Here is a 56830-nt window from a genome sequence, read left to right on the forward strand (position 1 = left end):
GCTGGGGGGATCGCAGTCGAGTTCGACGCTGGCGGTGGCGCCGTCGGCCTCCGGCGTGAGGGTGCCCGGGCACGAGAGCTGCCCGGTGGTGGCGACCTCCTCGCCGGAGACGTGCAGGGTGGCGATCTCGCCGTCGTCGACGATCGACTGCCACACGCCGTCCATCGGCGCCCCCGGCACCGGGGACGGCTCCGCCGAAGGCGCGGCGGGCGAGGACGCCTCGCCTCCGCCACCACCGCCCGCCTCGGCTCCGCCGCCGCACCCGGCGGCCGCCACGGCGACGAGCCCGGCTCCGACCACCGCCCGCCCCACTGCGCGAACCCACGCCCTTCCGTTCACCGGCATCCCATCAGGTTGAAGTAGTGACTGGTGGCACTGCCCGCCGCGCGGCGCTGTGCGCGACGCGCCGAGCCTCCCCGCGCCCGCACCGGCTTCCGACCCATGGCGGTGGCTGAGGAGGACGACGCCGCAGTGTACCGGCGCGGGTACGGGTGGGGTCAGTGGAGGTGTTCGCGCAGCAGGGAGTGCAGGACCGGCTTGAGTTCGACGCCCAGGCCGGGGGCGTCGGGGAGCGCCACGCGGCCGTCGCGGACCGGGGTGGACTCGGCGAAGCCGCCGAAGGGCTGGAAGACCTCGGGGTAGGACTCGCAGCCGCCGAACCCGAACGCGGCGGCCATGGCGAGGTTGATCTGGTTGCCGCCGTGCGGGCAGACCTGCCGGGGCGACCACCCGGCCTGGGCGAGGTCGCCGAGCATGGCGGCGTACTCGGCCACGCCGTAGCTGAGCGAGGGGTCCATCTGGAGGACGTCGAGGCCGGGGCGCAGGCCGGCGTGGCGGCGGAGGTTGCGGACGTCGGCGGCGGAGAACAGGTTCTCGCCGGTGGCCAGGGCGCCGGGGTAGGACTCCGCCAGCGCCGCGTGGCCGAGGTAGTCGAGGGGGTCGACGGGCTCCTCGTACCACATGAGGTCGTAGTCGGTCAGGGCGCGGGCGTACTCCAGCGCGGTGGGAAGGTCGAACCGGCCGTTGGCGTCGACCGCCAGCCGCGAGCCCGCCGGGAGGAGGTCCAGGACGGCCTCGATGCGGCGGCGGTCCTCGGCCAGGGGCGCGCCGCCGATCTTGATCTTGACGTCGCGGTAGCCGAGGTCGAGGTAGCCGCGGATCTCGCGGCAGAGGCCCTCGATCGGCTTGTCGGGGTGGTAGTAGCCGCCCGCCGCGTACACCCACACCGACGACGCGGGTTCGGGCGCGGTGCCGAAGCGCCGGTGCAGCAGCCGGTACAGCGGCAGGCCCTCGGCCTTGGCGGCGAGGTCCCACATGGCCATGTCGAGGGTGCCCACGGCGACCGCGCGGTCGCCGTGGCCGCCGGGTTTCTCGTTCTCCATGGCCACGGCGCGCACCGCGACGGGGTCGATGACGCCGGTGCCGGGGTCGAGGAGGCGTTCGGGCGCGGCCTCGCGCACGCGCGGCAGCACGCGGTCGGCCAGGATGCCCGACTGGGCGTAGCGGCCGTTGGAGTGGAAGCCGTAGCCGACGACGGGTTCGCCGTCGACGACGAGGTCGGTGTGCACCGCGACGATGGAGACGGTCATGCGGGAGAAGTCGATGACGGCGTTGGCGATACGCGAGGCGATCGGCGCCTCACCGTAGGTGATCCGGGTAATGCGCATGGTGGGTGTGTCCCGTGGTGGTGGGGTGCGGTCGGTGGCGGCCGGGGGGCGGACCCGGGCGGGTCGGGCGGGCCTGGAGATCATCCAACGCGACCGGCGCCCGGGGTGTCCAACTGGCTTTGGCGATCCTGTGGATAGGCGCCGCCTATAGCGCGCCGCGCCGCCACCGGGGAGTCCGACCGGCGGGTGCGGGCTACGCCCGGCGGGCGTCCTCGGCGAAGGCCAGGGCCGTGTCGCGGAACGCCGCCGCGGCCGGGGTGAGCGGGTCGGCGCGGTGCAGCAGCGCGATGCGCACCCACGTGGGCGGGTCCAGGTCCAGCATCTGCGCGCCGCCGCTGCGGGCCGTGCGGCTCCACGCCTCGGTCATCACGGCCACCCCCGCGCCGTTGAGCACCAGCGGCAGCATCGCCTCGCGGTGCCCGGCCACCACGGCGATGCGCAGGTCCACGCCGGCGGCGAGCATGCGGTCGACCAGGTGGCGCATGCGGCTGCCGTGCGGCGCGGCGATCACCCGCCGGCCGTCGAGGTCGTGCCAGCCGACCCGGCGGGCGCCGCCGAAGTCCTCGCCGGGCGGCGCCACCAGGACGAACCGCTGGGTCTGGAGGGGGTGCTCGCGCACCCCGGCGGCGCGCACCGGTTCGCCGGTGCCCACGAGGGCGAGTTCGCACGCGCCCTCGCGCAGCAGCTCCACCGCCTCGGGCGCGGTGAACACCGGCGCGACCTCCACCGCCACCCCCGGGAAGCCGGCGGTGAACCGGGTGACGAGGGTGGTCAGCGGCTCCACCGCCTGGGAGGGCATGACCGCGACGTCGACCGTGCCCGAAAGCAGCCCCTTGACCGACTCCACGCTGGCGCGCGTGGCGTCGAGCCCGCGCAGCACCTGCCGCGCCGGCTCCACCATCGCCCGCCCGGCGGCGGTGGGCCGCACCCGGGGGCCCGTGCGGTGGAACAGCGGGACGCCCAGCTCCCGCTCCAGCCGCTGGATGGCCTGCGACAGCGAGGGCTGGGCGACGTGCAGCCGCGCGGCTGCCCGGCTGAACCCCTGGTGGTCCACGATCGCCAGGAAGTACTCCAGTTGGCGCGCGTCCATCCGCCCCGCCTCCCGCCGCTCCCGGCCCGGCCGAAAACCCTGGGGCCGCTCACCCCGCCGGGGCGGCCCGTCCATAGGCCCAGCCTATCGGCGCCGGTCGCGGCCGGGCCGGGCGGGTGGCGGCGGCCGGCGGGCGCCCCCCGCGCCCGTTGGGGGCGCCGGGTCGTGTCCGGAACGAGACCCGTTCCGGTAAACCCGGAATGAATGGCGGGCATCCCACCAGCGTCCCCCACTTCTGGAGGCCGCCATCCGCCCGCCCCGCCCGCGCCCCCGTACCGCCGCCCCCGCCGCCGGCCTGCTGCTGGTCCTGCTCACCGCCTGCGGCCCCGCCGGCGAGGGCGCCGCCGGGCCGGAGGCCGGTCCCACCGCGCCGCCCGCCGGCGACGGCACTCCCGGAGCCGTCTCCGCGACCCCCGCACCCGGCGACACCCCCGGGCTCGGCGACCAGAACCCCGTGGACGTCAACGGCGACGGCTACTCCGACCTGGTTTTGGCCGGCCAGCGCGGCCAGCCCTACGTCGGCGAGCCCTACGTGGCCGTCGTCTTCGGCGGCGAGACCGGGCTGGACCCCCGGCACCGCGCCGTCCTCACGCGCGCCGACCTCGACCTGCCCGAGGAGGAACTGGAGGGCGGCGCCCCCGCTCCTTTGGGTGTGGGCGCCACCGGCGACCTCGACGGCGACGGGTGCACCGACCTCCTCCTGGGCGGCACCGGCGGCCACATCGTGTGGGGCGGCCCCGAGGGACCCGAGGGCCCGGCCGCGCCCGTGGGCGGCGCGCTCGCCGACTCCCCCTCCGACGCGGACGGGCCGACCACCGCCGTCGCCGACTTCGACGGCGACGGCGCCCTGGACATCGCGGCGCTCGAACTGCACCTCGACGCCGACCCCGACCGCCTTGAGGGCGCCTACCTGCGCGGCCCCTTCGCGCGCTCGGGCCGGCCGGCCGCCGCGCTGGACCTGCCCCTGCCGTCCGCGCCCGCCGGCGACGCCCTTTCCGAGCGCGTCGCCGCCATCGACGCCAACGGCGACGCCGCCGTCGACCTGCTGCGCGAGCGCGAGGGCGACGAGTCCCCGGTCACCCACCCCGTCCTGGCCTCCGCCGAGGGCACCGGACCCACCGCCGAGGAGCTGGGCACCACCCCGTCGGGCCACGGGCTGGCCACCGGTGATGTCGACGGCGACGGCGCCCCCGACCTGCTGGTCGCCGCGCACGGCGTGCCCAACAACGAGAACCAGCTCGGCGAGGCCGACCCCGAGCTGCACCCCGGCTACGTCGACGTCTACTCCGGCGCCGAGGGGTTCGCGCGCGGCGAGCCCGCGCGGATCACCCGCGCCACCCCCGGCGTGCCGGGCCGGGCCGAGGACGGCGACGGGTTCGGCCACACCCTGCTGGTGGCCGACGTCAACGGCGACGGCTACGACGACGCCGTGGTCCCGATGGACACCCGCGGCGCCACCCGCGCCATCGCCGTGCTGCCCGGTGGCCCCGAGGGCATCGTCCGCGGCCGGGCCGCCGACCTGCGCCTGCCCGCCGACGACGCGGACCGCCCCGACGCCTGGACGGTCCACGCCCTGCGCGACTACACCGGCGACGGCACCGCCGACCTGCTCCTGGAGATCCCCCACGCCGGCGACGGCGGCCACGCCCGCTTCGCGCTCTACCCCGGCACCGCCGAAGGGCTGTTCCCCCGGCCGCTGGCCGACTTCACCACCGAGGGCTTCTGAGCGCCCACTGACGCCGCCCCGGCCCGCACCCGGCGGGCCGGGGCGCACGGCGCGCCCGGCGCGGCGGCTCAGCGCACCGCCGGGGAGGCCGGCGAGGCCGCCAGGAACCGGTCGGGGGAGTAGGGCGCCAGCAGCGGCGAGCGCGGTCCGCCGGTGATCTCCTCGGCGGCGAGCCGGCCCAGCAGCGGCCCCAGCGTGGCGCCGCTGTGGGTGACCGCCTCGTAGTAGCCCGGCACCGTGGCCAGGAACCCCGCGCTGGAGTAGCGGTCGGCCGGGCGGGCGCGCACGCCCACCCGCACCGCGACCGGCCGGGCGCCGGCCAGCCCCGGCACCAGCGCCGCCGCCCGCTGGGAGAGGTCGGCCACCAGGCGGGCCAGCGGCGCGGTCTCCAGCCGGGAGTCGACCGCGTCGGAATGCGCCTGCACGGAGTCGGGCCCGGCCGGGCGCACGCTCACCCGGGGGGTCACCAGCATCAGCGGGACCGACCCGCGCAGCGGCAGCTCCACCAGCAGCCCCGAGGTGGGCGCCAGCGGCAGCGGCCCGCCCGCCAGCCGCGCCACGCGGTCGCCCTGGGCGCCGGCGGCGTTGAGCACCACGTCGGCCGCCACGCGCGCGCCCGACTCCAGGTCGACCCCGCGCACGGCGCCGTCGCCGTTCCGGCGCACCCCCGACACCACGGCGTGGAAGCGGACCTCGGCGCCGTGGCGGCGCGCCCGCTCCAGCATCCACTGCGCCATCACCGGGAGGTCGGCCCAGCCCTCCTCGGGCAGGTAGGCCACCAGCGCCGGGCGCCGTGAGGGGGTGACGGAGAACGCCGCGATCTGCGCCGTGGGCGGGCACGACACCGCGTAGCCGTGGCCGCGCGCGGCCGTGATCTCGGCGCGCAGGCGGTCGGGGTCGGCCCGCCAGACCAGGGTGGCGCACGGGTGGAACCCTGGCACGCCCTCGGCGCGCAGCCGGTGGTGCTCGGCCAGCCCGGCGCGGTTCAACTCGAAGTAGGAGCCGGGCGGGTGGCCGAACGGCGAGACGCGGCAGAACGAGGTGGCGCTGGTGCCCGTGGCCGGGGCGGCGGCGCGCTCCAGCACGATGACGCGGGCGCCCCGGCGGGCCAGGTGCCAGGCCGCCGCCGCGCCGATGATCCCCGCCCCCACAACGGCTACCGTGCGCATGCCCACCACCAGTGCCGGGCGGCGGTGCGGGCGGCGGTCGACGGCGCGGGCCGGACGGGCCGGCGGTGCGCGGGACAGAAACGCATGGACGTCCTTTCGGGCAGGCGGCGGCCGGCCCGGTGAGCGGGCGCGCGCGGGAGAGGGGTTCCCGGGGCGTGGTGACCGCTGTATCCGGGCGGCCGCGAACACGATCGGCCGGGGTGCGAAAAAAGGGGTTGCCGCGACCGATTCTCAGGGGTGCCGAATTGCTGATCCGGTGCTCGCCATCTTAGGGGTTTTCCCTGGTTGCCCGCCCGGAATTCGCGTTTCTCCATTTGCCGCGCGCGAACGCCGACCGAAATGCCCGGTGCCTTTGCGGAAAAGGCGCGGGCGAAAACGGCTTCCGGCGCGGCGCGGCGGCGCGGGCACCGCCGCCCGCGCCCGGCCCCGCACCGGGCGGTGCGGGCCGCCCCCAGGTCCCCACCTGGGGAAAACCACAGTCGGGTGTGCGGTCGGCCCGATGGTCCGCACCGGGTGCGAGCGGCCAGGATGAGCGGCGTGCTCGCTTCCCTGACTCCCGATTCCGGCCGGGCGGCGCGCCGCCGCGCGCCCGCCCTGGCCGCCCTGCTCGCCACCGCCGCCCTCGCCGCCTCGGCGCCGGCCGCGCCCGCCCTCGCCGATGCCCCCGGCGCCGCCGAGGGGCCGCGCGGCCTCACCGCCGAAGCCGTGGACGCCTACATGGCCGACTACCTCGACTCCGCGGCGCTGCCCGGCGCCTCGGTCGCCGTGACCCGGGGCGAGGACGTGGTGGTCAGCGCCGGGTACGGCACCGACTCCACCGGGGCGCCGATGACCGCCCGCACGCCCATGGGCCTGGCCTCGGTGAGCAAGGCGTTCACCGCGCTGGCGGTGATGCGGCTGGTCGAGGAGGGCCGGGTGGAGCTGGACCGGCCGGTCACCGACTACCTGCCGGAGTTCCGCACCGCCGACCCGCGCGGTGCCGACATCACCGTCGAGCAGTTGCTCACCCACACCTCGGGCATGTCCGACCGCGGCTTCCGCGAGAAGAGCGAACCCGCGCCCGGCTCCCTGCGCGGCGCCGTCGAGCGGCTGCGCGCCGCCGAGATCACCGCCGACCCCGGGACCGAATTCAGCTACCACAACCCCAACTTCCACGTCGCCGCGCGCCTGGTGGAGGTGGTGGCCGACCGGCCCTTCGCCGACTACCTGGACGCCCACGTCTTCACGCCGCTGGGGATGGACGACACCGTCACCGTCGACACGGCCGCCGAGGTGTTCGAGGCGGGCACCCCCACCGGCCACATCGCCGCCTTCGGCGTGCCCTTCGCCGTCAGCGAGCCCACGAGCTTCTACAACGGCGCCGGCGGCATGGTCAGCACCGCCGACGACATGGCCGCCTGGCTCATCGCGCAGCACAATGGCGGCCTTGGCCCCGAGGGCGAGCGCGTGCTGTCGGCCGAGGGGATCGAGGCCACCCACACCGTCCCCGCCGACGCCCCCGACAACGCCTACGCGCTGGGTTGGGAGGTCCGCGAGACCGCCGCCGGCAACCCGCTGGTGGAGCACGGCGGCATCCAGTTCACCTACACCGCCTACCAGGCGCTGCTGCCCGAGAGCGGATACGGGATCGCGGTCATGGCCAACACCGGGCTGGGGCGCGGCGACGCCCAGGCCATCACGGCCGGGCTGGTCGCCCTGGCCGAGGGCGAGGAGCCGCCGGGCCCGGCCTCGACCGCCCTGCTGGCGGTGGACCTGGTGATGGCCGCGCTCACGGCGGGCGTGGTGGTCCTGGGCGTGCGCGGCGTGCGCCGCGCCCAGGGGTGGGTCGCGGGCCGGCGCGGCCGTCCCGCGTGGGCCACCGTCCTGCGGCTGCTGCCCTACGCGGCGGTGATCGGCGCGGCGGCCACCGTCAACCGGCTCATCGCGCCGGTGGCGGCCGGCCGCGACCTCGCCTGGACGCACCTGTTCTACCTCGCGCCCACGGCCTGGATCTGGTTGATGACCGGTGCGCTGGCGTGTGCGGCCGTCCTGGCCGCGCGCGGCGCGCACGCCGCCCGGGCGCGGCGGTCCCGCCCCTCGGCTTGACCTCAAGTCCGCTTGAGGTCCCATGATCGGAGGGCGGCGCGGCCCGGGTCCCCGGTTCCGGCGCGCCGCCCCCTGCAGACCGAGGACGAGAGAGTGGGCATTGCGATGGCGGCGACCGAGTTGATCCTGGTGACCGGTGCGAGCGGCAACGTCGGGCGGCACGTGGTGCGCCGGCTGCTGGAGGAGGGCCGGGCGGTGCGCGTGCTGACCCGCGACCCCGCCCGCACCGCGTTCCCCGACGGCGTGGAGGTGGTGGCCGGCGACCTGGCCGACCCCGACAGCGTGCGCCCGGCCCTGGCCGGCGCGGGCGCGGTGTTCCTGCTGTGGCCGACCCTGGCGGCCGACCACGCCGCCGACCGCACGGTGCCGCTGCTGGCCGAGGGCGGGCGGCGGGTGGTCTACCTGTCGGCCCGGGGCGTGCCCGACACCGGCGCCGGCGAGGCGGCCGAGGGCATCATGGGCTCCCACCAGATGATCGAGCGCCTGCTGCGGGAGTCCGGCGCCGACTGGACCTTCGTGCGGCCCGGCGGGTTCGCCGCCAACGTGGCCCCCTGGTTCGCCGAGCTGCGCGACACCGGCGAGGTGGCGATGGCCCACCCCGGGCTGTCCCGCGCGCTGATCCACGAGGCCGACATCGCCGAGGTGGCCGTGCGCGCGCTCGTGGAGGACGGGCACGGCGGCGCGGTCTACGAGATCACCGGCCCCGAGGCGCTGACCCAGCAGGAGCAGGCCCGCGCCGTCGCCGAGGCGCTGGGCGTGCCGCTGCGCATCCGGGTCCTCACCGAGGAGGAGGCGGTGGAGCGCATGGTCGCGGCCGGCTACCCGCGCGACATGAGCGCGTCCGTCCTGGCGGGCCAGGCGGCGATGCTCGCCGCCCCCGACACCCCCACCCCGGTGTTCGAGCGGGTCACCGGGCGCAAGGCGCGCGACTTCCGCACCTGGGCGGCCGACCGCGTCCGCGCCCTGCGCTGAGGTGGCACGGCGCGTCGAGGTGACACGGCGGCCCCGCGGCGGGGGACCGGGCGCGGGGCCCGCCGCTAGCGTCGGGCCATGACCGCGTCGCTGATCGTGAACCTGGCCGTCGCCGACCTCGACCGCTCGGTGGCGTTCTTCACCGCGCTGGGGTTCGGCTTCAACCCCGCCCTCACCGACGACAACGGCGCCTGCCTGGTCGTCGGCGACAACGCCTACGTCATGCTGCTGCGGCCCGCCTTCTTCTCGGCGTTCACCACCAAGGGCATCGCCGACAGCGCCACCACCGCCGAGGCGATCCTGGCGGTGACGGTCGACAGCCGCGCCGAGGTCGACCGGATCGTGCGGGCGGCGCTGGCCTCGGGAGGCAGCCCCGCCAACGACCCCGAGGAGATCTCGGGCGTCTACGGCTGGAGCTTCCACGACCCCGACGGCCACCTGTGGGAGGTCCTGAACATGGACGTCCCGCGCGCGGCCCCCGCCCCGGGCGCGGGGGCCGAGGCCGGCTGACACCGGCGGAATCCGTGCCGCGGCCCCCGGTGCGACCCGCCGCCGGGACCCGCCCGCGGCCCCCGCGCCGCGCGCCGCCTCCCGGGGCGCGCGGCGCCTTCCGCGTTGCCCGGCGGCCGCGCGTGCGGGGCGCGTGCGGCCGGGACTGCGGGCGCGTGGGGCGAAACCGCCGGTCAGCGGGGGTGGGGGAGGGCGGCGGCGCGCCGCCCCCGCGTGCAATCCCACGGGCGAATGGTGCGAATACGAAAAGGCGCGTTGAGAGCGCAATTCACCGCGATATGGGACCACGGCACCGGCAATCCGGCCGCCGCGCATTTGCCCGGTCCCGGATTGGGAAAGGCGCTGATTCCGCCATTTGCCGCGCCATGGGCGGCCGCACGGGCTACCGTGAGTCACGGACCTCCGCCTCGTCCGTTGAATTTTAAATCAAGAACGGCGCCTTTTCCGCGTCTCCCCGTATAAAGCGGCGGCACGGGGTCCGTTATCGGGCTGGGACCGGCCGGCCCCCATCGCCGACGAGGACATGACCATGCCAGTACGCGTGTCCCACCGCTCACCGTCGCGCCGCCCCGCGGACTCCCCGGGCACCCGCGCCCTGCTCGCCGTGTGCGCCGCCGCGGCCGCCCTCGCCGCGGCGTGGTGGTCGGGGGCGGCCCTTCCCGTGGCCGACGGCCCGCCCGGCGCCGCCGTCGCGGGCGCGGCCCTGGGCGCGCTGCTGTGCGCCGCCCTCGCCGCCACCGCCCTGCTGTGGGTCGAGACCGCCCGCGCCCGGCGGCGCGCCGCCGACCTGGAGCGCGCCCTGCGCGCCTTCGCCCACGAGGGCGTCGACACCCTGTGGCGCGACCTCCGGCGCGACGGCGCCCGTGCCGACGACGCCGTCGCCGCCGCGCTGGAGCGCGCGGGCACCGGCCACGAGGCCGTGCGCGCGCTCGTGCGCGGGGTCGGCGCCGCCCTGGGCGAGGGCGACCGGCGCGGCCGGTGCGCCCTGGCCGCCACCGCCGCCGCCGCGGCCCGGCTCCAGACCGGGTGCGCGGGCCTGCTCGCGCTCCTGCGCGAACTCCAGGACCGCTACGGCGACCAGGAGCAGGTCATGGCCGACCTCTTCGAACTCGACCACCGGGTCTCCCAGGCCGCGCGGGTGGCCGACGGCCTCGCGCTGCTGGCCCGCGGCCGCACCGGGCGGCGCTGGCCCGCGCCCATCCCCATGGAGAGCGTCCTGCGCGGCGCCATGGGCCGCATCCACGACTACCGGCGGGTGCGCATCCGCTGCGCCGGCACCGCCGCCGTCGAGGGCGGCGCGGCCGAGGGCGTGATGCAGGCGCTGGCCGAGCTGATGGACAACGCCGCCGTCTTCTCGCCCGCCGACACCGAGGTCGACGTCCGCGTCGAGGAGCGCGACACCGGAGTGGCCGTCACCGTCGAGGACGCCGGCCGGGGCATGCGCGGCCGCGAGCGCCGCCGCGCCGAGGACGCCGTCGCCGCGCCGCACGACCTCACCGCCGTCAACGGCGCCCGCCTGGGGCTGGCCGTGGCCGGCACGGCCGCCGCCGAGCACGGGCTGCGGATCGGCTTCCGCCCCTCGGCGCGCGGCGGCACCGAGGCCGTCCTGCTGATCCCCGCCGCCCTGATCACCGCCGCACCCCGGCACCCGCTCGCCGGACCGCCGCCGGCCCACACCCCGCCCGGCGGGGTGCCCGCCGCCCGCGCGCCCCTGCCCCGCCGCCGGCGCGGCGCCGCCTTCGCCGCCGCCGAGCGCGAGTGGGCCGCCGCCGCGCACCCGATCGTGTGGGAGCCGGCGAGCGAGCCCGGCACCGACCCGGAGCGGTCCGCGGCCATCCGCCACGCGTTCCACCGCGCCCCCGGCGGCCCCGGCCCCGCCGCCGGCTGACCCGCGCCGACCGGGCGCCCAACCCCCGGCGCCCCCGGTTTCCCGCCCGCCCCCGGGCACCACGCGACGAAGGAGTGCCACACCGCGATGATCACCGCAGACCCCGGCGGATCCCGGCCGCCGAACCCCCCGCCCGGCGCGCCGTCCCGGCCCCGGCGCGCCGCGACACCCGCCACCGCCGGTCCGGACCCCGAGGCCGGCCCGCGGCGCGGCGGGGAACCCGCGCCATGACCCTGCGCTACCTCGAACAGGAATCCCCCGAGCGGCTGTTCACCCTCACGGCCGGCCGCGTCGGCACGGCGGAGCGCGACCTCGACACCGCCACCCTGATCGTCAGCGTGTGCGATCCCGCCCCCGGGACACCCTCCGAGCACGCCCGCATCCTGCGCCTGTGCCGCGTCCCCACCCCGGTGGGGGAGGTCGCGGCGGAGCTGGGCCTGCCGGTGAGCGTGGTCACGGCCCTGCTGGGCGACCTGCTCGCCGCCGGCCGGGTCGCCGCCCGCCGCCCCGCGCCGGCCGGCCGCTTCCGGCCGCCGCCGCGCGAGACCCTGGAGCAGGTGCTGTACGCCCTCCAGCGACTGTGAGATCCGGGGGCGGGCGGCGCCGCGCCGACCGCCCCCGCCGCCGGCCGGCCGAGGTCCCGGCCGGCCGGCGGTGCCGCAGCTAGGAGGTCGCGAACCGGAACCAGTTCAGGTTGACGAAGTCGGCCGGCTGGCCGCTGGTGAAGGTCAGGTAGACCGTGTGGGTGCCCGTCACGCCGCTCATGTTCGCCGGGACGGTGCGCCAGCTCTGCCACCCGCCGGTGTTGGCCACCGAGAAGCTGGCGACCGGCGCGGCCGTGGGGCTGCCCAGCCGGACCTCCACCAGGCCGCTCACCCCCGGCGCCGCACCCGAGGCGACCCGGGCGCGGAACTGGCGGGCGGCGGTCGAACCGAACTCCACGCCGTCGAACCGCAGCCAGTCGCCGTTGGCGATCTGGGCGACGTTGCGCCCGCCGCCGGTGTCGGTGGTGGTTTCCAGCGAGGTGCCCGACTGCGCCTGGTAGGACTCGCCCTGGATGGTGGAGCGGGCGTCCACGCCCTCAACCGGGGGGTCGGTGGGCCCGCCGCCCGAGGTGCTCTCCCACACCGCCACGTAGTCGACCACCATGGGGTGGCCGGGCTGGGTGGCGGCGGTGGGGGTGGCGCTGCCCTGGACGCCGTTGGGGAAGGCGCCGCCCATCGCCACGTTGAGCAGGATGAAGTAGCCGGCGTGGCTGGTCATGTCGTTCCAGGCGGTCGCGCCGACCTGGCTCTGGCTGACGGTGTGGTAGAGCTGGCCGTCGACGTACCAGCGCAACTGGCCCGAGGAGCCCTCGCGGTCCCACTCGAAGCGGTAGGTGTGGAACCCCGACTGGCAGGTGGAGCCGGGGCAGGGCCGGCTGGCGCCCAGCCCGCTGGTCTCGTTGCACGGGCCGCCCGGGTTGACCCCGCAGTGCAGCACGCCCCACACCGAGTTGATGCCGTTGACGTTCTCCATGATGTCGAACTCGCCGATGGCCGGCCAGTTCCAGTAGTTGCCGCGGTAGGGCGAGCCCAGCGCCCAGAACGCCGGCCAGTAGCCCAGGGCGGCCTCGCCGGTGACGTTGGGGACCTGGATGCGGCCCTCGATGCGCAGGGTCTCGCCGTCGGCGGGCTTGAAGTCGGCCTTGCGGGTCTCGATGCGCGCGGAGGTCCACTGGCCCGAGGCGTCGCGGCGGGGCGTGATGCGCAGGTTGCCCTGCCCGTCGAGGCCGAGATTCTGGGCGTTGGCGGTGTAGGTCTGGATCTCGCCGGTGCCCCAGTTGGCGGGGCCGCCGGGGTAGGAGGTGCCGGTGTCCACGATCCACTTCCCCGAGTCGGGGAGGCTGCCGGAGGCACCGTTGAAGTCGTCGCTCCACACCAGGTTCCAGCCCTGGGGGGTGGGCGGCACGTCGGCGTGGGCGGGGGTCGTGGCCGTGGTCAGCACGGCGAGGGGGAAGACCAGCGCGCCGAGGACGGCGAGCGGGCCGCGCAGGTGTCTGCGCCGAATCGGTCGAGGGGTCGCGGCGGTCTCAGCGTTGTGCACGTAGGGCCTCTTCCCTGCGTTCGCGGATGGGGGATGACGGGGGTTTCCGCGGCTGCGGCCGGCCCTGGCGCGGGCGGCGGCAGGAGCGCGGGACCACGAGCGGCGCCGTTGCCGAGAGAGCGCTCTCTCACTCTTTGAAAGTGACACACAACGCGGCGCGCGACAAGGCGGGCAAACGGTGCGGTTGCGGCGGCCGCGCTGACGCGCTGCCCGGTGCCCCGAGGCGGGCCGGCGACCGCGCAGGCCGGACGGGGTCCCCGGGCGCCTCGCGGCGGCCGCCCGGGTTTTCCGGGTTTGCCCGCCGGGTACGACAAGACGGCGGCCGGCCACCGCCGGACCCCGCCGCCGCCCCACCGCCCAGAGAGCGGTTTCCGGCCGAGCCGTGCGGTGCCGGCCGGGCGCAGGACCAACACGGGAGGACCAGTGGCAGCCCCCAGGCGCCCCCGCCCCACCCTTGAGGCGGTCGCGGCCCGCGCGCGGGTGTCGCGGGCGACCGTCTCGCGCGTCGTCAACGGGCGCACCAGCGTCGACCCCCGGATGCGCGAGGCGGTGCTGAGCGCGGTGGACGAACTGGGGTATGTCCCCAACTCCGCGGCGCGCAGCCTGGTCACCCGCCAGACCGACTCCATCGCGCTGGTGGTCTCCGAACCCCCCACCCGGGTGTTCTCCGACGACCCGCTGTTCTCGCTGGTGGTGCGCACCGCCAGCAACGAATTGGAGGCGGCGGGCAAGCAGGTGGTGCTGATGCTGGCCGGCTCGCCCCGGGCGCAGGCCCGGGTCGAGGACTACGTCGCCGGCGGCCACGTCGACGGTGTCATGTTCGTGTCGATGCACGGCGCCGACCCGCTGCCGGGCGCCATCGCCCGCATGGGGGTCCCGGTGGTGTCCTACGGGCGGCCGGCCGTGGCCGTGGACCTGCCCTACGCCGACAACGACAACGTCGGCGGCGCGCGCCAGGCCGTGGGCCACCTGCTGGCGGGCGGCCGCCGGCGCGTCGCCGCCATCGCCGGACCCCAGGACATGACCGCCGGCCAGGACCGGCTCGCCGGCTACCGCGACACCCTCGCGGCGGCCGACCGCCGCGCGCTCGTCGCGGTCGGCGACTTCACCCGCGACTCCGGCGCCGAGGCGATGCGCCACCTGCTGGCCGACGACCCCGGGCTCGACGCCGTGTTCGCGGCCAACGACCTGATGGCCATCGGCGCGCTGCACACCCTGCGCCGGGCGGGCCGCCGCGTGCCCGACGACGTCGCGGTGGTGGGCTTCGACGACATCGAGGCGGCGCGCTTCACCGACCCCCCGCTGACGACCGTGCGCCACCCCGTGGTCGAGCAGGCCACGGTCATGGTCCGGCTGCTGCTGACCCCCGCCGAGCAGCACGACCGCACCCGCGTGGTCCTGCCCACGGAACTGGTGGTGCGCGAGTCCGCCTGAGCGGCGGTGGGTGCGCGGGGCGGTCGCTGGGCGGACCTGCCGAGGGGCGCGGGAGCGCGTGGCGTGGACCGCGAACGGCAGGGCGCGGGCGCGCCGGCCGCCACCGGGGACTGTCACCGGCGACTGGCACCATGTCCGGCATGACGCACAGCACGGTGACCCCCCAGGACGCGGCAGCCCTGGCCGAGCGCCTGCTCCGCGGCCCCGACCCCGCCTTCGATCGACCCGCCGCGATCCTGGCCCACCCCGAGGGGCGCGGCCCGCTGGAGCGGCGCGCGGCGCTGCGCCCGCTCCACGACGCGATCGTGGCGCGCGTCGGCCCGCCCACCCTGCTCGGCGGCACCGACCACGGACCCAGCGTGCGGTGGGGCACCGACCAGCGCACCCTGCTGCTGTCGGGCGACTCCGTGGGCGCCGCCCTGTCCGTGCACGAGGCGCGGGCGTTCGCCGAGCGCGAGTACGCGGAGTTCGTCGCGGGCGGGCTGCCCTACGCGTGGGCGCTCGACCGCGGCTCCCCCCTCGGCCCCGACCGCCGGCTCATCGACTCCTCGATGGCCCGCTCCTGCTCCTGGCAGGGCGCCGAGGAGCGGCTGGCGCTGCTGCTCGCGTCGTGGGTGGAGCAGTTGCCGGTGCAGGCGCCGGGCGACTGGCTGAGCTTCCGGCTCCGCGCCGAGCGCACCCCGCCCCTCGACCTGGTGGTGTCCTACGACCCGCGCGAAACCGGCGGGGAGCTGCGCGCCGTCGTCCCCTCGGGCCGCCTCACCCTGGAGGGCGCCGCGCGCATGCGCCGGGCCGGGTGGCAGGGCCTGGACGACCACGGCAGATGGCACGTCGCCCTGCCCGAGACCGACCCCCGGGCGCCCGCCCGACTCGCCGGCGCGGTGACCGCGCGGGTGCGGTCCGGTCCGTTCGACTATCCCGGCGATGTGTTCGCCACGGCCTTCAGCGTCGGCGACCACGGCACCCTGGTGGTGCCGGGCCTGGGCTTCGAGGTCACCCTGAGCCGCGACCCGTACTAGTCGGCCGGCGCAGTGGCCTAGGCGGCGCGCTCCTGCTGTTGCCGCTCGGCGGTGCGTCGGCGGCGGGCGGCGGCGCCCAGGGCGCCCGCGGCACCCGTCGCGGCGCGCCTCGGCGGGCGGCGGCGCCAGCCGCCTTGGCGGCGCATGTCCCACAGGTAGGCGTCGCGCGGCAGGGTCCGCACGGCCTGGGGCAGCCGGGGGTACCAGGTGCGCGCCAGGCGCACCAGCCGGTCGAACCGGCGCTGGCGGGCGGCGTCCCACTCCAGCCCGTACTGGCGGCGCACGTCCTCGGGCAGCAGCCCGGCCGTGAGGAAGCGCTGCGCGGCGGTCAGCGGCCACAGCGCCCGGTTGGGCGGTGCGAACAGGGTGCGCGCGGTGGCGCGCGCGGCGTCGCTCACGGCCAGGCGGGCGACCGCTTCGGCCCAGTAGGCGTCGAAGTCGGCGCGGGTGGCGGGCCACCGGTCGGCGGGGCAGCCCAGGCTGGTGGCGAACACCGCCGAGCGCCGGTAGACGTCGTCGCGGTCGGCCTCGGGCAGCGGGCCGAACACCATCTCATACAGCCGCAGGTTGCCGTGGTAGAGGGTGGCGGCCACCCACACCTGGAGGTCGGGGTCGCGGGCGTCGTAGCCGGGGCCGGTCACCCGCTTGTGCACGGCGCGCACGATCCGGGCCACCCGGTCGGCCTCCTCGGGGGTGCCGAACATCTGGGTGTAGACGAAGACGAGCGTGCCGCGCAGGCGGTCCAGCGGGCGGTGGGCGAAGTCGCTGTGGTCGGCCACGCCCTGGGCGACCGAGGGGTGGGCGATCTGGAGGAGCACGGCCGTCCCGGCGCCGCCCAGGAGCACCGCCTCGCGGAAGACCCGGTGGGCGGGCGGGAGCGCGAGGTCGGAAGGGGTTTTCACGCGGTCATGCTAATCGCGCGGAGGGACCCGTCCGGCCCTGACCCGCCGGGGCCGGCCGGGTCGGGGCAGCGCGGGATTCGGCGCCGGGCCGACCTCACCCGAGGCCGCCGGGCGCCTCCGCGGCCGCCTCCGCCTCGGCCTCCGGCTCCACCTCCACCTCAACCTCCACCTCCAGTTCCAGCAGGGCCGAACTGAGGCTCTTGCCGTGGGCGTCCAGGTGCAGCGAGGTGGTGACGGTGTCCTCGGGCGCGCGCGGGCAGACGAAGATGAGCGCCGCCAGGTTGTTTAACCGGTGGCGCACGACCGGCCCGGCCACCCGGTCGGCCAGGTGCGCGGCCACCGCCTCCGGCGTCACGGCCGCGCACAGGGCGGGGTACCACGCCGGGTCGTAGGGGATCAGCGAGATCGTGTTCAGGTTGCCCTTGTCGCCCGCGCGGGCGTGGGCCACGTCGTAGAGCCGGACCCTCATCGCCCCGCGCCCCCCTCCAGCACGACGACACCCGTTTCCACCCGCTCGCGCGGGATCGTGGTCGACAGCACGCCGATGACCTCCTCCGTCGCGGTGCGCAGCCCGCCGCCCCCGGCGGGGCCGGCGGTGTAGAGGGCGCTGACCTCCTCGCCGACCGCCTCGGCGGTGGCCCGGTCGGCCGCCAGGCCCGCCACCCGCAGGCGGCACTCGTAGGGCTCGGCGCCGGCGGCCAGCGCCTCGCCGTGCAGCGCGCTGTGGCCCACCAGGTCCACGCGCAGCCGGTCCAGCACCCCGGAGAGCCGTTCGCGCACCACCTCGGCGGCCAGCCGGGCGCGCGCCAGGGCGCCGGCGCCCGCGTAGCCGATCTCGCCCTCGCCCCGGAAGCCGGCGCGGTAGCCGACGCTGACCTTGAGGTCGGGGGGCCGGGGCCGGCCGCGCGCGCCGCGCACGGCCACCCGGTCGCCGCCGGTGTCGGTGACCGTGACGGCGCCCATGTCCAGGGTGACGTCGGGGGTGAGGTAGCCGCGCGGGTCGGTGACCTCGTAGGTGAGCTGCTCCACCACGGTCATGCGGTCCACCCGGCCGCCCGTGCCGGGCAGCTTGGTGACCACGGCCGTGCCGTCGGCGCCGACCTCGGCCAGCGGGTAGCCCAGGTCCGCCAGGCCCGGCACCGGCTTGCGCGCGGGGTCGGCGAAGTAGCCGCCGGTGACCTGGCCGGCGCACTCCAGCAGGTGGCCCACCAGGGTGCCGGCGGCCATGCGCGTCCAGTCGGCGGTGTCCCAGCCCAGCGTGTGGACGAGCGGCGCCAGGAACAGGGAGGGGTCGGCGGCGCGGCCGGCCACCACCACCGACGCCGGGGTCTCCAGGGCGGGCAGCAGCGCGTCGACGCCGATGTAGGCGTTGGCCGAGACGAGTTCGCCGTGCGCCTCCAGCGGCAGGCCGTCCTCCCAGGCGGGGGCGGTGCGGTCGATGCGGTCCAGCACGTCGTCGCCGGTGACGGCGGCGACGGTGGTGGGTGTGCCCAGTTCCGCGCCGAGGGCGCGCACCATCCGGGCGGCCCCCACGGGGTCGGCGGCCCCGGCGTTGGTGACCAGGCGGGTGCCGGTGCGGTGCAGCGGCTCCAGCAGCGCCCGCATGCGCTTGCCGAGCATGGGGTCGAACCCGCCGGCGGGGTCGGTGAGCCGGCGCAGCGCGGCCAGCGCCACGGTGCGCTCGCCCAGGCACTCCAGGGCGATGGCGTCGAGGCCGCCCCGTTCGACGAGGTCGACCGCCGGTGCGGTGCGGTCGGCGGCGAATCCGGCGCCGCAGGCGATCCGGGCCTGTGGGGTACTCACGTGCCTCGCTTCCGTGGCCGGGGGCCGGGACGGTGACGGTGGGACGGGTGCGACGGGGTGCGGGGGGACCGGGGCGGGCGCGGCCTCAGCCCGCCCACAGCGGGACGGCCCCGGTGGCGACGGCGGCGGCCAGCACGACCAGGCTCACCAGCCACGCCCACGGCAGCAGGTAGCGGATGTGGGCGCCGATGGACACCCCCGACAGCCCGGTGAGCAGGTAGAACGAGCCGGTGAGGGGGCTGATGGGGAACCCCACCGTCTCCTCGCCCACGATCGACGCCTGCGCCAGGGCGGTGGCCGGCACGCCGAAGGTGTCGCCGACGGCCGTGAGCACCGGCAGCACCGCGAAGTAGTAGGCGTCGGGGCCGAAGAGCAGGCTCATCGGCACGGCCACCACGCCCACCAGCAGCGGCAGACCGGGGCCGACCGCATCGGGCATGGCGGCGGTGAGCGCCCGCGCCATGCCCTCGATCATGCCGCTCTCCTCCATGATCCCGAGGAACACGCCGGCGGCCAGCAGGGTGCTCGCCATGAGGATCGCGCCCTCGGCGTGGGCGTTGACGCGGGCGGTCTGGTCCTTGAGGCCGGGGTAGTTGACCACCAGCGCCACCACCAGGGCGAGCATGAAGACGAGTTCGGGCGGCAGGACGGCCGAGACCAGCGCGGCCACGGTCGCGACCGTCAGGGCGGCGTTGAACCAGAACAGGCGGGGCCGGCGCAGGTCCGCGCCGGGCTCGCCGGTGGCGTCGGCGGCGCGGTCCGGGGCGTGGCCGGCGGAGGGGTCGGCGGCCGGGCCGGTGCCCGAGGAGCCCGCGCCTCTACCCGGACCCGCGCCCGCACCCCCGCCCGCGCTCGCGGTGGCGGGCACCGGAGCGGGCACGGGTCCCGGCGCGGCCACCCCGGCCAGGCGGGTCCGCTCGCGGCGGCCCAGCAGGTAGGCGATCACCAGGCAGGCCGCGACGCCCGCCAGTTGCGCCGGGATCAGCGGCACCCACAGCGCGTTGGCGTCGACGCCGATGGCGGTGGCCGCGCGGGCGGTGGGACCGCCCCACGGGACCATGTTCATGATGCCCGCGCCCAGCCCGGTCAGCGCCGCCAGCACCAGGCGGCGCATGCCCAGGGCGTCGTAGAGCGGCAGCATCGCCGGGATGGTGATGAGGAAGGTCGTGGCGCCGGCGCCGTCGAGGTGGGCCAGCATCGCCAGCACCACCGTCGCCACGGCGATGGTCACCGGGTTGTGGCCGGCGAAGCGCAGCACCCGGCGCACCACGGGGTCGAACAGCCCGGCGTCGCGCATCACCCCGAAGTAGAGGATCGCGAAGACGAACATGGCGGTCGTCCCGGCGACGCCCGCGATCCCGGTGGCGGCGAACTCGCCGACTTCGGCCGGGCCGAACCCGGCGACCAGGGCCGCCGCCACGGGGGCGGCGGTCAGGGCGGCCACGGCCGAGACGCGGTTGGACAGCAGCAGGCCCAGGACGGCGGCGATGGTCGCGAAGCCCATGGCGGTCAGCATGGCGGGGGTCCTTTACGGCTGCGGTGAGCGGCTGGGGGTGTGATGCGCCTCACCAGGCCGATGCTGCCAATCGTTTCTGTTGCGTGTCCAACATCGATTTCCGAAGAACCTATGCTCTGCGAGCATGGACCTGTCGTTGCGCCAACTCGCCGTCTACGCCGCCGTGGCCCGCGCCGAGAGCTTCACGGCGGCGGCGCGGGAGCTGCGGGTGGCCCAGTCGTCGCTGAGCCGCACCGTCCTGGAGATCGAGCGCGTGCTGGGCGTGCGGCTGCTGGACCGCACCACGCGGCGGATCCGGCGCACGCCCGAGGGCCAGCAGGTGCTGGAGGCCGCCGAGCGGGTGCTGGCGGCCCACCGCGCCGAGATGGTCGGGCTGGAGCGCTACCTGGCGGGGGAGCGCGGCGCGGTCACCATCGCCACCCTGCCCTCGGTGGCGGCCGCGCTGCTGCCGCCGGTGATCGCCCGGTTCCGCGCCCAGCGCCCGGGGATCGCGGTGCGCATCCTCGACGGGATGTCCGACACCGCCCTGGAGCGGCTGGCCTCGGGCGCGGCGGACCTCGCCATCACCGTGGCCGACCGGCTGCCGGCCGAGCTGCGCGCCCAGCCGCTGGTGGAGGACCGGTTCTTCGCGGTGCTGCCGCCCGGCCACCCGCGCGCCGGCGCGGCCGAGCTGGCCTGGGCCGACTTCGCCGGCGAGGAGTTCATCGCGGTGGGCGCCGACTCCAGCGTGCGCGCCGGCACCGACCGGGCCTTCGCGCAGGCGGGCGCGCGCCCGGCGGGGGTCATCGAGGCGGGCAACGTGTCGACGGTGGGCGGGCTGCTGGCGGCCGGGCTGGGGGTGTCGGCGATGCCCGCGCTGGTGGAGGTGCTGATGAGCTTCGCGTCCTACGTGCGGCTGCCGCTGGTGCGCCCGGTCCTGGACCGGCGGCTGAGCGTGGTGATGCCGCGCGACCGCGCCCTCACCCCTCCGGCGCGCGGCTTCCTGGAGTGCCTGCGCCACCTGCGGGAGGAAGGCCACCCGCTCCCCGCGGACGTGCGCTGGGTCGACTGACCACCTCGGGAGGTCCGCGGACGCGGGGCGGGTGGGTGAGGCCGCGACGGGGCGGCGACGGCGGCGGGCCGCATGCCCCGCCTGCCGCCGCCCTCGTCAGCGCCCCGACCATGGCGGACCATGGCGAACCCGCACGAGGCGGCGGGCGGAGCAGGCGGGTACGCCTCAGCCCCGGGCCAGCGTGGCGCCGAGGACCCGGGCGAACTCCGCGGGCGCCTCAAGGAAACCGGCGTGGCCGCCGGGGAACACGGTCGGCTCCACCCCCAGCAGGTCGGCCAGCGCCGTGGTGGTCCGGTGGGTGATCAGCCCTCCGGAGTCGGCGCCGACCCCGACCACCACGCGGGCGGCCCCGGCCGCCACGGCGGCGGGGTCGGGCACGTAGCGCGTGGTGGCCTGGAGCTGGTGCACGAAGAAGTGGCGGGCCTCGGCGAGTTCCCGCTCCGACGGCTCCGGCTGCCCCGACGACTCCGCCCGGCCCTGCCGCTCGGCCGTGCCCGGCGCGTCCTCCGGCGGGAGGTCGAACCCGGCGTTGCCCATGAACCTGCGCCAGGCCGCCCCCGGGCCCTCGCGGTGGAAGACGGCCACGATCTCGTCCGTGGCGGCGCGCTGCTCGGCGGCGTCGGGCAGCAGCTCGGTCAGCGGCGGCTCGTGCGCCACCAGGGTGCCCACGCGGCCGGGGTGGTGCTCGGCCATGGCCAGCGCGGTGACGGCGCCGCCGCTGCTGCCGAAGACGTCGGCGGACTCCGCGCCGATGGCGTCGAGGATGGCGGCGGCGTCGTCGGCGCGCAGTTGGGGAGTGGAGTCGTGCTCCGGTCCCTCGATGCGCCTGTTCGCGCTGCCGCGCGGGTCGTGGGTCACGACGGTGCGGTCGGCCGCGAGCGCCTCGGCCAGCGCGGTGAAGTGGTCGGCGCTCATCGGCGCGCCGATGAGCATGAGCACCGGACCCTTCCCGCGCACCTCGTAGTGGAGGCGGGCTCCGGAGACGGACAGGAGGTGGGCGCCGGTGGTGTCGCCCGCGCCGGTCGTGCTGGTCGTACCGGTCATCGGCAAGGTCCCTTCGGGGGGTGGTCGAGTCGGAGCGGCGGGGGGGGGGGGGGGGGGGGGGGGGGGGGCGGCCCCCCCCCCCCCCCCCCCCCCCCCCCCCCCCCCCCACCCCCCCCCCTCTCCGGACGCCCGGAACTCATCGCCGACCGACGCGCGAAACCACGCGGATTTTCGGGGCGGCGCTCCCCGTGGGCCGTACAGGGGATGGGGGAGAAGGGCAGGAACGCCGACGGCCCGCACCCATCGGGCGCGGGCCGTCATCGATCGCCGCCACTGATCAGGGTCAGCCGCCGGGCGCCTGCTCGGGATCCCCGGTGAGGGTGTCCAGGGCCTCGGCGAGGCGGCGCATGGCCGCCACGGCGGCGGCCAGCTCCGCCTCGCCCAGTTCGGCGGTCAGGCGGTGGGCCAGGGCGTGGTGGGCGGGGTCGATCCGCCGCACGGCGGCGCGGCCCTCGGCGGTGGGGGAGAGCAGCTTGGCGCGGCGGTGCGCCGGGTTGGGGCGGTACTCGGCGAGCCCCTTGGCCACCAGGAGGTCGGCGACGCGCTGCACGCTCTGCCGGGTGACGCCCATCGCGCGGGCCACGTCGGCCACGGGCAGGGGCGCGCGCAGGACGGCGCCCAGCACCTGCCACCACGCCGCCGTCAGCCCCGCCGGGCGCGCCAGGTCCTCGGCCACCGCGAGGAACCGGCCGTTGAGCCGGAACGCCGTGAGGGCGGCGTCCGACAGCAGCCGCTGGGCCGCGTCCTCCTGGGCGACCTCTTCGCGCCCGGCCTGGTGACCGGCTCCTTCCCGGTCGCGCGCCGCCCGCTCGGAACCGGCGGCGCTCACGCGGTGGCCGCCTCTGCCGCTGCCGCCTCTCCCTCCGCTCCCTGGGCCGCCATCAGGGCGCCGAAGGCCGAGGGGTCGTGGGCGGAGAACAGCCGGTACCAGGCGGCCAGCACCTCCGGCCGGTACAGCCCGAGCACGGCGAACACCTCGCGCGCGAACTCCACGGGCGCAGTGGGGCCGGCGGTGGTGAGGCCGCCGTCGGTCACCGCGAGTTCGTCGCGGTAGTGCGCGGCGCCCTGGTAGCCCGTGGCGGCCAGGTCCTCGGCGCTGCCGGAGGTGTGCGCGCGGTCGTCCAGCAGCCCCTCGCGGGCCAGTCCCACCGTCGCGCCGCAGATGCCGGCCACCGGGGTGCCGGCCGCCAGGAACGCGCGGGCCGCCCGGGTGAACGGGGTGAAGGAATCGGGGTCGGTGTACCAGCCGCTGGAGCCCGGCAGGATCAGCAGGGCGCTCGCGGCGGGGTCGAGGTCGGCCAGCGCGAGGTCGGGAACCACCCGCAGGCCGCCCATGGTGGTGACCGGGTCGGCGGTGGCGCCCACCGTGATGACCTCGTAGCGGTCGGGACCCTCCTGGAACTCCCCGTTGCGGATGTGGGCCACGGCGTGGCCGGTCTCCCAGTCGGCGAGGTCGTCGTAGACGGCCAGGTGCACGGTCTTGGTGTTCGCCTTCGTTGTCATGACAGTATTCTGTCAAATAAGCAGCATGCTGTCAATTCCCCGGCGGTACAACCTCCGGCCTGCGCAAAAGTAAGCGGAGTGTAATCGATCCTGTGCTATATGTGATCTTGGCCCGGCGGTGGAAGAGCGGTGGTGAAAGGACCGGGCCGCCGGTGGTCACCGGGCGGCGCTCAGGCACTCCTCGAAAACCCCTCGGACGCCCTCGGCCCTGGGCCGATCCGCCCTTCCCTCGGGTCCTTTCCGGGGCCTTCGGGTGCTCCGGGCGGGCGCGTGCCGCGCGGGCGCGCCGGGCACTCGGGGCGGCGGTTATCGTGGCAGGGGCTGTGCCGCCGGCCGTCGGGCATTCGAGCCGCCACGGGCTCGGGTCGGTCGGGGCGCCGCGGTCGGTTTCACGCGGAGGGCTGCGGAACGCGGGCGTTCCGGGCCGTGGAACCGGCACGCCTCCCCGGTCCGGGGCGGCCCGCGCCGCGGGTCCGCCGCGGCGGGCACACCGGCCCGCGCCAGGCTCCCCCGGCGCGGTGGCGCGGGGGTGGCCGCCACCCGGCATCGGCGTTAACACCGCACGTACGTTCCCTTTGCTCCCAGTCGAAAAGAGCCATAAGTTCCATGAGCATGGATCTTCTACGCAAGATGAACTCCGCGCTCGGCGCCAGCATGGGCGTTGAGCTGCGCCGAGTGCGCAAGAAGCCCGACACCGCGCCGGCCGGCGGCACCCCGGCGGCCGCGGCCGAGCCCGCCAAGAAGGCCAAGCCCGCCTCGGTGTCCTACCGCCCGCCGCAGGACCCCGCGCTGGACCGCCTGCTCGACCGCCCCGTGTTCGTGATGTCGCCGGTGCGCTCGGGCTCCACCCTGCTGCGCCTGCTCCTCAACGGCCACTCCCGCCTGCACGCCCCCCACGAGCTGCACATCCGCCGCCTCGAGGTGCACTTCCGCACCAAGCTCTCCCAGCGCGCCATGGAGGAGCTGGACCTCCAGCGCGGCGACCTGGAGCACCTGCTGTGGGACCGCGTCCTGCACCGCGAACTGGTGAAGTCGGGCAAGGACTTCATCGTCGAGAAGACCCCCAGCAACGCCTTCGTCTACAAGCGCCTGGCGGCCTGCTGGCCCGACGCCCGCTTCATCTGCCTGCTGCGCCACCCCGTCTCCATCGCCCGCTCCTGGCACGAGGCCGACCCCGAGAAGCGCACCGTCGACGAGGCCAACGAGGACGCCCTGCGCTACATGAACGCCGTGCAGCGCGCCCGCGAGGGCCTGGAGTCCGCCCTGACCGTCCGCTACGAGGACCTCACCGCCGACCCCGCCGCCGAGCTGCGGCGCATCTGCGACCACCTCGACATCGAGTTCGAGCCCCAGATGCTGGAGTACGGCCAGAGCACCGAGGGCAACTACACCAAGGGCCTGGGCGACTGGAAGGACAAGATCCGCTCCGGCAGCGTGCAGCCCGGCCGCAAGCTCCCCGACCCCGACGAGATCCCCGAGGTCCTGCGCCCCATCAGCGAGACCTGGGGCTACGTCGACTCCGGCGCCCGCGAAGGGGCAGCGGTCTCGTGAGCGTCCAGAGCCGCGCGGAAACCCCGCTCGCCGAGGTCGCCGAGGTCTGGCCGCGCGACGGCCACATCCGCGTCGTCGGCGACGTCCACGGACACCCCGACCCCGCGTCCACCCGGTGGCTCCTCGTCCTGGCGCTGCGCGACCACGACACCCGCCTGCGCTACCCGCTCGAAACCGGGTCCGCCGCCCGCTTCGACGCCACCGTGCCGCTGGCCGACTTCGTGCCGGCCGACCCCGCCGCGCGCGCGGCGGAGGTCAAGTGGGACCTCTACCTCGCCCCCGAGGACACCGCCGACCTCGGCACCGCCCACTGGCTGCGCGTGGGCCGCCAGCTCGACGACATCCGCGGCAAGAAGAAGATCATGGTGTTCCCGGTGCAGTACGTCCGGACCGACGACGGAACCGCGCTCGCGGTCCAGCCGTTCTACACCATCAAGGACAACCTGTCCGTCGAGTGCGCCCCCCACCCTTCCGAGTCTTCCGGGCAGGCAACACCATGAGGATCCGCTACCTGCTGCTCAACGCCTTCGGCACCGGCGGCACCATCCGCACGGTCTTCAACCAGGCCAACACCCTGGTGGGGCGGGGCAACGACATCGAGATCGTCAGCGTGGTGCGCCACCGCGAGGCACCGGTGTTCCCGCTGGACGACCGGGTGCGGCTGACCTCCATCATCGACGAGCGCGCCGACGCGCGCGGCGACGCGCGCGGCGATGACAATGAGCCCGCGCCCGGCCTGGTGGCCCGCTACCGCTCCTGGGACACCACCCGCCTCAAGGCCAAGCCCGGCGCGGTGGTGCCCGCCGGGGAGTTCGGCGCCGAGTACTTCACGCGCTACGTCGAGCGCGAGGTCATCCGCTACCTCAAGGGCGTCCGCGACGGCATCCTGGTGTCCACCCGGCCCGCGCTCAACATCCTGGTCGCGCGCTACGCCGACCCCGGCCTGGTGCGGGTCGCCCAGGAGCACATGAACCTCGGCACCCACCGCAAGGACGTCCAGCAGGCCATCGCGCGCTACTACCCCCGCTTCGACGCCGTCGCGGTCCTCACCCACCGCGACCGCGCCGACTACGAGAAGCTGCTGCCCCGCACCCGGGTCGTGCGCATCCCCAACGCCGTGCACTCCCTGGACCAGGTGCCCTCCGACCACGGCAACAAGATCGCGCTGGCGGCGGGCCGGCTGATCCCGCAAAAGGGCTTCGACATGCTGATCCCCGCCTACAAGCAGGTGGCCGAGCGGCATCCCGACTGGCAGTTGCGCATCTTCGGCACCGGCAAGAAGAAGGCCGAACTCCGCGCGCTCATCGAGGAGCACCACCTCTACAACCACGTGTTCCTCATGGGCCACACCGACCAGATGGACGACGAACTCGCCAAGGCGTCCTTCTACATCCTCAGCTCGCGGTTCGAGGGCCTGCCCATGGTCGTCATCGAGGCGATGACCCACGCGCTGCCGGTGGTCAGCTTCGACTGCCCCACCGGCCCCGCCGACGTCATCACCGACGGCAAGGACGGCATCCTGGTGCCGCCCAAGGACACCGACGCGCTGGCCGAGGCGATCTGCACGATGATGGCCGACCGCGGCCTGCGCGCCGGCATGGGCGCCGCCGCCCTGGAGACCGCGCGCGGCTACGCCCCCTCGGTCGTGCACCCCATGTGGGAGGAGCTGTACGCCGAACTCGCCGCGGCCCGCGGCGCGGTCGGGCAACCCGCGTCCTAGAGTTGGCCTGCCGGCAGCAGGGCGGCGTCTGCCCGCGTACTCCGGGCGCCGCCCCACCGCCGCCGGTACCGTGCCAGCCGATCCGGAAGGGGCGCCCATGACCCGGGCGAGCGCGTTTGACGCCGTCACCGTCGACACCCTGCGCGAACGCGGCAGCCTGAAATGGACCCTCTACGGCGACGACAGCCTCGGCGCGTTCGTCGCCGAGATGGACTTCGGCACCGCGCCGCCCGTCCTGGAGGCGCTGCACGCCGCCGTGGACGCCGTGGACTTCGGCTACCTGCCGCCCCGGGCCGCCGCCGGACTGGCCGCCGCCTGCGCCGGCTGGCAGCGCGACCACTACGGCTGGGCGGTCGACCCCGACCGCGTCCGCCCGCTGGCCGACGTCCTCAACGGCTTCGAGATCGCCGTGCGGCACTTCTCCCGCCCCGGCAGCCCTGTCATCCTGCCCACCCCGGCCTACATGCCGTTCCTGAGCCTGCCCGCCGCCCTGGACCGCACCGTCATCGAGGTCCCCATGGCGCGCGACAACGGCCGGCACGTGCTCGACCTCGACGCGATCGACGCCGCCTTCGCCGCCGGCGGCCACCTGCTCGTCCTGTGCAACCCGCACAACCCCCTCGGCCGGGTGCACACCGCCGAGGAGCTGACCGCCCTCAGCGAGGTCGTGGCGCGCCACGGCGGCCGGGTCTTCGCCGACGAGATCCACGCCCCGCTGACCTACCCCGGCCACCGGCACATCCCCTACGCGTCGCTGTCGCCCACCACCGCCGGGCACACCGTGACCGCCACCTCCGCCTCCAAGGCGTGGAACCTGCCCGGCCTCAAGTGCGCCCAGCTCATCATCAGCAACGACGCCGACGCCGCCACCGTCGAGCGGCTGGGCCCCTACACCTTCAACGGGGCCGCGAGCCTGGGCGTGGCCGCCAACACCGCCGCCTACACGGCGGGTGGGCCGTGGCTGGCCGAGGTGGTGGCCTACCTCGACGGCAACCGCCGCGCCCTGGCCGACCTGCTGGCCGAGCACCTGCCCGAGGTGCGCTGGACCGCGCCCGAGGGCACCTACCTGGCGTGGCTGGACCTGCGCCCGCTGGGCCTGGGCGACCACCCCGCCCGCGTGCTCCGCGAGCGGAGCGGGATCGCGCTGGTCGACGGCCCCGACTGCGGCGCCCCCGGCCTGGGGCACGCCCGCCTCAACTTCGCCACGCCCCGCCCGATCCTGCGGCGGATCGTCGCCGGGATCGCCGAGGCGGCCCGCCGCGGCCCGGCCTGAGCGGCCCGGCGGCCCCGCCCGCGCGGCGCGCGGGGCCGCCCGCGCCTACAGCAGCACCACCGAGCGCAGCACATCGCCGTGGTGCATGCGCTCGAACGCGGCCTCGACCTCGTCCAGGGCGATGGTCTCCGACACGAACGCGTCGAGGTCGAGCCGGTCCTGGAGGTAGAGGTCGATGAGCATGGGGAAGTCGCGGCTGGGCAGGCAGTCGCCGTACCACGACGACTTCAGCGCGCCGCCCCGGCCGAACACGTCCAGCAGCGGCAGCTCCAGGGTCATGTCCGGGGTGGGCACCCCCACCAGCACCACCGTGCCGGCGAGGTCGCGGGCGTAGAACGCCTGCCGGTAGGTCTCGGGCCGGCCCACCGCCTCGATGACCACGTCGGCCCCGAACCCGCCGGTCAGCTCCTGAATGGCCGCCACCGGGTCGGTGGCGCGGGAGTCCACCGTGTGGGTGGCGCCCAGCCGCGCGGCGGTGTCGAGCTTGCGCTGGTCGATGTCGACGGCGATGATGCGCGCCGCCCCGGCCAGCCGCGCGCCCATCACGGCGGCGGTGCCCACCCCGCCGCACCCGATGACCGCCACGGTGTCGCCCCGGCCGACTCCGCCGGTGTTCAGCGCGGCGCCCAGCCCGGCCATCACGCCGCAGCCCAGCAGCCCGGCGGCGGCCGGCGCGGCGCGGCGGTCGACCTTGGTGCACTGCCCGGCGGCCACCAGGGTCTTCTCGGCGAAGGCGCCGATCCCCAGGGCCGGGCTCAGCGGCGTGCCGTCGGCCAGCGTCATCGGCTGGGCGGCGTTGTGGGTGTCGAAGCAGTACCAGGGCCGGCCCCGCCGGCAGGCGCGGCACTGCCCGCACACCGCCCGCCAGTTCAGCACCACGAAGTCGCCCGGCTCGACCTCGGTGACCCCGGCGCCCACCGACTCCACCACGCCGGCCGCCTCGTGGCCGAGCAGGAAGGGGTAGGTGTCGCTGATACCGCCCTGCTTGTAGTGCAGGTCGGTGTGGCACACCCCGCACGCCTGCACCCGCACCACGGCCTCGCCGGGCCCGGGGTCGGGCACGACGATCGTCTCGACCGCCACCGGGGCGTCCTTCTCACGCGATACGACTCCGCGGACTTCCTGCGCCATGGGGCCTGCCTCCTTCGTTGCCGCGCGGCGTCGGGCGGGGCTGCGACCGCACCCGCCCCCCACCCCCTCACCCGGCCATGGTCGCCAGCGGCGGCCGCCGCGTCCAACACCGGTTTCGGATCGGATTCAGCACGGCCGCTGCTGAATCATCCGGGCGAGGGCCTGCGCCGCCGCACCCGGCCGGCGCGCGGCCGAGGTCGCCACGCCCACCCGCCACGCCGCGGCGGCCGCCAGCGGTACCGCCCGCAGCGTGGCGGCCTGCGGCTTGGCGGCCACGGGCCGGGGCACCACGGCCACCCCCAGCCCGCGCGTCACCAGGTCCAGCAGCGTGAACACGTCGCTGACCTGCATGGCGACCTGGCGGCGCACGCCGGCCGCGCTGAACGCCGCGTCAGCCGCGCGCCGGGCGCCCCAGTCGGGGTGCAGGTCCACGAACACCTCGCCGGCCAGCCGCTCCAGCGCCACGGCCCCGCCCGCGCCGGCCAGCGGGTGGTCGGCGCGGCACAGCAGCAGCATCGGCTCCTCGGTCAGCGGCTCCAGCCGCACCCCCTGCGGCGGCGCCACCCCCGCCACGAACGCCAGGTCGAGTTCGCCGGAGCGGACGCTCTCCAGCAGCCGCGCCGAACCCGCCTGCACCAGGTGCACCTCGACCCCGGGGTGGCGGGTGCGGAAGTCGGCGAGCAGGGCCACCGGCTCGATCGCGGCCATGCACTGCTCGGTGCCCACGCGCAGCGTGCCGGTCAGCAGCCCGCCCACCGCCTTCACCGCCTCGCGCGCCGCCGCGGCCGAGGCCAGGGTGCGCCGCGCCTCGGTCAGCAGCGCCCGCCCCGCCTCGGTGAGCCGCACCCGCCGCGTGGTGCGCACGAACAGGTCGGCGCCCAGTTCGCGCTCCAGGGCGCGCACCGACGCCGACAGGCCCGACTGGGCGATCCCGAGCACCTCGGCCGCCCGGGTGAAGTGCTGCTCCTCGGCGACCGCGACGAAGTGCTCCAGGTGCCGTAGCTCCATGACTCGCCAGGATAGAAGCCGCGGCGCCGCCGGGGCAGGGTTGCACGGGGTGCGGGACCGGGTGGGGCGGTGCCCCGGGGCGGGGCGGGTGCCCCCCGGCCCGGGGTCCATGAGGTAGAACGGCGTCATGACCGAAACGACGGACACCTCGCCCGGCTGGCTCACCCGCACCGACCTCGACGAGGTGCGCGGCCGGCTGCCCATCGTCTATGTCAACGCCGTTCCGGTGCGGGTCGACGAGTCCGGCTCGGTGACCAGCGTCGGCCTGCTGCTGGGCGTCTCGCCCGACGGCAGCATCAGCCGGTCCCTGGTGTCGGGCCGGGTGCTCTACCACGAGCGGATCCGCGACGCCCTGCTGCGCCACCTGGAGAAGGACCTCGGCCCCGTGGCGCTGCCCCAGGTGCCCGCCTCGCCGCAGCCCTTCACCGTCGCCGAGTACTTCCCGACCCCGGGCGTCACGCCGTTCCACGACCCCCGCCAGCACGCGGTGTCGCTGGCCTACGTCGTGCCGGTCACCGGCGACTGCCGGCCCCGCCAGGACGCCCTGGACATCGTCTGGCTCTCACCGGAGGAGGCCGCCGGACCGGGCGTGGCCCAGGAGATGAGCGGCGGTCAGGACGTCCTGCTGCGCCAGGCGCTGGCCCACGCGGGACTGGCGCCCTGACGCGGCCGCGGGCGCCGCAGGGGTGGCGTTCGCGCCGCCCATGAACAATTCCTCACGAGTCGCTCACTGACTTTTCATGGCTCGTCTGCACAGTCTTTCAGTGGGGCCCCTTGGTCTGTGCCGGGCGCCGTGAACCCGTTGCGGGAAGTGAGGAGACGAGTGAACGCTACGGTCCTGCCGGCGCTCGCCGCGGACGTGATCGCCATCGCCGTGCTTGCCTGCGTCATCTACTACCGGCGGCACCGCCGCGCCGACCTGATGTTCGCCTACATCGCCCTCAACACCGGCATCTTCACGGTGTGCACGCTGCTGATGTCGCAGCGGGTCGAGCTGGCGATCGGGTTCGGGCTGTTCGGCGTGCTGTCGATCATCCGGCTGCGCTCCGACGAGATCAGCCAGCGCGAGGTCGGCTACTACTTCGTCGCCCTCGCGCTGGGCCTGGTCAACGCGCTGGCCCAGGGCTCCTTCGGGGTGCTGGTGGGGCTCGACCTGCTGCTGCTGGCCACGATGTACGTGGCCGACCACCCGGCGCTGACCGGCCGCTCGCGCCGCCGCGTGATCGTGCTCGACGTCGTCCACCACGACGACGCCGGCCTGCGCGCCGACCTGGAGCGCCGGCTGCGCGCCCCGGTCACCAAGATCGTGGTCAACGAGGTCGACTACGTCCGCGACGCGATGGTGGTCGACGTGCGCTTCCTGGCCGACCGCCGGCCCGAGGACGCCTGGCCGGCCGTCCCGGCGCGCCTGGCGACCCGGTGGAACCGCCTCGGCGGCACCGCCGCCGCGGCCCCGGGGGAGCGGCGGTGAGCGCCCGGCACGCCGAGACCGCCGCCGCGGCGGCGTTTCCCGGCATGGAGCTGGCCGAGGTGCTGGAGCGGGCGGAGTTGCAGACGCGCCGCGACCGCAAGTACCTGCTGCGGCGCGAGGTGTTCCTGGCCTTCCTGCACCGGCTGGCCGACCAGGAGGACTGGTCCATCCTCCAGATCGGGGGGATGCGGCGGTTCCGCTACTCCTCGACCTACTTCGACACGCCCGACCTGCTGACCTTCCGCCAGCACCGCCAGGGCCGCCGCCGAAGATTCAAGGTCCGCACCCGCAGCTACCTCGACACCCGCACCTGCACCTTCGAGGTCAAGCTGGAGGGCGCCCGCGACGCCACCGTCAAGCAGCGCACGGCCCACCCGTTCGACCTGCGCGACGAGCTGACCGAGGAGGCGCGCGCGTTCCTCGCCGAGGTGCTGCGCGCCGGATACGGCATCGCGCCGCCGGACGAGCTGATCCGCACCGCCGTCACCGGCTACTGGCGGCGCACGCTGGTGCAGCGCTCGGGCACCGCGCGGATCACCTGCGACACCGGGCTGGTGTGCCGCTCGGAGGCCGCCGAGGTGATCGCCGACCCCAACTGGGTGGTGGTGGAGTGCAAGTCGGCGGGTCCGCCCACGGCCGCCGACGCGGCACTGGCCGAGCTGGGCGTGCGGCCGACCCGCATCAGCAAGTACTGCCTGGCGGCGGCGGTCCTCCACCCGGGCCTGCGCGCCAACCCGTGGCGCCGGTCGCTCCGCGACTGGTTCGGCACCGAGGACGCGGAGTCGCCACCACTGCCGCCCGCCCGGGGCCGCCCGGCGGCTGCCCGCACACCGGTACCCCGGACGCGCGGTCCGCACCGGGCACCCGGGTGCGGCAAGGCGGGCGCGGTGCCGGCGGAGGCAGGCGGGCGCGCGGCCTGAGTCGGTGTTGTCTGTGGGTGCCGGCCGACGGTTCGGGCCGGGTGCCCGGGGCGGGCGGTGATCGCCTGCCCGGCGGTGGCCGAGGTCGGGGGCGGGGCGCCTGTCCCCGCCCCCCGACCCGCTGCCTCAGCCTGCCGCTGCGGCGGTGTCGGCCAGGGCTCGGAAGATCATCGCCGTGGAGACCGCGCCCGGGTCCTCGTGGCCCTTGCTGCGTTCGCCCAGGTAGGACGCTCGGCCCTTGCGGGCCTGGAGCGGTTCGGTGGCGCGGGCGCCGTCCTCGGCGGCCGTGGCGGCGGCCTGCGCCGCCTCGGCCAGGGCCGCGCCGCGACCCGCGGCCTCGGTGAACGCCTCGACGGCGGGGGCGTAGGCGTCGACCATGGTCTTGTCGCCCGGCTGCGCGCCGCCCAGGCGGCGGACCTCCTCCAGGCCGGCGGCCAGCGCGGCGGCGACCTCGCCGGGGTCGGCGCTCTCACCGGTGAGCCGCTTGCCCGCCGCGCGCAGCGCGCTGCCGTACAGCGGCCCCGACGCGCCGCCGACCTTGGAGACCAGGGTGGTGCCGGTCTTGACCAGCACCTCGCCCACCGATCCCGGCTGGAGGGCGGCCACGGCCTCGGCCGCCGCCGCGAAGCCCCGGTTCAGGTTGCCGCCGTGGTCGCCGTCGCCGATCGCGGCGTCCAGGTCGCTCAGCAGCTCGCGGTCCTTCTCGACGGCGACGGCGACGGCCCGCACCCAGGCGCGGGCGAGTTCGATGTCCACCGGTGGCTCCCTTCCCTCGGTCTTCCCACGGTCTTCCCCCGGCTCTGCCGGCACCGGGCGCCGCCCGCCTCGGGCGCGCCCCGCACCGCCACCCTGCCCCATCGCGCCCCGCCCGCACCGGTCGGGGCCGCGCTCCTCGTCCCGGTGCCTTCCCGGGACCGCCCGCACACGTCCCGGCGCCGCCCCGGGCGCCCTTCACATCCCCCAGCGCAGCCCCGGCGTGCTCACCGGGGCGTCCCACAGCTCCACCAGCTCCGCGTCGGCGCCGCACAGCGTGACCGAGCAGCCCGCCATGTCCAGGCTGGTGACGTAGTCGCCCACCAGGCTGCGGGAGATCCGCACGCCGCGCTCGCCCAGCAGCCGGGCGACCTCGCCGTACACCAGGTACAGCTCGCTCAGCGGGGTGCCGCCCAGCCCGTTGACCAGGGCGATCACCTCTTCACCCGCGCCCGGCGCGCGGTCCTCCAGGATGGCCTCCACCATGTCGGCGACGATCTCGCGGGCCGGGCGCAGCTTCTCGCGGCGCCGCCCCGGCTCGCCGTGGATGCCCACGCCCACCTCGATCTCGTCGGCGGGCAGGTCGAATCCGGGCCGCCCGGCCTCGGGGGTGGTGCCGGCGGTCAGCGCCACCGCGAAGGACCGCGACGCCGCGTTGACCCGGCGCCCGATCTCGGCGACGGCCTCCAGGGAGTCGCCGCGCACCGCCGCCGCGCCCGCGATCTTCTCGACCAGCAGCGTGGCGCCGGTACCCCGCCGGCCGGCGGTGAACGTGGAGTCCTGCACCGCGACGTCGTCGTCCACCAGCACGGTCTCGACCCGCACGCCCTCGTCGCCGGCCAGTTCGGCGGCGAGGTCGAAGTTCATGACGTCGCCGGTGTAGTTCTTGACCACCAGCACCACGCCCGCGCCGGAGTCGGCCGCGCGCACCGCCGCCACCACCTGGTCGGGCACCGGGGAGGTGAAGACCTCGCCGGGGCAGGCGGCGTCGAGCATGCCCTCGCCCACGAACCCGGTGTGCAGCGGCTCGTGCCCCGACCCGCCGCCCGACACCAGCCCCACCTTGCCGGGGACCGCGCCCCGGGCGCGGGTGACCACCCGGTTCTCCAGGTCCACCGCCAGGTCGGGGTGGGCGGCGGCGAACCCGGCCAGCGCGTCGGTGAGGTAGGTGTCGGCGGAGTTGAGGAACTTCTTCATGTCGGGCTCCCGCGGTCTGCGAAGGCGGTGACGCGCGTCACGGCGTGCGCGCCGATCAGTAGCCTAGGGGGCATGGAGACCAAGGACACGGCCGTGGGGGTCGTTCTCGTGTCGCACAGCGCCAAACTCGCCGCCGGGCTGAGCGAGCTGATCGACCAGTTGGGATCGGCGGGCGGGCGCGTCTTCTGCGCCGGGGGCACCGACGACGGCGGCATCGGCACCTCCTACGACCGCATCGCCGCCGCCGTGGCGCGGGCCGACTCCGGCGCGGGCGTGGTGGTGCTGCCCGACATCGGCAGCGCCGTGCTGACGGCCCGCATGGTGCTGGAGGACGACCCGCGCGAGGACGTCGTGCTGGTCGACGCCCCCTTCGTGGAGGGCGCGGTGGCCGCCGCCGTCACCGCCGGCACCGGCGCCGACCTCGCCGCCGTGGTCGCCGCCGCGCGCGAGGCCCGCCAGGCGGCCAAGATCCCCGACTGACATCGGGGCCGGTGGCCGGCCGGGGCCGCCCCCGGCCGGCGCGGCGCCGCGGCTGCGCCGCGAAATCCCCTTGTGCGGGCTCATATCCTGGGGGTTGGTATGAGAACACCGCCCGCGGCCGTCCCCGGCGCCCACCTCCGTGCCCTGCGCGAACGCCTGTCCCCGCTGATGCCGGCCGACCGGCACCGGCTGCGCCGGCGTATCGACGGCCTCCAGAAGATCCGCGACGACCGCAAGCGCGCCGACATCGCCGCCAAGATCGCGGCCGAGATCGACACCGCCCAGGCGCGCGTCGAGCGCCGCGCCGCCGCCGTGCCGCGCATCACCTACCCCGAGGCCCTGCCGGTCAGCCGGCGCAAGGACGACATCGCCGCCGCCATCCGCGACCACCAGGTCGTGATCGTCGCCGGCGAGACCGGCTCGGGCAAGACCACCCAGCTCCCCAAGATCTGCCTGGAGCTGGGCCGGGGCGTGCGCGGCGCGATCGGCCACACCCAGCCCCGCCGGCTGGCCGCCCGCACCGTCGCCGAGCGCATCGCCGAGGAGTTGGACTCCCCGCTGGGCGAGGCGGTGGGCTACAAGGTCCGCTTCACCGACCGCTCCGGCGACGACACCCTCGTCAAGCTGATGACCGACGGCATCCTGCTGGCCGAGATCCAGCAGGACCGCATGCTGCGCCAGTACGACACCCTGATCATCGACGAGGCCCACGAGCGCAGCCTCAACATCGACTTCCTGCTGGGCTACATCAAGCAGTTGCTGCCGCGCCGCCCGGAGCTGAAGGTGGTCATCACCTCGGCCACCATCGACCCCGAGCGGTTCTCGCGGCACTTCGACGACGCCCCGATCGTGGAGGTCTCCGGCCGCACCTACCCGGTCGAGGTCCGCTACCGCCCCATCGACGAGGACGCCGACGAGGACCAGGTGCAGGCCATCTGCGGTGCCGTGGCCGAGCTCCAGGGCGAGGGCCCCGGCGACATCCTCGTCTTCCTCAGCGGCGAGCGCGAGATCCGCGACACCGCCGACGCCCTGGCCAAGCAGCGGCTGCGCGACACCGAGATCCTGCCGCTGTTCGCCCGGCTGTCGGCGGCCGAGCAGCACCGCGTGTTCGCCCCCCACCGCGGCCGGCGCGTGGTGCTGGCCACCAACGTCGCCGAGACCTCGCTGACCGTGCCCGGCATCCGCTACGTCATCGACCCCGGCACCGCGCGCGTCTCCCGCTACAGCCACCGCACCAAGGTGCAGCGGCTGCCCATCGAACCCGTCTCCCAGGCGTCGGCCAACCAGCGCAAGGGGCGCTGCGGCCGCGTGGCCGAGGGCATCTGCATCCGGCTGTACTCCGAGGAGGACTTCCTCTCCCGCCCGGAGTTCACCGACCCCGAGATCCTGCGCACCAACCTCGCCTCGGTCATCCTCCAGATGGCCTCGCTGGGCTTGGGCGACATCGCCGCCTTCCCCTTCGTGGAGGGCCCCGACCGCCGCCAGATCAAGGACGGCGTCAACCTCCTCCAGGAGCTGGGCGCCCTCGACCCCGGCGAACCCGACCCCGGCAAGGGCCTGACCCCGCTGGGGCGGCGCCTGGCGCAGTTGCCCATCGACCCCCGCCTGGGCCGCATGGTGCTGGAGGCCGAGGACAACGGCTGCGTGCGCGAGGTCATGATCATCGCGGCGGCGCTGTCCATCCAGGACCCCCGCGAGCGCCCCGCCGACAAGCAGCAGGCCGCCGACGAGTTCCACGCCCGCTTCGCCGACAAGGAATCCGACTTCCTGGCCTACCTCAACCTGTGGAACCACCTCCAGGAGCGCCAGCGGGAGCTGTCGGGCAGCCGGTTCCGCCGCATGTGCCGCGACGAGTACCTCAACTACCTGCGGGTCCGCGAGTGGCAGGACATCTACGGCCAGCTCAAGCAGACCGTCAAGGCCATGGGCGTCACCATCAACAGCACCGCGCCCAACCCGCGCGAGGTGCACGTCTCGCTGCTGTCGGGGCTGCTGTCCCACGTCGGGCTCAAGGACCCCGAGAAGCACGAGTACCTGGGCGGGCGCGGCGCCCGGTTCGCGATCTTCCCCGGCTCGGCGCTGTTCAAGCGGCAGCCGCGCTACGTCATGGCCGCCGAACTCGTGGAGACCTCCCGGCTGTGGGCGCGCATGGTCGCCCGCATCGAGCCCGAGTGGGCCGAGCGGCTGGCCGGCCACATCGTCAAGCGCAGCTACAGCGAACCCCACTGGGAGAAGAACCGCGGCGCCGTCATGGCCTATGAGCGGGTCACCCTCTACGGCGTGCCGATCGTGGCCCAGCGCAAGGTCAACTACGGCGCCATCGACCCCGAGGTCTCGCGCGAGCTGTTCATCCGCCACGCCCTGGTCGAGGGCGACTGGACCACCAACCACCGCTTCTTCCACGACAACCGGCGGCTGCTGGAGGAGGTCGAGGACCTCGAGCACCGCGCCCGCCGGCGCGACATCCTCGTCGACGACGAAACCCTCTTCCGCTTCTACGACGAGCGCGTGGGGGCCGAGGCGGTGTCGGCCGCGCACTTCGACACCTGGTGGAAGCGCGCCCGCCGGGCCGACCCCGACCTGCTCAACTTCGAGAAGTCGATGCTGATCAACGAGGGGTCCGACGAGGTCAGCGAGGAGGACTACCCCGACACCTGGCGCCAGGGCGACCACCGGTTCGCGCTGAGCTACCAGTTCGAGCCCGGCGCCCAGGCCGACGGCGTCACCGTCACCATCCCGCTGACCGTGCTCAACCAGGTCACCGAGGACGGCTTCGACTGGCAGATCCCCGGCCTGCGCGAGGACCTGGTCACCGCGCTGATCCGGTCGCTGCCCAAACCGCTGCGGCGCAACTTCGTGCCGGTGCCCGACCACGCCCGCGCGGTGCTGAAGACCCTCACCCCCTACACCGAGCCGCTGGCCGACGCCCTCAGCCGCGAACTCGGCCGGATGAGCGGCGAGCGCCTCTCCGCCGCCGACTTCGACCCCTCCCGGGTGCCCGACCACCTGCGCATGACCTTCCGCGCCGTCGACGGCCGCGGCCGCACCCTGGCCGAGGAGAAGGACCTCGCCGCGCTGCGCGCCCGGCTCAAGCCCAAGTTGCAGCAGGCGATCTCCGCCGAGGCCCGCGACCTGGAGCGCACCGGCCTGACCGCCTGGGACTTCGGCCCGCTGGAGCGGGTCTTCGAGCGCCGCTCGGCCGGCCCCGCCGTCAAGGGCTACCCCGCTCTGGTCGACCGCGGCGACTCCGTGGACGTCCGCCTGTTCGACACCGAGGCCGAGCAGCGCCACGCCATGTGGGCGGGCGCGCGCCGGCTGCTGCTGCTCCAGGTGCCCTCGCCGGTGGCGGTGGTGCAGCGCGGCCTGGACAACCGCACCAAGCTCGCCCTCAGCCACAACCCCCACGGCGGGGTGCCGGCGCTGTTCCAGGACTGCCTGGAGTGCGCCGCCGACTCCCTGATGGCCCGGCGCGGCGGGCTGGGAGCGCTGGCCTCCGCCGACGGCGCCTCCTGGGACCCCGACGCGTTCGCCGCCCTGCGCGAGCACGTGCGCGCCGAACTCGCCGACACCCTCGCCGAGGCCGTCGAGGGCACCGCCCGGGTCCTGGCCGCCGCCCACGAGCTGGGCCGCAGGCTCCGCGGCACCACCAGCCTGGCCGTGCTGCCCTCGCTCAACGACGTCCAGGGCCAGCTCGCCGGCTTGATCCGCCCCGGGTTCGCCACCGACGCCGGCCTGGCGCGGCTGGGCCACCTGCACCGCTACCTGCGGGCGATCGACCTGCGGCTGACCAAGCTGCCCGACAACCCGCGCCGCGACCAGGTCAACATGGCCAAGGTCGAGCAGATGCGCCAGGCCCGCGAGAACCTGCTGGCCGCGCTGCCGCCCGGCCGCGAGCACGACCCCGACGTCCGCGAGATCCGCTGGATGCTGGAGGAGTTCCGCGTCAGCCTGTTCGCCCAGGAACTGGGCACCGCCTACCCCGTCTCCGAGAAGCGCATCCTGCGCGCGATCGAGGCCGCCAAGGGCTGACCCCGGTGCCCGGCGCCGCGCCGGGCACCGGGGCACCGCCGCACGCCCCCCACGGTCCCCCGCGCCAGGAGTGCGCCGCCGCCGTGCGGGGAATGACCCCCGCTGACCAGCCGCGACGAACGGACGGAAGAACCACCATGAGCGACCCGCGCCTGCTGTGGATCGGCACCTACACCGCCGGCACCGACCCCCACGCGGCCGGGCTCGGGGTGTACCGGGGGTGGCTGGACCCCGCCACCGGCGCGCTCAGCGGCGGCGAGGTCGCCGCCGCCGCGTCCAGCCCCTCCTTCCTGGCCGTCCACCCCCGCCACCCCGACCGGATCTACGCCGCCAACGAGCGCGCCGAGGGCACGGTGTCGGGGTTCGGCTTCGACGCCGCCGTGCTGCGCTCGCTGGGGTCGGCCGGCACCTGCGGCGGCCTGCCCTGCCACGTCCTGGTCCACCCCGCCGGCCGCCACATCGTGGCCTGCGACTACGCCGACGGCCGCGTCAGCGTGCACCGGCTGCTGCCCTGCGGCGCGCCCGAGGAGCCCGCGGCGGTGCTGCGCGGAAGCGGCAGCGGCCCCGTGCGCGGCCGCCAGGACGGGCCCCACGCCCACTCCTCGGCCATGGCGCCCGGCGGGGACTACCTGCTGGTGGCCGACCTGGGCGCCGACGTGCTGCGCCGCTACCGCTTCGACGCCGACGCCGAGGACCCCGTCTCCGACGCGGGCACCGCCATCCACCTCGAACCCGGCACCGGCCCGCGCCACATGGCGGTGCACCCCAGCGGCCACGTCTACGTCGTGGGCGAACTCGACGCCCGCGTGCACGTGCTGGAGTGGGACCCCCAGACCGCCACCGCGCGCGAGACCGCCGTGGTGGCCGCCGGCGCCGACCCGAAGGGCCTGCCCTCCGAGATCGCCCTCAGCCCCGACTCCTCGCGGCTGTACGTGGCCAACCGCGGCCCCGACACCGTCACCGCCTTCGAGGTCACCGACGGCGGCGCCGGGCTGCGCCCCCTCGCCGAGGTCCCGTGCGGGGGCACCTGGCCCCGGCACTTCGCCCAGGTGGGGGAGTGGCTGGTCGTGGCCAACCAGCAGTCGGCCGAGCTGACGGTGCTGCGCCTGGACGGCTCCGGGGTGCCCCAGCCCACACCGCACCGGCTGGGCGTGCCCGACCCCGCCTGCGTGCTGCCCGTCTGACCGCCCGGCTGGGCACCCCCGCCGCCCCCGCCACCCGACCCGGCCCGGGGGCGGCGGGCGGCCATCACCGACAATGGATCCGGTGCGCGCCTTGCGAACAGGGCGCCTTCGAGCGTGGAGAGGACGGGACACCCATGCCTGACATCCCCCGGGGACGGGTCCGCTACCGGGGCCTGACGGCCCGCGACATCGCGCTCGTCGGGATCTTCGCGGCGCTGCTGGCGGTGCTCAGCATGCCCTTCGCCATCCCGGTCGGCCCGGTGCCCATCACCTTGCAGACCCTCGGCGTGATGCTGGCCCCCAGCCTGCTCGGCGCCAAGCGCGGCGCGCTGGCCGTCCTCACCTTCCTGGCCCTCACCCTGGCCGGGCTGCCGCTGCTGCCCGGCGGGCGCGGCGGCGTGGCGCCGTTCCTCGGCCCCACCGGCGGCTACCTGCTGGGCTGGGTCGCCGGCGCCCTGGTCGTGGGGCTGCTGGTGCAGCTCATGCTGCCGCGCTACCGGTTCTGGGGCGGGGTGGGCGCCAACATCGTCGGCGGCATCGGCGTGGTCTACCTCGTGGGTGTGCCCTGGAGCGCCGTCGCGCTGGGCGACGAGATGCTGGCCGCCCTGCTGGGCGTGGGCGTGTTCCTGCCCGGCGACCTCGCCAAGGCCGTGGCCGCCGCCGCCGTGGCCGCCGCCGTGCACCGCGCCTACCCGGTGCCCCCGGCCGGGCGCCCCGTGGCGGTGGGCGCCGAGGACGGCGCCGGATGACCCTGCGGCTGGAGGGCGTCAGCCACGCCTACGCGGGGCGGCCGGTGCTGCGCGACATCACGCTGGAGCTGGCCGAGCACCGCATCGGCGTCATCGGCGCCAACGGGTCGGGCAAGTCCACCCTGGCCCGCACCCTCAACGGGCTGGTGGTGCCCGACTCCGGGCGGGTGCTGCTGGACGGGCTGGACACCCGCCGCCACGCGCGCGAGATCCGCCGCCGCGTCGGGTTCGTGTTCTCCGACCCCGCCGCGCAGATCGTCATGCCCACCGTCGCCGAGGACGTCGCCATCGGCCTGCGCCGCAGCGGGCTGAGCCGCGCCGAGGTCGAGTCCCGGGTTTCGGCGGTCCTGGAGCGGCACGGCCTGGCCGGCCACCGCGACCACCCCGCCCACCTGCTCTCCGGCGGGCAGCGCCAGATGCTCGCCCTGGCGTCGGTGCTGGTCACCGAGCCCGAGGTGCTGGTGTGCGACGAGCCCACCACGCTGCTGGACCTGCGCAACGCCGCGGTGGTGGCGGCCGCGCTGCGCGCGCTGCCCCAGCAGGTGATCCTGCTCACCCACCACCTGGACCTGCTGGCCGGGTTCGACCGGGTGCTGGTCGTGGACGAGGGGCGGGTCGTCTTCGACGGCGCGCCCGCCGACGCCGTGGCGCACTACACCGCGCTCATGGGCGCAGGCCGGACCGCCGCGCCCGAGGAGGGCCACGCGGAGCGGCGGCCGTGAGCGCCGGGCCGGCGGCGGCCGGGCTCTATGTGCCCGGCGACTCCTGGCTGCACCGCGCACCGGCCGGCGCCAAGCTGCTGGTCCTGGTGGCGGCGGTGAGCGCGGTGGTGGCCGCCGCGAACCTGCCGGCCGCGCTGGCGGCGGCCGGCGCGGCCGTGGCGCTGCACCCCCTGTGCGGGCTGGGCCTGCGCCCGGTGTGGCGCACCCTGCGGGCGCTGGCGCCGTTCCTCGCCCTCATCGCCCTGTTCCAACTGGTGGCCGGCGACGCGCCCGCCGCCGCGCGGCTGTGCGCGCAACTGGCCGGCGCGGTGCTGCTGTCGGGGCTGGTGACCGCCACCACCCGGGTCAGCGCGATGCTCACCCTCTTCGAGCGGCTGGCCCGGCCGCTGGCGGTGGTCGGCGCCGACCCCCGGCGGGTGGGCCTGGTGCTGGCCCTCACCATCCGGTGCATCCCCATGGTCGCGGAGTCCTGGCGCGCCTCGCGCGAGGCCTACATCGCCCGGGGACTGCGCGGGCGCCCGCACGTGCTCGTGGTGCCGGTGGTGGTGGGCCTGCTGCGCTCGGCCGAGGCCATGGGCGAGGCGCTGACCGCGCGCGGCATCGACTGAGCCGCGCCGGGGCGGCGGCCCCGCCCGCTCGCGGCCGCGCGGCGCTTCCTAAGGTGGAACGCGGCCCCGTCGCCTCGGGGCCGCAGCGGGAGGGAAAGCGCACACCACCATGATCGATCTGCGTTCGGACACCGTCACCCGGCCCACCCCCGGCATGCGCCGGGCCATGGCCGAGGCCGAGGTCGGCGACGACGTCTTCGGGGAGGACCCCACCGTCCGGCGGCTGGAGGAGGAGACCGCCGCGCTGCTGGGCACCGAGGCGGCGCTGTACGTGCCCTCCGGCCACATGTCCAACCAGTTGGCCGTCTACGCCCACACCCGAAGCGGCGACGAGGTCTGGGCGCACCGCGACGCCCACGTGGTCGCCAACGAGCAGGGCGCGCTGGCCGTCCTGTCGCGGGTGCAGCCCCGGGTCTACGACGCGCCGGGGCCCTACCCCGACGAGGCGCTGCTGGCGGCCTGGCTGCGCGGCGCCGACGACGTCCACCGCGCCCGCCCCCGCCTGCTGTGCCTGGAGAACACCTTCACCGGCCGCGTGGTGCCGCGCGCCGAGCACCTGGGTCTCACCCGGTTCGCCCGCGAGCACGGGATCCGGGTGCACCTGGACGGCGCCCGGCTGTGGAACGCCGCCGTGGCCCAGAACCTGGCGCCCGGCGCGGTCGCCGAGGGCGCCGACACGGTGTCGGTGTGCTTCTCCAAGGGCCTGGGCGCCCCCGTGGGCTCGGCCCTGGCCGGCGGCGCCGACACGATCGCCGCCGCGCGGCGCGCCCGCAAGCTGCTGGGCGGCGGCATGCGCCAGGCCGGGATCATCGCCGCCGGCGCGCTGTACGCGCTGCGCCACCACGTCGACCGGCTCGCCGAGGACCACGCCCGCGCCGAGCGGCTGGCCGCCGGCGCGCTGGAGGCCGGCCTGGCGGCCGAGGCCCGCACCAACATGGTCGTCCTCACCGCCCCGCGCGGCCGGGCGCCGCAGCTCGCCGACCTGCTGGCCGCCGAAGGCGTCGGCGCGGTGGTGCTGGGCGCCGACCGGCTGCGGCTGGTCGTGCACCTGGACATCACCGACGCCGACATCGACGGCGCCGCCGCCGCGATCGCCAAGGCCGCCGCGGCGCTGTGAGGGCGCGGGGCCGGCCCGCGGCGCGGGGGCCGGGCGCGCGCACCGCGCACCCGGCCCCCGCACCGCGCGGCCGCCCGCTCAGTCGCTCCCGGCCGCCGGCAGGTCCACCAGCCGGCCCAGCGCCAGGCGGTGCCGGTCGGCGGTGCCCAGCGCGATGGAGTCGCTCTTGGCCCGCTTGAGGAACAGGTGCGCCGGGTGCTCCCAGGTGAACCCGATGCCGCCGTGGAGCTGCACCGCCTCCTCGGCGGCCTTCACCGCCACGCCCGACACGAACGCCTGGGCCAGCGCCGCGTTCACCTCGGCCTCGCGGGCCGCCTCGGCGTCGCCGGGGTCCTGGCGCGCGGTCGCCGCCGCGCTGGCCGCGCTGCGCACCACCGCCCGCGCCTGGGAGATCGCCACCCACAGGTCGGCCAGCCGGTGCTTGACCGCCTGGAAGGACCCGATGGGCCGGCCGAACTGGTGGCGCGTCTTGGCGTAGGCCACCGTGGTGTCCAGCGCCCACTCGGCCACACCCAACTGCTCGGCCGACAGCAGCGCCGCGCCGGTCACCAGCGCCCGCCGCAGCGCCTCCTGGGCGGCCGCGCCCGAGGCCACCCGCCGCGCCGCCGACCCATCGAACGCGACCTCGGCCAGCGGCCGGGTGAGGTCCAGGGTCACCACGGGCGTCACCCGCGCGGCCGCGGCCTCCACCACGTACAGCCCCGGTCCCTCGGGGCCGGCCGCCGGCACCACCAGCACGTCGGCGGCCACCGCGTCGACCACCCCGGTGACCGTGCCGCTGAGCGCGCCGTCCTCGGCGCGCACCGCCTCGGGGAAGGCCGCGCCCGGGGGAGTGGCCAGCGGCACCGCCAGCGCCCCGACGGCCTCGCCCGAGGCCAGCGCGGCGACGTCGTCGCCGGCCCCGGCCTCCAGCAGCGCCGCCGTGGCCAGCACCGCGCTGCCCAGGAACGGCACGGGCGCCACGGACCGGCCCAGCTCCTCGGCGACCACCGCCGACTCCCGCAGGCTCGCGCCCGCGCCGCCCAGTTCCTCGGGCACCGGCAGCCCGGCCACCCCGATGCCGGCCAGCTCCTTCCACAGGGCGGTGTCGGTGACCTGGTCGCCCTCCACGCGCGCCAGCACCGCCGAGGGCGGGCTCTTGTCCTCCAGCAGCGACCGCACGCTGGCCCGCAGTTCCTGTTCGACCTCGGTGTAGAGGAGGTCGAGGCGCTTCTCGCTCACTTGGGCAGGTCCTTCCACGCGACGTCCTTGTCCACCCGGATCTCCCCGGGCAGGCCCAGGACCCGCTCGGCGATGATGTTGCGCAGGATCTCGGAGGTCCCGCCCTCGATGGAATTGCCCTTGCTGCGCAGGTAGTGGAACCCCGGCGAGCGCGCGGCCAGGGACACCCCCTCGGGCCGGCGGAAGGTCCAGTCGTCGTAGAGCAGGCCCTCCTCGCCCAGCAGCTCCAGCTCCAGCCCGGAGATCTCCTGGTTGAGCCGCGAGAACGCGAACTTGGCGGCCGAGCCCTCCGGACCGGGCTGGCCCACCGCCAACTGCTGGCGCAGCCGCTCCTTGGTGAGCCGCGCCGCCTCGGCCTCCACCCACAGCCGCAGCAGGGCGTCGTGCAGGCCGGGGGTGCGCAGTTCGGGCCGGGTGCGCCAGATGTGGGCGGCCACCGCGATGAGCCCGCCCTCGCGCGGCTCGGGGTGGCCGCCGATGGCGACCCGCTCGTTCATCAGCGTGGTCTGGGCGACCCGCCAGCCCTCGCCCTCGGCGCCCAGCCGCTGGGAGTCGGGGATGCGCACGTCGGTCAGGTAGACCTCGTTGAACTCCGCCTCGCCGGTGAGCTGGCGCAGCGGCCGGACGTCGACCCCCTCGGCCGACATGTCGCAGACGAAGTAGGTCATGCCCTTGTGCTTGGGCACGTCGGGGTCGGTGCGGGTGACCAGGATCGCGAAGTCGGCGCGGTGGGCCAGCGAGGTCCACACCTTCTGCCCGTTGACGACCCAGGTGTCGCCGTCGCGCACGGCGCGGGTGCCCAGGGCCGCCAGGTCCGAGCCGGCGCCCGGTTCGCTGAACAACTGGCACCACACCTCCTCGCCGGTGTAGAGCGGCTTGAGGTAGCGGGCGCGCTGCTCGGGCGTGCCGAAGGCCAGGATGGTCGGCGCCGCCATGCCCAGGCCGATGACGAGCCCCTCGCGGCCGGTGGGGACGAACCCGAGGCGCTCGAACTCCTGGTCGACGACGGCCTGGAGGGCGCGGGGGGCGCCCAGGCCGCCCTCGCCCTCGGGGAAGTGCACCCAGGCCAGCCCGGCGTCGAAGCGGGCGGCCAGGAACTCGCGCTGGTCGGTGGTCGCGGGGTCGTGTGTCTCGACGAGGGCGGCGACCCGCCGCCGCAGTGCGGGCGCGTCGAGCGACGCGCCCGCGGGGGCCGTTGTCATGGAACCTCCGAAGTGGGGGTCAGGCGGGGGGTGGGGTACGGCCGCGCGGACCGGTTCAGTCGCGCGGGCCGCCGGCGACGTAGATGACCTGGCCGGAGACGAACCCGGACTCCTCACCGGCGAGGAAGGAGACGGTGGCGGCGATGTCCTCGGGCCGGCCGGTGCGCCGGACCGGGATCTGGGCCGCGGCGGCGGCCTTGAACTCCTCGAAGTCCATGCCCACGCGCTCGGCCGTGGCGCGGGTCATGTCGGTCTCGATGAACCCGGGCGCCACGGCGTTGGCGGTCACGCCGAACTTGCCCAGCTCGATGGCGAGGGTCTTGGTGAAGCCCTGGAGGCCGGCCTTGGCGGTGGCGTAGTTGGCCTGGCCGCGGTTGCCCAGCGCCGAGGTGCTCGACAGCGACACGATCCGGCCCCAGCCCTGGCTTGTCATGTGCTCCTGGACGGCGCGGGTCATCAGGAAGGAGCCGCGCAGGTGCACCTGCATGACGGTGTCCCAGTCGTCCTCCGACATCTTGAACAGCAGGTTGTCGCGGATGACGCCGGCGTTGTTGACGAGGATGGCGGGCGGGCCCAGTCGCTCGGCCACCAGCGCGACGGCGGCGGCCACCTGCTCGGCGTCGCTGACGTCGGCGCCCACCGCCAGGGCCGTGCCGCCCTCGGCGGTGATCCGGTCGACGGTGCTCTGGGCGTCGCTCTCCTTGAGGTCGACGACGGCCACGGCGCGGCCGTCGGCGGCCAGCCTGCGCGCCGTGGCCGCGCCGATGCCGCGAGCGCCCCCGGTGACGATCGCGACGCGACGGGTTTCTGACATTGGCTACCTCCGATGGGGTGGTCCAGGACACATTCGTGCCGATCCTATCCACTCATACCGACCAGGTGGTATGTGGGGGCTCCGGTGCGGCGCCGGGGCCGCGCGCACACGCCGCCCCCGCGTGCGACCCGACCGAGTCCGAAACGAGTCCGCGCCCCGCCCACGGCACCGCGCCGGACGTACTAGCGTGGTCGACCGGGCCGTGCCCGCAGGCGCTCCCGGCCCCGGTACCCCGTCCGCTCGAGCGGTCCGCCCCGACCCCGGCCGAAACGAGGCGCTGCGTTGTTCGACGCCCACCTCCACATCATCGACCCGCGCTTCGCGCTGCCCGGAAACGACGGGTACCGCCCCGAGCCGTTCACGGTCGCCGACTACCGCGCCCGCGCCGACGCGCTGGGGATCACCGGCGGCGCCGTGGTCGCCGGGTCGTTCAACGGCACCGAGCAGGACTACCTCGTCGCCGCGCTGCGCGAACTCGGGCCGTCCTTCGTCGGCGTCGCCCAACTGCCGCCCGAGACCTCCGACGCCCACTTGCGCGACCTGCACGCCGCCGGGGTCCGCGCGCTGCGCGTCAACCTGGTCCGGGGCCCGGCCGGCGACCTCGACGCCCTGGTGCAGTTGGGCATGCGCGCCGCCGAACTGCTCAACTGGCCCACCGAGCTGTACGTGGACGCCCGCGACCTGCGCCGCCTGGCCCCCCGGATCGCGCCGCTGCCCCGCGTCAGCGTGGACCACCTCGGGCTCAGCCAGGAGGGCCTGCCCGCCCTGCTGGCCCTGGTGGGCACCGGCGCTCGCGTCAAGGCGACCGGTTTCGGCCGCGGCGACGTCGACGTGCCCGAGGCGCTGCGCGCCATCGCCGAGGTCAACCCCGGCGCCCTGATGGCCGGCACCGACCTGCCCTCCACCCGGGCGCCCCGGCCCTTCGACCCCGCCGACCTGCGGCTCATCGCCGACACCCTCGGCGCCCAGGCCGAGCGGGTGTTCGCCGCCAACGCGCTCGACTTCTACGGCATCGCCGAGACCGGCGAGCGCTAGGCGCGGCGCCGCGCCCCGCCCGCCGGGGGGCGGCCCCCCGTCCCCGGGGTGGTGCCCCCACCACACCCCTGGTGGGGCGGGCCGGTCAATCCCCCGCGGCGGCCGGGAAACGTCGTCACCCGGCGATAGGGTGAGGCGGTGTGGCCCGCGGCGGCGCAGGTAGGCGGCGATCGCGACCGGGCAACCGCCCGGCGCGCTCCACCGGGCGATCACTCCTCGGCCACTCCGTGTTGGCCGGGAGCGGTGAGGCTTGACGACAGGCCCCACGAGGACCGAGTGGAAAAGAGGCGGTGGCCATGTCGCTCGCCCACACCGCGGCACACCGGGCGCCCGATCCGACCGCGCGGCGGCGCGGCCCTGCGCGCGCCCCCGGGCACCCCGCGCGGACGCGCCAGTGGGGGGAGCGGCCGTGATCGTCGTCGCCCACCGGGGCGCCTCGGCCTACGCCCCCGAGAACACCGTCGCGGCCCTGCGCGCCGCCCGCGAGCGCGGCGCCGACATGGCCGAGATCGACATCCGCCAGACCGCCGACGGCGCGTTCGTCGTCATGCACGACTCCTCGCTGCGCCGCACCACCGACGTCGCCGACGTCTTCCCCGAGCGCCGCAGCTTCAACGTCGCCGACTTCACCCTCGCCGAGATCCGCCGCCTCGACGCCGGCGCCTGGTTCGGGCCGGGCTTCGCCGGCGAGCGCGTGCCCACCCTCAACGAGAGCCTCGCGGTCCTGCGCGAGGAGGGCCTGGGCGCACTGGTGGAGTTGAAGGTGCACCGCCGCGACCGGGGCATGGCCCGGCGCCTGGCCCAGGAGCTGAGCACCGACCCCCACTGGCGCGCGGCCGGGGCCGAGGGCCGGCTCATCCTCCAGAGCTTCGACTGGGTCATGCTGCGCGAGATCGCCGCGGCGGCGCCCGCGCTGCACACCGCCGCGCTGGGCAAGACCTACGGGCGCTACGGCCTGCGCCGGATCGCCCAGTACGCCCGCCTGATCAACCCCCACCACCTGCGGGTGTCGGCGCCCTACGTGCGCCACGCCCACGCCCAGGGGCTGGCGATGTTCGGCTGGACCGCCAACAACGACCAGGCCATCCGCCGCCTCATCCGCGACGGCGTCGACGGCATCATCACCGACTACCCCGACCGCGTCCACCGTACGCTGCTCGCCGCCTGACCCGGGCGCCCCGCCGGCGCCACCGGGCCGCCCGCCCCCAGGGAGCGGCCCGCGCCCGCCCATCCGATTGCCGCGTGTTTCCGCAGGTCCGACCGGTCTTTCATGATCTGCGGCAGAAACTCTGGGAGCAACCTCACGCTTTCACTGAAGTGGCGGGCGCGGGTGCCCTAGGATGCCTGCATGCGGTGAATGCACGTGCATTTGGTTCCTGCGCGACATCCGCTCCCGATGCTGCGGTAGCCGGCCGGACCGGCTCTGGGGCCCGATGAAGACGACTGCGAGGGGATCGCGGTGACCGGACAACCAGCCCGCGAATCGATGGAAAGACTGGACGACGGCGACTGTTCGGGGCCGTTCGCGGCACCCTCCCCACGGGCGTGGTGGTCGACCGTCCTGCTGAACGGCGCCCCCGACCCCACCGGCCGGGCGCGCGCCGCGCACGCCGACCACCTCTTCTTCCACCTGGAGACCGATCCCGTCGCGCCGGCGGCCGCGCGCGAGATCGCCGCCCGCGTCCTGCGCGAGTGGCACATGGCCGCGCTGGTGCCCGACGTCGAACTCGTGGTCTCCGAACTCGTGACCAACGCCCTGCGCCACGGGAGCCCCCCCGGGCGCCCGGGCGTCCCCGACGACCCCATCCGCATGGGCCTGCTGCGCCGCGGCGGCGAGTTCGTCTGCGCCGTCCGCGACCGCGGCGAGCGCATGCCGATCCCCCGCGAGCCCGACCTCCGGTTGGAGAACGGCCGCGGTCTGCACCTTGTCGCGTGCTTCTGCCGCGCCTGGGGGGTGCTTCCCGTCCTGCCCCAGGGGAAGTACGTCTGGGCGAGTTTCCACTGATCACCGTCCGCCCGCCGACGCACGGGCGGACGGGGACCGCCGCCCGCGCCGACGCCGAACCCGCGCTCCGGCGCCCGTTCGGGGTGCCGCCGATCGAGTTGTCGGTCCAATCGGCGATATCGTGGGCTTGCGTGGGTATGCCGCGCGGCGCGGCGGTCCCCGGCGGGTTCCGCCGGAGTGGAGCAGGGAGGCACCGGCAGTGGACATTGCTCGTCTGAAGAAGGGGAGCGGTCCCACAGTGCGCCGGATGCTGCTGGGGTCGGAACTGCGCAAGTGCCGCGAGGCCAAGGGCCTCACCCGAGCCGAGGCCGGCCACTACATCCGCGGCTCGGAGTCCAAGATCAGCCGCATGGAGCTGGGCCGCGTGGGCTTCAAGGTCCGCGACGTCGAGGACCTGCTGAAGTTATACGGGGTCACCGACAGAGAACAGATCGCGACCATGGTGCAGTTGGCCCGCGACTCCAAGAAGCCGGGCTGGTGGCAGGCCTACGGCGAGAGCCTGCCGAACTGGTTCCAGGTCTATGTCGGCCTTGAGGAGGCCGCCACCCGCATCCGGGTCTACGAGGCGCAGTTCGTGCCGGGCGTGCTCCAGACCGAGGACTACGCGCGCTCGGTGATCGCGCTGGGCAACCGCGTCAAGCCGGTCGAGACCGAGGACCGGGTGGCGGTGCGGATGCGGCGCCAGCGCCACGTGCTCAGCGGCGCCTGCCGGCTGTGGGCCATCATCGACGAGGCTGCGGTGCGTCGGCCGGTGGGCGGCCCCGACATCATGCGCGGCCAGTTGGAGCGGCTGATCGAGCTGAGCGAGCGCCCCAACATCACGGTGCAGATCATCCCGTTCAGCGAGGGCGCGCACGCCGCCGCGGTGGGCACCTTCACGATCCTGCGCTACCCCGACTTCGGGCTGTCCGACATCGTCTACCTGGAGCAGCTCACCGGGTCGATGTGCCTGGACCGGCGCAGCGACATCGACCTCTACACCATGGCCATGGAGAACCTCAGCGTCATCGCCGACACCCCGGCGCGCAGCACGCTGCGGCTCAAGGACATGATGAACGACCTGTGACCCGTTGCGCCGGCTCTGACCGGCGCCGCACCCGGTCCCGTTCGCGGTTCTCCAGGTTTCCCCGGTTTCGCGGTTCCCGCTCCCGCCCGCCCGATCCCGTGGGGGAGCGCGGCGCGCCATAACGCGAAGGGCTCCGCGGCGGGCGCGAGGCCGGCCGCGGAGCCCCTGGCCACGCGCCGGGGGGCGACGCATGGGTCTGGGTCGGCTGAGGACTACCCCAGCAGGTTGTCGAAGTCGCCGTCCTTGGCGCCGAGGATCAGGGCGTCGATCTCGGCCTGGGTGTAGACCAGCGCGGGTCCGTCGGGGAAACGGGAGTTGCGCATGGCGATCGAGCCGTTGGCCAGGCGGGCCATCTCGACGCAGGCGCCCTGGTGGTTGCTGCGCCGGCTCTTCTGCCAGGCGATGTCGTGGAGTTCGGAGGCCGCGATGCCGTTGTAGGCGTCCATGGGAGAAACTCCTCTGGGTCGGGGGTGAAGGCGTCCGCACCAGCGGGCACAGCCGACTGCACCGTCCAATGCACGTGCATCAGCACCGTACTTTGGCCAGGATAACTCACGTGCATACGCGCTGTCCGCCCCTCGCCACGGATTTGTGACATGGAAAGGCCCGTGCCCCCGCAGGGCGGGGGCACGGGCCCGGCTGCGCGCGGTGGCGGCGTCAGCCGCAGTCGAGCGCGGTGCTCAGCGCCTCCAGGTTGCCGCGCATGATGGAGGGGTAGTCGTCGCCGGGCGAGGCGTCGGTGACGCCCTCCAGCGGGTCGAGCACGGCGGTGTCGGCGCCGGTCTCGGCGGCGATGGTCTCGGCGGCCTCGGGGCTGGTCAGAGGCTCGGTGAAGACCGTGGTGACGTCGTGCTCGCGGACGGTCTCGGCGACCTCGGCCATGCGCGCCGGCGAGGGCTCGGAGTGGGAGTCCAGCCCGGCCACGGGGATCTGGTGCAGGTCGTAGCGGGCGGCCAGGTAGCCGAACGCGGTGTGGCTGACCACGATGTCGCGGCTGCGGCAGTCGGCCAGGCCGGTGGAGTAGTCCTCGTGGATGCCGTCGAGGAGGGTGGTGACCTCCTCGGCGTTGGCGGCGAAGGCGTCGGCGTGGTCGGGGTCGATCTCGGCGAGGCGGTCGGCCAGGCCGGCGGCGGCCTCGGCCATGCGCTCGGTGTCGAGCCACATGTGGGGGTCGAACTCGCCATGGTCGTGGCCGTCGTGGCCGCCCTCGTCGCCGTGGGACTCCCCGGCGCCCTCCTCCTCGGCGTGGGCGTCCTCCTCGGCGGCGTGCTCGTCCCCGGCGTGGGAGTGCTCGTCCTCGGCGTGGTCGTGGCCGCCCTCGTCGCCGTGGGACTCCTCGCCGCCGTGGTCGTGGGGCTCCTCGGCGGCGTTCTCCTCGGCGGTGCGCAGTTCGACCAGGTCGGCGACGTCCAGGGCGTTGCCGTCGCCCTGCTGGGACACCGCGTCGTCGACCGCCGGCTGGAGGCCGCTGACGTAGAAGGCGAGGTCGGCGTCGGCCACCTGGCCGACCTGGCGCGGGGTGAGTTCGAGGTCGTGGGGTTCGGCCCCGGGCTCGGTGAGGTTGGCGACCTCGACGTGGTCGCCGCCGACCTGGGCCGCCAGCCACTCCAGCGGGTAGACGCCGGTGACGACGCTGAGCCGCGCGCCGGAGCCGCCGCCGTCCTCGCCACCTCCGCCGCAGCCGGTCACGGTGAGCATCCCGGCCGCGCAGACCGCGGCCACCTTGACATACGTCCGTCCTCGCATGCCGTCCATCATCGCGAAAATGAAAATGGTTGTCAATTTGCGGCATGCTGGGCGGAAAACGGTGTATGTCCGTCTATGGCTGCTATGACCATGATGTCCGGAAAGTAGGTTGCTGTGGCGCGGCGTGCGCCGCCGCTCAGTTGATCTCGGCGAACCTCTCCACCGCGTCGGTCTTGCCGGCCACCACGATGATGTCGCCCTTCTGGGGAACGGTGTCGGCCGTGGCGTAGGTGAACTGCTCGCCGTGGCGCTTGATGCACACCACCGTGATGCCGTGCTTGGTGCGCACCTTGGTCTCGCCCAGCTTGCGGCCGATCATCTCGCGCGGCGCCTTGGTCTTGCCCAGCGCGAAGTCCTCCTCGATCTCGACGTAGTCGAGCATCCGCCCCGACACCAGGTGCGCCACGCGCTCGCCCATGTCGTGCTCGGGCAGCACCACGTGGTGGGCGCCGATCTGCTGGAGGATGCGGCCGTGTCGGCGGCTGGTGGCCTTGGCCCAGATGTGCGGCACGCCCATGTCCACCAGCAGCGAGGCGGCCAAAATGCTCTCCTCCAGGTGGGTGCCGATGCCCACGACCGCCCGGGTGAACTCGTGCGCGCCGACCTGGCGCAGCGCCTCGTCGTCGGTGGCGTCGGCCACCACGGTGTGGGTGAGGGACTCGGCGTAGGCCTGCACCAGGCGCGGGTTGGAGTCCATGCCCAGGACCTCCCAGCCGTGGGCGACCAGCTCCAGGGCCAGGGAGCTGCCGAAGCGCCCCAGCCCGATGACGAGCACGCGCTTGTCGTTTGGCCTGCTCCGCTGCACTTTCTTCTCCGTCCCGTTGCGTCCCGGCCCCGCGGCCGGGACCTGTTATCCAATGATCGGACGCGACTCGGCCAGATCGTAGCGCCGGGTGTGCTCGCGCAGCGCCAGCGCCGAGGCGAACGTGATCGGCCCGATCCGCCCGGCCAGCATGAGCACCACCAGCAGCAGTTGCGCGGGCTCGGGCAGGTCGCCGGTGATCCCGGTGGACAGGCCCACCACGCCCGAGGCCGACACCACCTCGAACAGCACGACCTCCAACTGGTAGCGCGTGGCCACCAGCAGCGCCACCGTGGAGGCCACCACCACGGTCATCGACAGGAAGGTCAGGCTCAGCGCCTCGCGGATCACCGAGGGCGGGAGGCGGCGGCCGAAGACGTGCACGTGGGGGTGGCCCCGGATCTCGGCCCACACCACCAGGAACAGCACGGCCAGCGTGGCGACCTTGATGCCGCCGGCGGTGCTGCCGCTGCCGTTGCCCACGAACATCAGCATGATCGTGACCAGCAGCGTGGAGTCCTCCATGGCGCCCACGTCGACCGTGTTGAACCCGCCGCTGCGCGGCATGATCCCGTGGAAGATCCCGTTGACCAGCCGCGCCCCGGGGCTGAGGCCGCCCAGGGTGGCCGGGTTGCTCCACTCCATCAGCGGCACCAGCACCATGCCCGCGCCGAACAGCAGCGCCGTGGTGGTCACGGTGAGCTTGGTGTGCAGGGTCCAGCGGCGGGGGCTGCGCAGGTGGCGGCGCAGCTCCAGCAGCACCGGGAACCCCAGGCCGCCCACGATGGTGGCCGCGGCGATGGGCAGCAGGATGAGCGGGTCGCCGGAGAACCGGGTGAGGCTGTCGTCGTAGATGGACAGGCCGGCGTTGTTGAACGCCATGATCGAGTGGAAGGTCCCGCTGTAGAGCGCCTCCAGCAGGGTCATATCGTGGGCCAGCCACATGCGCGGCACGATCACCGCCGCCAGCACCGCCTCGCACAGCAGGCTGGTGCGCACCACGCGGCCCACGATCCCGCTGACGTCGCCGACGCTGAGGCTGCGGGTCTCGGCCTGGAGGGTGAGCTGCATGCGCAGCCCGAAGCGGTGGATGACCACCACGCCCAGCACCGAGGCCAGGGTCATGATCCCGATCCCGCCGACCTGCACCAGCCCGGCCACCACCAGCTCGCCGAACACCGACAGCTCGGTGCCCAGCCCGATCACGGCCAGGCCGCACACCGCCAGCGCGCTGGTGGCGGTGAACAGCGCCTCGACCACGGTGAGGTCGTGGCCCTCGGCGTGGGCGGCGGGCAGCAGCAGGACGAGCGCGCCCAGCAGGTCGGCGACCACGAACAGCAGGACGAACAGCCGCGCCGGGCGGCCCCACAGGGCGCGCGGGAGGTCCCGCGGCAGCGCGGGGCGCCGCCAGAGGCGGGCCAGCCAGCGGTAGACGGCGCTTCGAACGCTCTGCGCGCGCTCAGGCCGGTGTGGTCGCATCGGGGTCCTGATCGGGGTGCTCGTGGTGGCCTTGGTCGGGGCCGCGGCCGGCCGCGGCCCCGGCGCACCTGGACGGGGAACGCACCCCCATCCAACCGCGTTCCACGCCCCGCCGGGGGGCGGACGGCGCGTGTCGGCTCATGATGCCACCGACGGGGGTGCCGCGTTACGCCCCGGCCGCGGGGCTCTCCGCCTCGGCGTGGTCGTAGCCGTGGCGCCGGTAGTGGGCGCTGCGCACGCCCAGCACCAGGGCCGCCAGCACCGTGGCCACCAGCGAGGCCACCAGCACCCCGGCCTTGGCGTCCTCCATCATCTCCGGGTGGTCGGGGAAGGACAGTTCGGTCACCAGCAGCGAGACCGTGAACCCGATCCCGGCCAGCAGCGACATGCCGAAGATGTCCACCCAGCGCAGCGAGGGGTTGAGTTCGGCGCTGGTGACCTTGGTGGTGATCCAGGAGCCGCCGAAGATGCCGAGGAGCTTGCCGCAGACCAGGCCGGCGATCACGCCGAGCGCGGCGGTGTCGGAGAAGATCGCGTCCAGGCCGGTGAAGGCCACGCCCGCCGACATCATCGCGAAGAACGGCAGGACCACGCCCGAGGACCACGGGCGGATGAGGTGCTCGGCGCGGTGGCTGGGGTCGGACTCCTCGCCGGGCAGGGCCACGGTGCGCATCAGCATGCCCATGGCCACGCCCGCGATGGTGGCGTGCACGCCGCTGGCGTGCATCAGTGCCCAGGCGGTGACGGCCAGCGGGACGTAGACCACCCAGTTGGGCACGGGGGAGCGGTCGAGCGCGGCGGCCAGGCCCCGGCCGCGCTGGAGGTAGCCGAAGAGGGCGAGCAGCGCGAGCGCGCCCAGCAGCGGCAGGAACGCCAGGTGGTCGGTGTAGAAGACGGCGATGACGACGATCGCGCCCAGGTCGTCCACGATGGCCAGGGTGAGCAGGAAGGTGCGCAGCGCGGGCGGCAGGTAGCGGCCGACCACGGCGAGGATGGCCACCGCGAAGGCGATGTCGGTGGCCATGGGGATGCCCCAGCCGCCCAGGGCGTCGGGGTTGCCCAGGTTGATCAGCGCGTAGATGGTGGCGGGCACGACCATGCCGCACAGCGCCGCGATGATGGGCAGCATGGCGCGGCGCGGGTTGCGCAGTTCGCCGTGCACGAACTCCTGCTTGAGTTCGTTGCCCACGACGAAGAAGAAGATCGCGAGCAGGCCGTCGGCCGCCCACGCCTCCACGCTCAGGTCCAGGTGCAGCGCGGCGGGGCCGAAGGAGAAGGTCCGGATGGACTCATAGACCTCGCTCCAGGGGGAGTTGGCCCAGACCAGCGCGACCACGGCGCCCGCGATCAGCAGGAAGCCGCTGACGACGTCCTCGCGCAGGGCGTCGGCGATCCTGGCGAACCTGCCCCCGCCCGGGCTCCGTCCCTCGGTCATGTATCGCGCTCCCCACAGGTGGTCGACGTCATCGCTCGCACCGGCCCCGCCGCCGGACCCGGCCCGGCGCGCGGGGCGCACCGGGCGGCCGGCGGGGCGCACGGAAGCACCCGCCCCGGCCGGTCGGCGACGTTGTCCGACCCCGACGGTGCTTTGTCCAGGTCACGCCCTGTCCGCACCGCTGGGATCCGACGACGATACCCCGGGGGGCGACCCGGCGCGCCGGGCGGGGGCGGCTCAGGCGTGGCAGGGGCCCTCGTGGTCGACGTGGCCGGCGGGCTCCAGTTGCAGGGTGGAGTGGTCGACGTCGAAGTGGCCCGACAGGCAGGCGTGCAGGTCGTCCAGCACGCGCCCGGCGTCGGCCAGGCGGGCGTCCTCGACCACCACGTGCGCCGACATCACCGGGGTGCCCGAAGTGATGGTCCAGGCGTGCAGGTCGTGCACGTCCAGCACGCCGGGCTGGCGCATCAGGTGGGCGCGGACCTCGTCCAGGTCGACGTTGCGCGGGGTGGCCTCCAGCAGCACGTGCACGGCCTCGCGCAGCAGGCTCCAGGCGCGCGGCACGATGAAGGCGGAGACGGCCAGGGAGACCAGGGAGTCGACCCGCTCCCAGCCGGTGAGCCAGATCAGCCCGCCGCCCACCAGGAC

The 56830-nt window shown here is 75.4% G+C and carries 52 protein-coding genes (2 of these 52 running past the window's edge); 27 read left to right on the forward strand and 25 right to left on the reverse strand.

Annotated features, from left to right (window positions below; translation table 11 throughout):
• The 3 genes from LG943_RS02295 to LG943_RS02305 all read right to left on the reverse strand — a co-directional run.
• Positions 1-300: the 5' portion of a hypothetical protein gene (locus LG943_RS02295; protein WP_270070453.1), read on the reverse strand. It extends 138 nt beyond the left edge of the window; the window shows 300 of its 438 coding nt (coding positions 1-300); its start codon is at positions 298-300; its stop codon lies beyond the left edge, outside the window.
• A gap of 197 nt (positions 301-497) precedes the next feature.
• Positions 498-1667 (reverse strand): enolase C-terminal domain-like protein, encoded by a 1170-nt coding sequence (locus LG943_RS02300; RefSeq protein WP_270070454.1) that lies wholly within the window; start codon positions 1665-1667, stop codon positions 498-500.
• A gap of 193 nt (positions 1668-1860) precedes the next feature.
• On the reverse strand, positions 1861-2757 hold the full coding sequence (locus LG943_RS02305) for a LysR family transcriptional regulator (RefSeq protein WP_270070455.1): 897 nt from the start codon (positions 2755-2757) through the stop codon (positions 1861-1863).
• Between the two features lie 454 nt (positions 2758-3211).
• Between LG943_RS02305 and LG943_RS02310 the strand changes: the two genes are divergently transcribed.
• Entirely contained in the window at positions 3212-4483 is a 1272-nt protein-coding gene (locus LG943_RS02310; RefSeq protein WP_270070456.1) for an FG-GAP repeat domain-containing protein, read from the forward strand.
• Between the two features lie 68 nt (positions 4484-4551).
• On the opposite strand, the gene LG943_RS02315 is transcribed toward LG943_RS02310, so the two are convergent.
• Positions 4552-5652, reverse strand: coding sequence for an NAD(P)/FAD-dependent oxidoreductase (locus LG943_RS02315; protein WP_270070457.1), 1101 nt, complete (start codon positions 5650-5652; stop codon positions 4552-4554).
• 537 nt (positions 5653-6189) lie between these two features.
• On the opposite strand from LG943_RS02315, the gene LG943_RS02320 reads away from it, so the two are divergent.
• The 5 genes from LG943_RS02320 to LG943_RS02340 all read left to right on the forward strand — a co-directional run bounded on the left by LG943_RS02320 (position 6190) and on the right by LG943_RS02340 (position 11691).
• Complete coding sequence (locus LG943_RS02320) at positions 6190-7737, forward strand: serine hydrolase domain-containing protein (RefSeq protein WP_270070458.1); 1548 nt, start codon at positions 6190-6192, stop codon at positions 7735-7737.
• Between the two features lie 93 nt (positions 7738-7830).
• Positions 7831-8709 carry an SDR family oxidoreductase gene (locus LG943_RS02325; protein ID WP_270070459.1) on the forward strand — a complete coding sequence of 293 codons (879 nt, stop codon included), beginning with the start codon at positions 7831-7833 and terminating at the stop codon, positions 8707-8709.
• Between the two features lie 78 nt (positions 8710-8787).
• Positions 8788-9219, forward strand: coding sequence for a VOC family protein (locus LG943_RS02330; protein WP_270070460.1), 432 nt, complete (start codon positions 8788-8790; stop codon positions 9217-9219).
• 529 nt (positions 9220-9748) lie between these two features.
• The gene (locus tag LG943_RS02335) at positions 9749-11107 is read left to right on the forward strand and encodes an ATP-binding protein (protein ID WP_270070461.1); all 1359 of its coding nucleotides are present in this window, start codon (positions 9749-9751) and stop codon (positions 11105-11107) included.
• Between the two features lie 227 nt (positions 11108-11334).
• A complete protein-coding gene (locus LG943_RS02340; protein WP_270070462.1) occupies positions 11335-11691 on the forward strand; it encodes a DUF742 domain-containing protein in 357 nt (118 codons plus the stop codon).
• A gap of 79 nt (positions 11692-11770) precedes the next feature.
• On the opposite strand, the gene LG943_RS02345 is transcribed toward LG943_RS02340, so the two are convergent.
• Positions 11771-13192, reverse strand: a complete 1422-nt coding sequence (locus tag LG943_RS02345; protein WP_270070463.1) for a glycoside hydrolase family 16 protein — start codon at positions 13190-13192, stop codon at positions 11771-11773.
• A gap of 423 nt (positions 13193-13615) precedes the next feature.
• On the opposite strand from LG943_RS02345, the gene LG943_RS02350 reads away from it, so the two are divergent.
• Together LG943_RS02350 and LG943_RS02355 are read left to right on the forward strand one after the other, a co-directional pair.
• Positions 13616-14626, forward strand: coding sequence for a LacI family DNA-binding transcriptional regulator (locus LG943_RS02350; protein ID WP_270070464.1), 1011 nt, complete (start codon positions 13616-13618; stop codon positions 14624-14626).
• A 140-nt stretch (positions 14627-14766) separates the two neighbouring features.
• On the forward strand, positions 14767-15645 hold the full coding sequence (locus LG943_RS02355) for a hypothetical protein (protein WP_270070465.1): 879 nt from the start codon (positions 14767-14769) through the stop codon (positions 15643-15645).
• A 17-nt stretch (positions 15646-15662) separates the two neighbouring features.
• Here LG943_RS02355 and LG943_RS02360 read toward each other — a convergent pair whose 3' ends face one another.
• From LG943_RS02360 to LG943_RS02375, 4 genes are all read right to left on the reverse strand, one after another.
• Positions 15663-16547: an oxygenase MpaB family protein gene (locus LG943_RS02360; RefSeq protein ID WP_270070466.1), complete on the reverse strand. Its 885-nt coding sequence runs from the start codon at positions 16545-16547 to the stop codon at positions 15663-15665.
• Positions 16548-16641: 94 nt separating this feature from the next.
• The gene (locus LG943_RS02365) at positions 16642-17016 is read right to left on the reverse strand and encodes an AtuA-related protein (protein ID WP_270070467.1); all 375 of its coding nucleotides are present in this window, start codon (positions 17014-17016) and stop codon (positions 16642-16644) included.
• Complete coding sequence (locus LG943_RS02370; protein WP_270070468.1) at positions 17013-18350, reverse strand: acyclic terpene utilization AtuA family protein; 1338 nt, start codon at positions 18348-18350, stop codon at positions 17013-17015. Before LG943_RS02370 ends, LG943_RS02365 begins: the two co-directional genes overlap by 4 nt.
• Before the next feature lie 85 nt (positions 18351-18435).
• A complete protein-coding gene (locus tag LG943_RS02375) occupies positions 18436-19866 on the reverse strand; it encodes a CitMHS family transporter (protein WP_270070469.1) in 1431 nt (476 codons plus the stop codon).
• 124 nt (positions 19867-19990) lie between these two features.
• On the opposite strand from LG943_RS02375, the gene LG943_RS02380 reads away from it, so the two are divergent.
• Entirely contained in the window at positions 19991-20917 is a 927-nt protein-coding gene (locus tag LG943_RS02380; RefSeq protein WP_270070470.1) for a LysR family transcriptional regulator, read from the forward strand.
• Between the two features lie 165 nt (positions 20918-21082).
• On the opposite strand, the gene LG943_RS02385 is transcribed toward LG943_RS02380, so the two are convergent.
• From LG943_RS02385 to LG943_RS02395, 3 genes are all read right to left on the reverse strand, one after another.
• Positions 21083-21961 carry an alpha/beta fold hydrolase gene (locus tag LG943_RS02385; RefSeq protein ID WP_270070471.1) on the reverse strand — a complete coding sequence of 293 codons (879 nt, stop codon included), beginning with the start codon at positions 21959-21961 and terminating at the stop codon, positions 21083-21085.
• A gap of 283 nt (positions 21962-22244) precedes the next feature.
• Positions 22245-22691, reverse strand: a complete 447-nt coding sequence (locus LG943_RS02390; protein ID WP_270070547.1) for a MarR family winged helix-turn-helix transcriptional regulator — start codon at positions 22689-22691, stop codon at positions 22245-22247.
• Positions 22692-22786: 95 nt separating this feature from the next.
• The gene (locus LG943_RS02395) at positions 22787-23464 is read right to left on the reverse strand and encodes a DJ-1/PfpI family protein (protein WP_270070472.1); all 678 of its coding nucleotides are present in this window, start codon (positions 23462-23464) and stop codon (positions 22787-22789) included.
• 606 nt (positions 23465-24070) lie between these two features.
• Here LG943_RS02395 and LG943_RS02400 point away from each other — a divergent pair.
• The 4 genes from LG943_RS02400 to LG943_RS02415 all read left to right on the forward strand — a co-directional run bounded on the left by LG943_RS02400 (position 24071) and on the right by LG943_RS02415 (position 28008).
• The gene (locus LG943_RS02400) at positions 24071-25015 is read left to right on the forward strand and encodes a sulfotransferase family protein (RefSeq protein WP_270070473.1); all 945 of its coding nucleotides are present in this window, start codon (positions 24071-24073) and stop codon (positions 25013-25015) included.
• Complete coding sequence (locus LG943_RS02405; protein ID WP_270070474.1) at positions 25012-25515, forward strand: hypothetical protein; 504 nt, start codon at positions 25012-25014, stop codon at positions 25513-25515. The genes LG943_RS02400 and LG943_RS02405 overlap by 4 nt, the downstream gene beginning before the upstream one ends.
• A complete protein-coding gene (locus tag LG943_RS02410) occupies positions 25512-26735 on the forward strand; it encodes a glycosyltransferase family 4 protein (RefSeq protein ID WP_270070475.1) in 1224 nt (407 codons plus the stop codon). The genes LG943_RS02405 and LG943_RS02410 overlap by 4 nt, the downstream gene beginning before the upstream one ends.
• 97 nt (positions 26736-26832) lie before the next feature.
• A complete protein-coding gene (locus LG943_RS02415; RefSeq protein WP_270070476.1) occupies positions 26833-28008 on the forward strand; it encodes a MalY/PatB family protein in 1176 nt (391 codons plus the stop codon).
• A 45-nt stretch (positions 28009-28053) separates the two neighbouring features.
• On the opposite strand, the gene LG943_RS02420 is transcribed toward LG943_RS02415, so the two are convergent.
• Positions 28054-29139, reverse strand: coding sequence for an S-(hydroxymethyl)mycothiol dehydrogenase (locus LG943_RS02420; protein WP_270070477.1), 1086 nt, complete (start codon positions 29137-29139; stop codon positions 28054-28056).
• A 126-nt stretch (positions 29140-29265) separates the two neighbouring features.
• Positions 29266-30147 (reverse strand): LysR family transcriptional regulator, encoded by an 882-nt coding sequence (locus tag LG943_RS02425; RefSeq protein ID WP_270070478.1) that lies wholly within the window; start codon positions 30145-30147, stop codon positions 29266-29268.
• A 127-nt stretch (positions 30148-30274) separates the two neighbouring features.
• On the opposite strand from LG943_RS02425, the gene LG943_RS02430 reads away from it, so the two are divergent.
• The 3 genes from LG943_RS02430 to LG943_RS02440 all read left to right on the forward strand — a co-directional run bounded on the left by LG943_RS02430 (position 30275) and on the right by LG943_RS02440 (position 32538).
• Positions 30275-30811: an NUDIX hydrolase family protein gene (locus tag LG943_RS02430; protein WP_270070479.1), complete on the forward strand. Its 537-nt coding sequence runs from the start codon at positions 30275-30277 to the stop codon at positions 30809-30811.
• A gap of 159 nt (positions 30812-30970) precedes the next feature.
• Positions 30971-31618 carry a DUF4956 domain-containing protein gene (locus LG943_RS02435; RefSeq protein ID WP_270070480.1) on the forward strand — a complete coding sequence of 216 codons (648 nt, stop codon included), beginning with the start codon at positions 30971-30973 and terminating at the stop codon, positions 31616-31618.
• Complete coding sequence (locus LG943_RS02440) at positions 31615-32538, forward strand: polyphosphate polymerase domain-containing protein (protein WP_270070481.1); 924 nt, start codon at positions 31615-31617, stop codon at positions 32536-32538. Before LG943_RS02435 ends, LG943_RS02440 begins: the two co-directional genes overlap by 4 nt.
• A gap of 126 nt (positions 32539-32664) precedes the next feature.
• On the opposite strand, the gene dhaL is transcribed toward LG943_RS02440, so the two are convergent.
• Positions 32665-33294, reverse strand: coding sequence for a dihydroxyacetone kinase subunit DhaL (dhaL, locus tag LG943_RS02445; protein WP_270070482.1), 630 nt, complete (start codon positions 33292-33294; stop codon positions 32665-32667).
• A gap of 195 nt (positions 33295-33489) precedes the next feature.
• A complete protein-coding gene (dhaK, locus tag LG943_RS02450; RefSeq protein WP_270070483.1) occupies positions 33490-34488 on the reverse strand; it encodes a dihydroxyacetone kinase subunit DhaK in 999 nt (332 codons plus the stop codon).
• A 72-nt stretch (positions 34489-34560) separates the two neighbouring features.
• Between dhaK and dhaM the strand changes: the two genes are divergently transcribed.
• From dhaM to LG943_RS02485, 7 genes are all read left to right on the forward strand, one after another.
• On the forward strand, positions 34561-34968 hold the full coding sequence (gene dhaM / locus LG943_RS02455) for a dihydroxyacetone kinase phosphoryl donor subunit DhaM (RefSeq protein ID WP_270070484.1): 408 nt from the start codon (positions 34561-34563) through the stop codon (positions 34966-34968).
• Between the two features lie 99 nt (positions 34969-35067).
• Positions 35068-38997 carry an ATP-dependent RNA helicase HrpA gene (gene hrpA, locus LG943_RS02460; RefSeq protein WP_270070485.1) on the forward strand — a complete coding sequence of 1310 codons (3930 nt, stop codon included), beginning with the start codon at positions 35068-35070 and terminating at the stop codon, positions 38995-38997.
• A 137-nt stretch (positions 38998-39134) separates the two neighbouring features.
• Positions 39135-40181, forward strand: a complete 1047-nt coding sequence (locus LG943_RS02465) for a lactonase family protein (protein ID WP_270070486.1) — start codon at positions 39135-39137, stop codon at positions 40179-40181.
• Between the two features lie 134 nt (positions 40182-40315).
• Complete coding sequence (locus LG943_RS02470; RefSeq protein WP_270070487.1) at positions 40316-40930, forward strand: biotin transporter BioY; 615 nt, start codon at positions 40316-40318, stop codon at positions 40928-40930.
• Entirely contained in the window at positions 40927-41652 is a 726-nt protein-coding gene (locus LG943_RS02475; RefSeq protein WP_270070488.1) for an energy-coupling factor ABC transporter ATP-binding protein, read from the forward strand. Before LG943_RS02470 ends, LG943_RS02475 begins: the two co-directional genes overlap by 4 nt.
• On the forward strand, positions 41649-42260 hold the full coding sequence (locus LG943_RS02480) for an energy-coupling factor transporter transmembrane component T (RefSeq protein ID WP_270070489.1): 612 nt from the start codon (positions 41649-41651) through the stop codon (positions 42258-42260). The genes LG943_RS02475 and LG943_RS02480 overlap by 4 nt, the downstream gene beginning before the upstream one ends.
• A 109-nt stretch (positions 42261-42369) precedes the next feature.
• The gene (locus LG943_RS02485; protein WP_270070490.1) at positions 42370-43377 is read left to right on the forward strand and encodes a threonine aldolase family protein; all 1008 of its coding nucleotides are present in this window, start codon (positions 42370-42372) and stop codon (positions 43375-43377) included.
• A 78-nt stretch (positions 43378-43455) separates the two neighbouring features.
• Here the strand turns inward: LG943_RS02485 and LG943_RS02490 are convergent, their stop codons facing one another.
• The 3 genes from LG943_RS02490 to fabG are packed head-to-tail and all read right to left on the reverse strand — an operon-like array spanning position 43456 to position 46614.
• Positions 43456-44598 carry an acyl-CoA dehydrogenase family protein gene (locus LG943_RS02490; protein WP_270070491.1) on the reverse strand — a complete coding sequence of 381 codons (1143 nt, stop codon included), beginning with the start codon at positions 44596-44598 and terminating at the stop codon, positions 43456-43458.
• Entirely contained in the window at positions 44595-45800 is a 1206-nt protein-coding gene (locus LG943_RS02495) for an acyl-CoA dehydrogenase family protein (RefSeq protein WP_270070492.1), read from the reverse strand. Before LG943_RS02495 ends, LG943_RS02490 begins: the two co-directional genes overlap by 4 nt.
• A gap of 55 nt (positions 45801-45855) precedes the next feature.
• Positions 45856-46614 (reverse strand): 3-oxoacyl-ACP reductase FabG, encoded by a 759-nt coding sequence (gene fabG / locus LG943_RS02500; protein WP_270070493.1) that lies wholly within the window; start codon positions 46612-46614, stop codon positions 45856-45858.
• A gap of 282 nt (positions 46615-46896) precedes the next feature.
• On the opposite strand from fabG, the gene LG943_RS02505 reads away from it, so the two are divergent.
• The 4 genes from LG943_RS02505 (at position 46897) to LG943_RS02520 (ending at position 50720) form a co-directional block, all read left to right on the forward strand.
• On the forward strand, positions 46897-47649 hold the full coding sequence (locus tag LG943_RS02505) for an amidohydrolase family protein (RefSeq protein WP_270070494.1): 753 nt from the start codon (positions 46897-46899) through the stop codon (positions 47647-47649).
• A gap of 409 nt (positions 47650-48058) precedes the next feature.
• On the forward strand, positions 48059-48817 hold the full coding sequence (locus LG943_RS02510; protein ID WP_270070495.1) for a glycerophosphodiester phosphodiesterase: 759 nt from the start codon (positions 48059-48061) through the stop codon (positions 48815-48817).
• Positions 48818-49135: 318 nt separating this feature from the next.
• A complete protein-coding gene (locus LG943_RS02515; protein ID WP_270070496.1) occupies positions 49136-49654 on the forward strand; it encodes an ATP-binding protein in 519 nt (172 codons plus the stop codon).
• 247 nt (positions 49655-49901) lie between these two features.
• Positions 49902-50720 carry a helix-turn-helix domain-containing protein gene (locus LG943_RS02520; RefSeq protein WP_270070497.1) on the forward strand — a complete coding sequence of 273 codons (819 nt, stop codon included), beginning with the start codon at positions 49902-49904 and terminating at the stop codon, positions 50718-50720.
• A 212-nt stretch (positions 50721-50932) separates the two neighbouring features.
• On the opposite strand, the gene LG943_RS02525 is transcribed toward LG943_RS02520, so the two are convergent.
• From LG943_RS02525 to LG943_RS02550, 6 genes are all read right to left on the reverse strand, one after another.
• Entirely contained in the window at positions 50933-51166 is a 234-nt protein-coding gene (locus LG943_RS02525) for a DUF397 domain-containing protein (protein ID WP_270070498.1), read from the reverse strand.
• A gap of 211 nt (positions 51167-51377) precedes the next feature.
• On the reverse strand, positions 51378-52466 hold the full coding sequence (locus LG943_RS02530) for a metal ABC transporter substrate-binding protein (protein ID WP_270070499.1): 1089 nt from the start codon (positions 52464-52466) through the stop codon (positions 51378-51380).
• Positions 52467-52602: 136 nt separating this feature from the next.
• Complete coding sequence (locus tag LG943_RS02535) at positions 52603-53271, reverse strand: potassium channel family protein (RefSeq protein WP_270070500.1); 669 nt, start codon at positions 53269-53271, stop codon at positions 52603-52605.
• 45 nt (positions 53272-53316) lie between these two features.
• Positions 53317-54747 carry a TrkH family potassium uptake protein gene (locus LG943_RS02540; RefSeq protein WP_270070501.1) on the reverse strand — a complete coding sequence of 477 codons (1431 nt, stop codon included), beginning with the start codon at positions 54745-54747 and terminating at the stop codon, positions 53317-53319.
• Between the two features lie 166 nt (positions 54748-54913).
• Complete coding sequence (gene nhaA / locus LG943_RS02545; RefSeq protein ID WP_270070502.1) at positions 54914-56182, reverse strand: Na+/H+ antiporter NhaA; 1269 nt, start codon at positions 56180-56182, stop codon at positions 54914-54916.
• A gap of 237 nt (positions 56183-56419) precedes the next feature.
• On the reverse strand, positions 56420-56830 hold the 3' end of the coding sequence (locus tag LG943_RS02550; RefSeq protein WP_270070503.1) for a cation diffusion facilitator family transporter. It continues 507 nt past the right edge of the window; 411 of the gene's 918 nt are visible here — the last part of the coding sequence; its start codon lies beyond the right edge, outside the window — the gene reads right to left on this strand; its stop codon occupies positions 56420-56422.

Origin of the sequence: Streptomonospora mangrovi (genome assembly GCF_027604915.1) — a bacterium.
Classification (GTDB): domain Bacteria; phylum Actinomycetota; class Actinomycetes; order Streptosporangiales; family Streptosporangiaceae; genus Streptomonospora; species Streptomonospora mangrovi.

Excerpts from the sequence above, each read along its gene's own strand:
- LG943_RS02300 (WP_270070454.1), bottom strand. The coding sequence starts at position 1,667 with ATGCGCATTACCCGGATCACCTACGGTGAGGCGCCGATCGCCTCGCGT.
- LG943_RS02305 (WP_270070455.1), bottom strand. The coding sequence starts at position 2,757 with ATGGACGCGCGCCAACTGGAGTACTTCCTGGCGATCGTGGACCACCAG.
- LG943_RS02315 (WP_270070457.1), bottom strand. The coding sequence starts at position 5,652 with ATGCGCACGGTAGCCGTTGTGGGGGCGGGGATCATCGGCGCGGCGGCG.
- LG943_RS02330 (WP_270070460.1), top strand. The coding sequence starts at position 8,788 with ATGACCGCGTCGCTGATCGTGAACCTGGCCGTCGCCGACCTCGACCGC.
- LG943_RS02335 (WP_270070461.1), top strand. The coding sequence starts at position 9,749 with ATGCCAGTACGCGTGTCCCACCGCTCACCGTCGCGCCGCCCCGCGGAC.
- LG943_RS02340 (WP_270070462.1), top strand. The coding sequence starts at position 11,335 with ATGACCCTGCGCTACCTCGAACAGGAATCCCCCGAGCGGCTGTTCACC.
- LG943_RS02355 (WP_270070465.1), top strand. The coding sequence starts at position 14,767 with ATGACGCACAGCACGGTGACCCCCCAGGACGCGGCAGCCCTGGCCGAG.
- LG943_RS02365 (WP_270070467.1), bottom strand. The coding sequence starts at position 17,016 with ATGAGGGTCCGGCTCTACGACGTGGCCCACGCCCGCGCGGGCGACAAG.
- LG943_RS02375 (WP_270070469.1), bottom strand. The coding sequence starts at position 19,866 with ATGCTGACCGCCATGGGCTTCGCGACCATCGCCGCCGTCCTGGGCCTG.
- LG943_RS02380 (WP_270070470.1), top strand. The coding sequence starts at position 19,991 with ATGGACCTGTCGTTGCGCCAACTCGCCGTCTACGCCGCCGTGGCCCGC.
- LG943_RS02385 (WP_270070471.1), bottom strand. The coding sequence starts at position 21,961 with ATGACCGGTACGACCAGCACGACCGGCGCGGGCGACACCACCGGCGCC.
- LG943_RS02395 (WP_270070472.1), bottom strand. The coding sequence starts at position 23,464 with ATGACAACGAAGGCGAACACCAAGACCGTGCACCTGGCCGTCTACGAC.
- LG943_RS02400 (WP_270070473.1), top strand. The coding sequence starts at position 24,071 with ATGAGCATGGATCTTCTACGCAAGATGAACTCCGCGCTCGGCGCCAGC.
- LG943_RS02410 (WP_270070475.1), top strand. The coding sequence starts at position 25,512 with ATGAGGATCCGCTACCTGCTGCTCAACGCCTTCGGCACCGGCGGCACC.
- LG943_RS02415 (WP_270070476.1), top strand. The coding sequence starts at position 26,833 with ATGACCCGGGCGAGCGCGTTTGACGCCGTCACCGTCGACACCCTGCGC.
- LG943_RS02420 (WP_270070477.1), bottom strand. The coding sequence starts at position 29,139 with ATGGCGCAGGAAGTCCGCGGAGTCGTATCGCGTGAGAAGGACGCCCCG.
- LG943_RS02425 (WP_270070478.1), bottom strand. The coding sequence starts at position 30,147 with ATGGAGCTACGGCACCTGGAGCACTTCGTCGCGGTCGCCGAGGAGCAG.
- LG943_RS02430 (WP_270070479.1), top strand. The coding sequence starts at position 30,275 with ATGACCGAAACGACGGACACCTCGCCCGGCTGGCTCACCCGCACCGAC.
- dhaK (WP_270070483.1), bottom strand. The coding sequence starts at position 34,488 with ATGAAGAAGTTCCTCAACTCCGCCGACACCTACCTCACCGACGCGCTG.
- dhaM (WP_270070484.1), top strand. The coding sequence starts at position 34,561 with ATGGAGACCAAGGACACGGCCGTGGGGGTCGTTCTCGTGTCGCACAGC.
- hrpA (WP_270070485.1), top strand. The coding sequence starts at position 35,068 with ATGAGAACACCGCCCGCGGCCGTCCCCGGCGCCCACCTCCGTGCCCTG.
- LG943_RS02465 (WP_270070486.1), top strand. The coding sequence starts at position 39,135 with ATGAGCGACCCGCGCCTGCTGTGGATCGGCACCTACACCGCCGGCACC.
- LG943_RS02470 (WP_270070487.1), top strand. The coding sequence starts at position 40,316 with ATGCCTGACATCCCCCGGGGACGGGTCCGCTACCGGGGCCTGACGGCC.
- LG943_RS02475 (WP_270070488.1), top strand. The coding sequence starts at position 40,927 with ATGACCCTGCGGCTGGAGGGCGTCAGCCACGCCTACGCGGGGCGGCCG.
- LG943_RS02485 (WP_270070490.1), top strand. The coding sequence starts at position 42,370 with ATGATCGATCTGCGTTCGGACACCGTCACCCGGCCCACCCCCGGCATG.
- LG943_RS02495 (WP_270070492.1), bottom strand. The coding sequence starts at position 45,800 with ATGACAACGGCCCCCGCGGGCGCGTCGCTCGACGCGCCCGCACTGCGG.
- fabG (WP_270070493.1), bottom strand. The coding sequence starts at position 46,614 with ATGTCAGAAACCCGTCGCGTCGCGATCGTCACCGGGGGCGCTCGCGGC.
- LG943_RS02515 (WP_270070496.1), top strand. The coding sequence starts at position 49,136 with ATGGAAAGACTGGACGACGGCGACTGTTCGGGGCCGTTCGCGGCACCC.
- LG943_RS02520 (WP_270070497.1), top strand. The coding sequence starts at position 49,902 with ATGCTGCTGGGGTCGGAACTGCGCAAGTGCCGCGAGGCCAAGGGCCTC.
- LG943_RS02525 (WP_270070498.1), bottom strand. The coding sequence starts at position 51,166 with ATGGACGCCTACAACGGCATCGCGGCCTCCGAACTCCACGACATCGCC.
- LG943_RS02530 (WP_270070499.1), bottom strand. The coding sequence starts at position 52,466 with ATGCGAGGACGGACGTATGTCAAGGTGGCCGCGGTCTGCGCGGCCGGG.
- LG943_RS02540 (WP_270070501.1), bottom strand. The coding sequence starts at position 54,747 with ATGCGACCACACCGGCCTGAGCGCGCGCAGAGCGTTCGAAGCGCCGTC.
- nhaA (WP_270070502.1), bottom strand. The coding sequence starts at position 56,182 with ATGACCGAGGGACGGAGCCCGGGCGGGGGCAGGTTCGCCAGGATCGCC.